Origin of the sequence: Aquabacterium parvum (assembly GCF_001447195.1) — a bacterium.
GTDB classification, from domain to species: Bacteria; Pseudomonadota; Gammaproteobacteria; order Burkholderiales; family Burkholderiaceae_C; genus Aquabacterium; species Aquabacterium parvum.
The window spans coordinates 1-57,671 of the sequence record NZ_LFRI01000144.1 but is presented as its reverse complement, the minus strand read 5'-3'; the positions used below and the strand labels follow the sequence as shown (position 1 = coordinate 57,671).

Annotated in this window: 45 protein-coding genes (1 of these 45 running past the window's edge); 7 read left to right on the top strand and 38 right to left on the bottom strand. The window is 67.2% G+C overall.

The genetic code is table 11. The features are described from left to right. From tldD to rsmI, 5 genes are all read right to left on the bottom strand, one after another. On the bottom strand, positions 1 to 747 hold the 5' portion of the coding sequence (gene tldD / locus ABG80_RS04800) for a metalloprotease TldD (protein ID WP_058086621.1). It extends 714 nt beyond the left edge of the window; 747 of the gene's 1,461 nt are visible here — the first part of the coding sequence; the start codon lies at positions 745 to 747; its stop codon lies beyond the left edge, outside the window. Between the two features lie 26 nt (positions 748 to 773). After that, positions 774 to 1,703, bottom strand: coding sequence for a lipase secretion chaperone (locus ABG80_RS04795; RefSeq protein ID WP_058086620.1), 930 nt, complete (start codon positions 1,701 to 1,703; stop codon positions 774 to 776). A gap of 163 nt (positions 1,704 to 1,866) precedes the next feature. Continuing rightward, a complete protein-coding gene (locus ABG80_RS04790) occupies positions 1,867 to 2,814 on the bottom strand; it encodes an esterase/lipase family protein (RefSeq protein WP_058086619.1) in 948 nt (315 codons plus the stop codon). A 161-nt stretch (positions 2,815 to 2,975) separates the two neighbouring features. After that, positions 2,976 to 3,920, bottom strand: coding sequence for an esterase/lipase family protein (locus ABG80_RS04785; RefSeq protein WP_058086618.1), 945 nt, complete (start codon positions 3,918 to 3,920; stop codon positions 2,976 to 2,978). 311 nt (positions 3,921 to 4,231) lie between these two features. Beyond that, complete coding sequence (gene rsmI / locus ABG80_RS04780) at positions 4,232 to 5,152, bottom strand: 16S rRNA (cytidine(1402)-2'-O)-methyltransferase (RefSeq protein ID WP_058086617.1); 921 nt, start codon at positions 5,150 to 5,152, stop codon at positions 4,232 to 4,234. On the opposite strand from rsmI, the gene ABG80_RS04775 reads away from it, so the two are divergent. From ABG80_RS04775 to ABG80_RS04765, 3 genes are all read left to right on the top strand, one after another. Next, complete coding sequence (locus ABG80_RS04775) at positions 5,136 to 5,513, top strand: YraN family protein (RefSeq protein ID WP_058086728.1); 378 nt, start codon at positions 5,136 to 5,138, stop codon at positions 5,511 to 5,513. The two genes, rsmI and ABG80_RS04775, sit on opposite strands and share 17 nt — an antisense overlap. A gap of 93 nt (positions 5,514 to 5,606) precedes the next feature. Next, positions 5,607 to 6,185: an SIS domain-containing protein gene (locus ABG80_RS04770; RefSeq protein WP_058086616.1), complete on the top strand. Its 579-nt coding sequence runs from the start codon at positions 5,607 to 5,609 to the stop codon at positions 6,183 to 6,185. A gap of 35 nt (positions 6,186 to 6,220) precedes the next feature. Further along, complete coding sequence (locus tag ABG80_RS04765; protein ID WP_058086615.1) at positions 6,221 to 6,886, top strand: BON domain-containing protein; 666 nt, start codon at positions 6,221 to 6,223, stop codon at positions 6,884 to 6,886. Positions 6,887 to 6,970: 84 nt separating this feature from the next. On the opposite strand, the gene ABG80_RS04760 is transcribed toward ABG80_RS04765, so the two are convergent. The 4 genes from ABG80_RS04760 to ABG80_RS04745 are packed head-to-tail and all read right to left on the bottom strand — an operon-like array spanning position 6,971 to position 10,776. After that, a complete protein-coding gene (locus ABG80_RS04760; protein ID WP_058086614.1) occupies positions 6,971 to 7,879 on the bottom strand; it encodes an NAD(P)-dependent oxidoreductase in 909 nt (302 codons plus the stop codon). An 11-nt stretch (positions 7,880 to 7,890) separates the two neighbouring features. Further along, complete coding sequence (locus tag ABG80_RS04755; RefSeq protein ID WP_058086613.1) at positions 7,891 to 9,027, bottom strand: PilT/PilU family type 4a pilus ATPase; 1,137 nt, start codon at positions 9,025 to 9,027, stop codon at positions 7,891 to 7,893. A gap of 56 nt (positions 9,028 to 9,083) precedes the next feature. Then, a complete protein-coding gene (locus ABG80_RS04750; protein WP_058086612.1) occupies positions 9,084 to 9,731 on the bottom strand; it encodes a Crp/Fnr family transcriptional regulator in 648 nt (215 codons plus the stop codon). Position 9,732: 1 nt separating this feature from the next. Further along, a complete protein-coding gene (locus ABG80_RS04745; protein WP_058086611.1) occupies positions 9,733 to 10,776 on the bottom strand; it encodes a type IV pilus twitching motility protein PilT in 1,044 nt (347 codons plus the stop codon). Between the two features lie 38 nt (positions 10,777 to 10,814). Between ABG80_RS04745 and ABG80_RS04740 the strand changes: the two genes are divergently transcribed. The 4 genes from ABG80_RS04740 to proC are packed head-to-tail and all read left to right on the top strand — an operon-like array spanning position 10,815 to position 15,014. Then, positions 10,815 to 11,501, top strand: coding sequence for a YggS family pyridoxal phosphate-dependent enzyme (locus ABG80_RS04740; protein ID WP_058086610.1), 687 nt, complete (start codon positions 10,815 to 10,817; stop codon positions 11,499 to 11,501). A 38-nt stretch (positions 11,502 to 11,539) separates the two neighbouring features. After that, positions 11,540 to 12,268: a response regulator transcription factor gene (locus tag ABG80_RS04735; protein ID WP_058086609.1), complete on the top strand. Its 729-nt coding sequence runs from the start codon at positions 11,540 to 11,542 to the stop codon at positions 12,266 to 12,268. Next, the gene (locus ABG80_RS04730; protein ID WP_058086608.1) at positions 12,265 to 14,184 is read left to right on the top strand and encodes a hybrid sensor histidine kinase/response regulator; all 1,920 of its coding nucleotides are present in this window, start codon (positions 12,265 to 12,267) and stop codon (positions 14,182 to 14,184) included. The genes ABG80_RS04735 and ABG80_RS04730 overlap by 4 nt, the downstream gene beginning before the upstream one ends. Positions 14,185 to 14,192: 8 nt before the next feature. Further along, the gene (gene proC / locus ABG80_RS04725; RefSeq protein ID WP_058086727.1) at positions 14,193 to 15,014 is read left to right on the top strand and encodes a pyrroline-5-carboxylate reductase; all 822 of its coding nucleotides are present in this window, start codon (positions 14,193 to 14,195) and stop codon (positions 15,012 to 15,014) included. Between the two features lie 65 nt (positions 15,015 to 15,079). On the opposite strand, the gene ubiA is transcribed toward proC, so the two are convergent. The 29 genes from ubiA to ABG80_RS04585 form a co-directional block, all read right to left on the bottom strand. Beyond that, positions 15,080 to 15,976, bottom strand: a complete 897-nt coding sequence (gene ubiA, locus ABG80_RS04720) for a 4-hydroxybenzoate octaprenyltransferase (RefSeq protein ID WP_058086607.1) — start codon at positions 15,974 to 15,976, stop codon at positions 15,080 to 15,082. A 7-nt stretch (positions 15,977 to 15,983) separates the two neighbouring features. Beyond that, positions 15,984 to 17,645 carry a TolC family protein gene (locus ABG80_RS04715; RefSeq protein WP_083505820.1) on the bottom strand — a complete coding sequence of 554 codons (1,662 nt, stop codon included), beginning with the start codon at positions 17,643 to 17,645 and terminating at the stop codon, positions 15,984 to 15,986. Next, positions 17,638 to 20,772 carry an efflux RND transporter permease subunit gene (locus tag ABG80_RS04710; protein ID WP_058086606.1) on the bottom strand — a complete coding sequence of 1,045 codons (3,135 nt, stop codon included), beginning with the start codon at positions 20,770 to 20,772 and terminating at the stop codon, positions 17,638 to 17,640. Before ABG80_RS04710 ends, ABG80_RS04715 begins: the two co-directional genes overlap by 8 nt. 13 nt (positions 20,773 to 20,785) lie before the next feature. Further along, complete coding sequence (locus tag ABG80_RS04705) at positions 20,786 to 22,072, bottom strand: efflux RND transporter periplasmic adaptor subunit (protein WP_083505819.1); 1,287 nt, start codon at positions 22,070 to 22,072, stop codon at positions 20,786 to 20,788. Between the two features lie 96 nt (positions 22,073 to 22,168). After that, positions 22,169 to 22,837: a histidine phosphatase family protein gene (locus tag ABG80_RS04700; protein WP_058086726.1), complete on the bottom strand. Its 669-nt coding sequence runs from the start codon at positions 22,835 to 22,837 to the stop codon at positions 22,169 to 22,171. Between the two features lie 61 nt (positions 22,838 to 22,898). Further along, positions 22,899 to 23,267, bottom strand: a complete 369-nt coding sequence (locus ABG80_RS04695; protein WP_058086604.1) for a DUF1840 domain-containing protein — start codon at positions 23,265 to 23,267, stop codon at positions 22,899 to 22,901. A gap of 62 nt (positions 23,268 to 23,329) precedes the next feature. After that, on the bottom strand, positions 23,330 to 23,998 hold the full coding sequence (locus ABG80_RS04690; protein ID WP_152987467.1) for a hypothetical protein: 669 nt from the start codon (positions 23,996 to 23,998) through the stop codon (positions 23,330 to 23,332). A 13-nt stretch (positions 23,999 to 24,011) separates the two neighbouring features. Continuing rightward, a complete protein-coding gene (locus ABG80_RS04685; protein WP_152987466.1) occupies positions 24,012 to 25,760 on the bottom strand; it encodes a putative porin in 1,749 nt (582 codons plus the stop codon). A gap of 38 nt (positions 25,761 to 25,798) precedes the next feature. Further along, positions 25,799 to 26,503 carry a hypothetical protein gene (locus ABG80_RS04680; RefSeq protein ID WP_058086601.1) on the bottom strand — a complete coding sequence of 235 codons (705 nt, stop codon included), beginning with the start codon at positions 26,501 to 26,503 and terminating at the stop codon, positions 25,799 to 25,801. Positions 26,504 to 26,505: 2 nt separating this feature from the next. After that, positions 26,506 to 26,907: an ExbD/TolR family protein gene (locus ABG80_RS04675; RefSeq protein ID WP_058086600.1), complete on the bottom strand. Its 402-nt coding sequence runs from the start codon at positions 26,905 to 26,907 to the stop codon at positions 26,506 to 26,508. A 25-nt stretch (positions 26,908 to 26,932) separates the two neighbouring features. Next, a complete protein-coding gene (locus ABG80_RS04670) occupies positions 26,933 to 27,340 on the bottom strand; it encodes an ExbD/TolR family protein (RefSeq protein ID WP_058086599.1) in 408 nt (135 codons plus the stop codon). Between the two features lies 1 nt (position 27,341). Further along, positions 27,342 to 29,039: a DUF2341 domain-containing protein gene (locus ABG80_RS04665; RefSeq protein WP_058086725.1), complete on the bottom strand. Its 1,698-nt coding sequence runs from the start codon at positions 29,037 to 29,039 to the stop codon at positions 27,342 to 27,344. A gap of 120 nt (positions 29,040 to 29,159) precedes the next feature. Further along, positions 29,160 to 40,025 (bottom strand): filamentous haemagglutinin family protein, encoded by a 10,866-nt coding sequence (locus ABG80_RS04660; RefSeq protein WP_058086598.1) that lies wholly within the window; start codon positions 40,023 to 40,025, stop codon positions 29,160 to 29,162. A 46-nt stretch (positions 40,026 to 40,071) separates the two neighbouring features. Further along, on the bottom strand, positions 40,072 to 41,718 hold the full coding sequence (locus ABG80_RS04655) for a ShlB/FhaC/HecB family hemolysin secretion/activation protein (RefSeq protein ID WP_058086597.1): 1,647 nt from the start codon (positions 41,716 to 41,718) through the stop codon (positions 40,072 to 40,074). A gap of 206 nt (positions 41,719 to 41,924) precedes the next feature. Beyond that, positions 41,925 to 43,322, bottom strand: a complete 1,398-nt coding sequence (locus ABG80_RS04650; protein WP_058086596.1) for a hypothetical protein — start codon at positions 43,320 to 43,322, stop codon at positions 41,925 to 41,927. A gap of 102 nt (positions 43,323 to 43,424) precedes the next feature. Next, positions 43,425 to 44,237, bottom strand: a complete 813-nt coding sequence (locus tag ABG80_RS23370; protein WP_058086595.1) for a PEP-CTERM sorting domain-containing protein — start codon at positions 44,235 to 44,237, stop codon at positions 43,425 to 43,427. Between the two features lie 174 nt (positions 44,238 to 44,411). Continuing rightward, positions 44,412 to 45,236, bottom strand: coding sequence for a LuxR C-terminal-related transcriptional regulator (locus ABG80_RS04640; RefSeq protein WP_058086594.1), 825 nt, complete (start codon positions 45,234 to 45,236; stop codon positions 44,412 to 44,414). A 71-nt stretch (positions 45,237 to 45,307) separates the two neighbouring features. After that, positions 45,308 to 45,790: a type II secretion system protein gene (locus tag ABG80_RS22475; RefSeq protein WP_160322443.1), complete on the bottom strand. Its 483-nt coding sequence runs from the start codon at positions 45,788 to 45,790 to the stop codon at positions 45,308 to 45,310. A 23-nt stretch (positions 45,791 to 45,813) separates the two neighbouring features. Next, positions 45,814 to 46,212, bottom strand: a complete 399-nt coding sequence (locus ABG80_RS04630) for a type II secretion system protein (protein ID WP_058086592.1) — start codon at positions 46,210 to 46,212, stop codon at positions 45,814 to 45,816. A gap of 11 nt (positions 46,213 to 46,223) precedes the next feature. Beyond that, positions 46,224 to 46,730 carry a type II secretion system protein gene (locus ABG80_RS04625; RefSeq protein WP_058086591.1) on the bottom strand — a complete coding sequence of 169 codons (507 nt, stop codon included), beginning with the start codon at positions 46,728 to 46,730 and terminating at the stop codon, positions 46,224 to 46,226. 11 nt (positions 46,731 to 46,741) lie between these two features. After that, positions 46,742 to 48,958, bottom strand: coding sequence for a secretin N-terminal domain-containing protein (locus tag ABG80_RS04620; RefSeq protein WP_152987464.1), 2,217 nt, complete (start codon positions 48,956 to 48,958; stop codon positions 46,742 to 46,744). A 2-nt stretch (positions 48,959 to 48,960) separates the two neighbouring features. Next, the gene (locus ABG80_RS04615; protein ID WP_152987463.1) at positions 48,961 to 49,518 is read right to left on the bottom strand and encodes a hypothetical protein; all 558 of its coding nucleotides are present in this window, start codon (positions 49,516 to 49,518) and stop codon (positions 48,961 to 48,963) included. Beyond that, the gene (locus ABG80_RS04610) at positions 49,515 to 50,192 is read right to left on the bottom strand and encodes a hypothetical protein (protein WP_152987462.1); all 678 of its coding nucleotides are present in this window, start codon (positions 50,190 to 50,192) and stop codon (positions 49,515 to 49,517) included. Before ABG80_RS04610 ends, ABG80_RS04615 begins: the two co-directional genes overlap by 4 nt. After that, positions 50,189 to 51,601, bottom strand: a complete 1,413-nt coding sequence (locus ABG80_RS04605; RefSeq protein ID WP_058086587.1) for a pterin-binding domain-containing protein — start codon at positions 51,599 to 51,601, stop codon at positions 50,189 to 50,191. The genes ABG80_RS04610 and ABG80_RS04605 overlap by 4 nt, the downstream gene beginning before the upstream one ends. Beyond that, entirely contained in the window at positions 51,598 to 53,235 is a 1,638-nt protein-coding gene (locus ABG80_RS04600) for a GspE/PulE family protein (protein WP_058086586.1), read from the bottom strand. Before ABG80_RS04600 ends, ABG80_RS04605 begins: the two co-directional genes overlap by 4 nt. Beyond that, positions 53,232 to 54,341, bottom strand: a complete 1,110-nt coding sequence (locus ABG80_RS04595; RefSeq protein WP_058086585.1) for a type II secretion system F family protein — start codon at positions 54,339 to 54,341, stop codon at positions 53,232 to 53,234. The genes ABG80_RS04600 and ABG80_RS04595 overlap by 4 nt, the downstream gene beginning before the upstream one ends. Before the next feature lie 14 nt (positions 54,342 to 54,355). Beyond that, positions 54,356 to 54,880, bottom strand: coding sequence for a type II secretion system major pseudopilin GspG (gene gspG / locus ABG80_RS04590; protein ID WP_083505816.1), 525 nt, complete (start codon positions 54,878 to 54,880; stop codon positions 54,356 to 54,358). Between the two features lie 203 nt (positions 54,881 to 55,083). Then, a complete protein-coding gene (locus ABG80_RS21875; protein ID WP_152987461.1) occupies positions 55,084 to 55,650 on the bottom strand; it encodes a hypothetical protein in 567 nt (188 codons plus the stop codon). A gap of 27 nt (positions 55,651 to 55,677) precedes the next feature. Then, positions 55,678 to 57,671, bottom strand: a 1,994-nt coding sequence (locus tag ABG80_RS04585; RefSeq protein WP_160322442.1) for an RHS repeat domain-containing protein, incomplete at its 5' end; no start/stop codon positions are given.

Below are 57,671 nucleotides of genomic sequence, written 5' to 3'. Positions count from 1 at the left end.
GGGCGCGGGACGGGATTCGAGGTTGACCAGCGCGGCGTGCACAGCCTGATCGACGTAGCCTTGTGTCACTTCCTGCGTGAAGTAGGCCAGGTCGTGGCGACCACCGCCGCCCGAGGAGCCGACTTCGCGGCGGCCGTTTTGCTCGGCGATGACGGTGACCGACAGGCGGATGAGCGGGCGCACGTCGGCAGCCAGCACACCGTTCGCACGGGCCACGAGCACCACGTCGTACTCACAGCCCAGGCCAGCCATGACCTGCACGATGCGCGGGTCCTTGGCGCGGGCGCGGCGTTCCACATCTTCAAGCAGGGCCACCTTGGCAGCGCTGTCCATGGACGCGATGGGATCGAAGCCGCCGTAGAGGCTGCGGCTGGGCGCGACCTGGTGCGAGCCGACCTTGACGCGCCGGCTCTGGCCGGCAGCGGCGATGGTGCGCACGGTGCGGGCGGCATCAAGCAGCGCGGCTTCGGAGATGTCGTCGGAGTAGGCGAAGGCGGTTTTCTCGCCGGAGATGGCGCGCACGCCCACGCCCTGGTCGATGCCGAAGCTGCCCGATTTGACGATGCCTTCTTCAAGGCTCCAGCCTTCGCTGCGCGTGTACTGGAAGTACAGGTCGGCGTCGTCGACGCGGTGCTGCGTGATGACGCGCAAGGCGTTCAGCAGGGTCGATTCGTCCAGACCATACGGCGTGAGCAACAGGTCACGGGCGGTTTGCAGGCGGGCAAGGGTGGCTTCGACGGCGATCATGGACACATTCTGGCACGCCAGTGGGCTCACAGGTTGAGCAGGGCCTTGACGCGCAGGTGTTCGTCGGGCTTGAAGTTGGCGTTGACGTAGGCCTGCATGTCCTGCTTGCGCTGCACCTCGGAGAGGTTCTGGGATGACTTCAGGCGCGCCCACTCGGTGCGGGCGGCGGCCAGGCGGCGCTCCCAGTCGGCCCATTCTTCGTCGGCCTTGGCCAGTCGGTTGGCGGCGTCCTGGCCATAGCGAGCGACGCGCTCGGCGTGCACGGCGGCCGGGTCCTTGCCCGGGGCCATCTGGGGCACGGGCTCGCCAGGATCGGGTGGCGGAGGCTGGCCGGATTCGACCTGGGCGACGTATTGCTTGAACTTGGCTTCTTCGTCGTCGAAGAAAGCGCGGGCCCAGTCTTCGCCGAGGACCTGGCGGCGCACCATGCGTTGCTCTTCGAAGGCAGGCATCCAGGTGTTGCGATCGGACTGCACGAAGACGTTGCGCCACTCGTGGGTGCGCAGGCGCCAGTACTTGTCCCAGATGGCCATGATGGCGTCGCCCAGCTCTTCGCCATTGGCGCGGCGGGCTTCGTCGTTGACCAGGGTGCGGATGTCTTCGACGGTGACCTCGCCCATGCCCAGGAGGTAGTACTCGAAGCGGCGGCGCAGGCCGTTGCAAGGGCTGAGCTTGCCGCTGGCGGTGCACCAGTCGCCATTGGGCTCGGTGCCCTGGAAGGAGCCCTGCTGGAAGAGCTTGGCGCGAACCTGTTCGGCCGTGAGAGCGGACTGGCCTTGAGGCAATCGGGCGTCGCCCTGCCCCACGCCAGGACGGATCATGGCCCAGCCACCGGAAGCGGATTCGGTCGACGCGCTGTCGGCCTCGCCTGTTCGGTTCAAGCCCATCCAGGCGACGGCAGCGCCCCCCAGGACCAAGGCGGCCACACCGGCCATCTTCCAAGCTTGCATCTGCATCGAACACCTCTTGGCTCACCCGCCTCGGAAGCGGGTGACAGCGGCCTGACGTTCAGGCCTGCATCTTCTGGAAATCGGCACGGGGGCCGGTACAACAAAGGCGGCCGAGGCCCTCGTGAGGCCTGGGCCGCCCTGGCTCGCCGGTTGGCGAGCGTGGCTCACATCACAGGAAGGCCCACTTCAGGCGGTTGGCGTGCTGGACGTAGAAGGCCACGGGATCGGGCGAGTCCTTGCCAATGGTACCCAGGACCTGGTTGATTTCATCCAGGTGGTTCCAGGTGTAGTTGTCCTTGATGACCTTGCCCCAGTGGCTGGAGCAGCGGCCCACCAGGCCGTCGTTGGGCTCGCCCTTGAAGTAGTCACCCGTGTAGGCCAGGATGGCGTCCGACACGTCCCAGGCATTGGTCTTCACCGAGGTGCCCGAGAACGAGTAGAAGCGGATGCTGTTGCCAGAAATGGTGGCCTTGTCCGGACCGACGCCGCAGGTGGTGGTCGGGGCGCCAGCTGGGAACTTGGCGTTGAACTTGGCGGCACCGGCCGAGCTCAGGGCGTTGAGGGCGGTCAGCAGGTCGGTTTCGCTGGTGGTCTTGTTGCCGGTCAGCCAGGAGATCAGCTTCAGGCCTGCCGTGGCAGCCTGGTCGAAGCCGCCACCGGGGGTGGTGTTGGCCAGGATGTCGTCGGCGACTTTGGAGCCGAAATGCGTGCCTGCCATGGTGCTGACCGATGCAACCATGCCGGGCAAGGTGCCGGCGGCGTAGCGCACGGTCGGGCCGCCGTGGCTGTGGCCGATCAGGTTGAACTTCTTGACGCCGTCCTTGGCGGCCCATTGCTTCATCTGCTGGATGAGCTCTTCGCCACGGAATTCGGTGGTCTGCGAGGGGTTGACCGAGGCCACGTAGACGGTGGCGCCTTCGTCGCGCAGGGTGCCGGGGATGTTGTAGAAGTAATTGACGGCGCCGAGGATGTTGTCGAAGCCGATGAAGCCGTGGACCAGCACGATGGGGTACTTGGTCTTGGCTTGGGTGCCAGCGTGGGCAGCCGGGGCGGTCAGGGCGACGCCAGCCATGACGGCGGCTGCGCAGACGGCCTTGAGAGAAGTTTGGATTTTCATGTTGTCTCCAGGGGTGAGAAAAAAGGCGAGCAAGCCCCGACCGTGCCGGCCCGGAAAAGGGCTTGGCATCGCCAAGAGGAGGAGGGAGAAAGCGCCCCGGAGGAAGGCCCGGGACGCAGAGGTGAGGTCAGCCCGCGATCAGGTTCGGGGCTGGGGCCTCGTCACAGGCCAGCCAGCTTCAGGCGACTGGCTTGTTGCTGGTAGAACGCCACGGGGCTCGGGGCGTTCTTGCCGATGGTGCCCAGCACCTGGTTGACCTCGTCGAGGTGGTTCCAGGCGTAGTTGTCCTTGAGGACCTTGCCCCAGCGGCTGGAGCAGCGGCTGACGAGGCCATCGTTTTCTTCGGTGCCGAAGTAGGACGCGGTGCCTGCCAGGATCAGGTCGGAGATGTCCCAGCCATTGGTCTTGACGGCGGTGCCCGAGGCCGAGTACCAACGGATGCTGTTGCCGGCGACGCTGGCCACTTCCGGGCCTTCACCGCACGGGGTGGTGGGGGCGCCAGCCGGGAACTTGGCGTTGAACGCAGCCGAGCCTTCGGTCGACAGCGAGGAGAGAGCGGCCTGCAGGTTGGTGCTGTCGGTGGTCTTGTTGCCGGTCAGCCAGGAGATCAGCTTCAGGCCGCTGGTGGCCAGGCTGTCGAGGGTGCTGCCTTCGGAGAAGGTGGGGGCTAGGTCATCGGCCACCTTGGAGCCGAAGTGGGTGCCTGCCATCGTGGTGATGGAAGCGACCATGCCGGGCACGGTGCCAGCGGCGTAACGCACGGTGGGGCCGCCGTGGCTGTGACCGATCAGGTTGAACTTCTTGACGCCGTCCTTGGCGGCCCATTGCTTCATCTGCTGGATGAGCTCTTCGCCACGGAATTCGGTGGTCTGCGAGGGGTTGACCGAGGCCACGTAGACGGTGGCGCCTTCTTTGCGCAGGTTGCCGGGGATGTCGTAGAAGTAGTTGACGGCGCCCAGGATGTTGTCGAAACCGATGAAGCCGTGGACCAGCACGATCGGGTGCTTGGTCTTGGCGGTGGTGCCTGCGTGGGCGGCGGGGGCAACGAAAGCGGCACCTGCCACGGCAGCGACGCAAACGGCCTTGAGAGCGAACTTGGAAATCATGCTGAACTCCTTTGATGCCTGCGCTCGGGCAGGTGGTTGGACGGGCTGCAGTGCAGACGGAGTCAGTATCCAAACAACGCAAACCGTTAAATTTCGGGCATACCCTCGGCAAGGGGAAAGCACTCTCCCCATGGTGGGTTAGCGGCAGATCGGCGCAGAAAAGCGCCGCCCCCCCTCGGTCACGGGGTGTCAGCGCCCGAACGCGGGCCACATCCGGAAGGATTCGCGACGCGCCCAGGCCAAGCCCCACCCAAAACAGGTGTGCGGTTGCAGCAGATCACCTGATCGGGGTAGCCAGGCGGGGTGGGGGCTCAATCGGTGGCGTCTCGCGCCTGACGCAGGCGCAGGGCGTCGTCGTAGAGGGCCTTGCGCGGCAGACCCAGCACATCGGCCACCAGGGCAGCGGCCTGCTTGACCGGCACGTGGGACACCAGCTCGGCCAGCAGCGCCTCGACTTGCGGGGACAGGCCCGGCGCGTCATCCGACGTCGGGCGGGCGTGCACGACGAGCACGAACTCGCCGCGCAAGCGGTTGGCGTCTGCCTTCAGCCAGCGCGGCAACTCGGCGATCGGCAAGGTCGCGATGGTTTCGAACTGCTTGCTGAGTTCGCGGCACAGGGTCAGGCGCCCCTCGGGCAGGACCTGGCTCAACTCGTCGGCCAGCGCCTCGATGCGATGGGGCGCCTCGAAGAGCACGGTGCTGTGCGCCTGCCCCAGCACCTCGCGCAGGCGGCTCAGGCGCGCAGCGCCCTTGGCGGGCAGGAAGCCCTCGAACAAAAAACCGTGCGCAGCGGCGTCGCCCGAGGCGCTCAGCGCGGTGGTGACGCTGCTCGGCCCTGGCAGGGGCGTGACGGGCAAGCCGGCCGCCTGCACCGCCGCCACCAGGTGCGCCCCAGGGTCGGAAACACCCGGCGTGCCGGCGTCGCTGACGTAGGCGATGCGCTCACCCGCCTGCAGGCGCGCAACGACCTGGCCGGCCACCGCCTGCTCGTTGTGCTGGTGCAGCGCGATCAGTTGCTTGTCCAGGCCAAGGTGGCGCAGCAGGCCGCCGCTGACGCGGGTGTCTTCGCAGGCCACGGCATCAACCAGGGCCAGCACGTGCACGGCGCGCAGGCTCAGGTCAGCCAGGTTGCCGATCGGCGTGGGCACGAGGTAGAGCGCCCCTTTGGGATACTGCTGGCTGCCGGCCACCTGTTGTGCCGCCTGGAGCAGCAAATTGACATCGAGGGTCACGACAAAATCCCGGGGCGATGAAGGAGAGGAACGCGCCTTGCTCTACCTGCAGCAGCAAGGCCTGGCGTTGGTGGAGCGCAATTATCGGGTCGCGCGGGGCCCCGGTGCGCGCGGCGCCGAGGTGGACCTCATCATGCGCGATCGCGACGGCACGCTGGTGTTCGTCGAAGTGCGCCAGCGCGCCGATGGCGAGCACGGTGGTGCGGCGGCGTCAGTCACCCGCGGCAAACAGCGGCGCTGCATCCTGGGGGCCAGGTTCTACCTGCAGCAGCTGAGCGTGTGGCCCCCTTGCCGCTTTGACGTGGTGGCGATCGATGGGGTTGAGTTGACTTGGTTGCAGGCGGCGTTCGACGCCAGCTGATGGGCGTGGAGATGGCAGGCAGGGCAGCCTCGTTTACTTGTGTTCACCTGCTGATCGCGGGTTGACCCGGCCCCCTGGCTTATCATTGCCCGCATGTCGGACACGTCCTATCAGTCTCCGCAGCTGCAGCAGCCCCTGCTGGAGACCGCTGACTGGCTCTACCAGTCCTCGGAGCGGCTGGCGCAACAGCTCCATTACGCGGCCCAAGCCGTCCTGCACACGATCACCACGGGTGGCCGGGTGCTGTGCGCCGGTGAAGGCGAGGCCGCCTGGCTGGCGCAGCAAGCGGCACAGCTGCTGATCTGTGGCACCGGGCGCGATCGCCCGCCCCTGGCCGCGCAGGCCCTGTCGCCTCCCTCCCACGCGGGCCAGCCCACGCTGACGCAGCAAGTGCGCGCGCTGGGGCACCCCGGCGACCTGTGGCTGGCCTTCTCGATGGAGCGCAACGAGGCCGACCTGAAAGCCGCCAGCGAAGCCGCCAGCGAGCAGGACATGACCCTGGTGGCGTTCACAGGCGAGGCCGCGAGCGTGCTGGGCCCCCTGCTTCGCGACACCGATGTCTGGGTGCCTCTGCCCGGCACCCAACCGTCCACGCTTTTCGCCATCGGCTGGCTGGCCCTGCACGCGCTGTGCGCCACCGTCGACAACCAACTGCTGGGAGAGGCCGCCTGAGGCCATCCCTGACACCCCTGCCGGAGACACGCTCGATGACCCGCCAACTTTCTCGCCGCACCGCCCATCGACTGGCACTGGCCGCTTTGGTGGCCGCCCTGGGCGCCACCACCCTGAGCGCTTGCGCACCGCTGATGCTCGGTGGTGCCGCCGCCAGCGCCTTCGTCGCCACCGACCGCCGCACCTCCGGCATGCAGGTCGAGGACCAGGGCATCCAGCTCAAGGCCGGCAGCCGCCTGCGTGACACGCTGGGTGGCCGCGGCCGGGTCAACGTCAACGCCTACAACCGCACCGTGCTGCTGACTGGCGAGGTCGACTCCGACGCCGACCGCGCCGCAGCGGAGCAAGCCGCCGCCCGAGTCGAAAACGTCGTCAAGGTCATCAACCAGCTGCAGGTGGGCCCGGTCGCTTCGCTCAGCACGCGCTCCAGCGACGTGCTGCTGGCCGGCAAGGTGCGCGCCACCCTGGTCGACGCACGCGACCTGATGAGCAACGCCTTCGACATCGTGGTCGACCGCGGCGAGGTCTACCTGATGGGCCTGGTCACCGAGCGCGAAGCCAACCGCGCGGCCGAGCTCACCGCCAGCATCCCGGGCGTCAAAAAAGTGGTCAAGGCCTTTGAGGTGATCACCGAAGACGAGTTGGCCAACAAGCTGCCGCGTCAGCCGGCGAACGGCAGCGGCACTGTCAACAGCAACTGAGCGAACAGGGCCCGGTCCTCGAGCCCGGACGGCTTCCGGCGCTCCCCCGCGTTGGTGAGCTCACCCGCCGTCGCCCCCGGCTTGTCAGCGCAAGCGGCGGATCAGGCTGGAGGTGTCCTGCCGGCCACCGCCCATGGCTTGCACATCGGCGTAGAACTGGTCGATCAGGGCCGTGGTGGGCACGCGCGCGCCCACGCGGCGGGCCTCGTCGAGCACCAGGCCCAGGTCCTTGCGCATCCAGTCGACGGCGAAGCCGAAGTCGAATTCATCGCGGACCATCGTCGGCCCCCGGTTGACCATCTGCCAGCTGCTGGCCGCGCCCTGCGAGATGACCTCGAGCACGCGCGGCATGTCCAGACCGGCTTTCTCGCCGAAGGCCAGGGCTTCGGCCAGGCCTTGCAGCAGGCCGCCGACGCAAACCTGGTTGACCATCTTGGCGAGCTGGCCCGAGCCGCTGTCGCCCAGGTGGGTCACGGCGCGCGCGAACGCGGCGATGACCGGCTTGACCTGATCGAACGCCACCGGGTCACCCCCACACATCACCGTGAGCACCCCATTGAGCGCGCCCAGGTTGCCACCCGAGACGGGCGCGTCGATGAAGGCCACGCCCTGCTGCGCGGCGCGCGCAGCGATCTCGCGGGCCACCTCGGCCGAGGTGGTGGTGTGGTCGACGATAAAGGCGCCAGGCTTGAGACCGCGCAACACACCTTGTTCACCGCAGCAGACCTGGCGCAGGTCGTCGTCGTTGCCCACGCAGGTGAAGACGATGTCGGCGCCCTGCCCCAGCTTCACGGCTTCGAGTGGCGTGGCGGCAAAGCGGCCACCGTGCTCGGCCACCCAGGCCTCGGCCTTGGCGGTGGTGCGGTTGTAGACGGTGACGTCGTGGCCGGCGCGCCCCAGGTGCGCGGCCATCGGTGCCCCCATGGTGCCCAGGCCGATGAAGGCCACGCGGCGAGCCTCGGTGGGCTCGTAGGTCTTGTTGGCCAAGGTCATGCCGCGGGCCTTCAGACGATGTGCATGTGCTCGGTGCCCGCGCCCAGGTCCTGGTTGCGCGCGCGCTGGCTGTTGAGCTTGATCTGCAGGCGCAGGTCGTTGACCGAGTCGGCGTTGCGCAGCGCGTCTTCGTAGGTGATGTCGTTGCCCTCGAAGAGGTCATACAGAGCCTGGTCGAAGGTCTGCATGCCCAGCTCGCGCGACTTCTTCATGATCTCCTTGATCTCGCCGACCTCGCCCTTGAAGATCATGTCGGCGATCAGGGGCGTGTTGAGCAGGATCTCGACTGCGGCCACCCGGCCCTTGCCGGCCTGGCGGGGCATCAGGCGCTGGGACACCAACGACTTGAGGTTCAGCGAGAGGTCCATCAGCAGTTGCGGGCGGCGCTCTTCGGGGAAGAAGTTGATGATGCGGTCGAGCGCCTGGTTGGCGCTGTTGGCGTGCAGCGTGGCCATGCACAGGTGGCCGGTTTCGGCGAACTGCACGGCGTGCTCCATGGCCTCGCGGTCGCGGATTTCACCCATCAGGATGACGTCGGGGGCCTGGCGCAGGGTGTTCTTGAGCGCGATCTCCCAGCCGTCGGTGTCGATGCCGATCTCGCGCTGGGTGACGATGCAGTTCTTGTGCGGGTGCACGAACTCGACCGGGTCTTCCAGCGTGATGATGTGGCCGTGCGAGTTTTCGTTGCGGTGGTCGACCATGGCCGCCAGCGTGGTCGACTTGCCCGAGCCGGTGGCGCCCACCAGGATCACCAGGCCGCGCTTGGTCATGACCACGTCCTTGAGCACCTGGGGCAGGCCCATGCTGTCGATGGTCGGGATGATTTGAGGGATCACGCGCATGACCAGTCCCACGTGGCCCTGCTGCACGAAGGCGTTGACGCGGAAGCGGCCCACGCCACCGGGCGAGATGGCGAAGTTGCACTCCTTGGTGCGCTCGAACTCGGCGGCCTGCTTGTCGTTCATGACCGAGCGGGCCAGCGCCAGCGTGTGCTGCGGCGTGAGCGGCTGGGGCGAGACCTTGGTGACCTTGCCGTCGACCTTGATGGCCGGCGGGAACTCGGCCGTCAGGAACAGGTCGGAGCCGCCGCGCGAAACCATCAGGCGCAGGAGGTCGTTGATGAATTTCGAGGCCTGATCGCGTTCCATGAGGTGTCTGCCTGTGGTGGGTTCTGGTGTGTGTTGCGTGGGGGTGCGCTGACGCTTCAGCCGGCCGTCAGCAGGGCGCCAAGCCGGGCGCTGAGCTGACGCATGCGCAGCGACAACCTGCGCGCGACCGAGGCCATCAGCGCCATGCCCAGCCTGGGCTCTTCGATGGCGAGCTCGTCCAGCGCGCTGGCGGTGACCACGGCCAGCGAGACCCGGCTGAGCGTCACACACGATGCGAAGCGCGCGCCGGCGTCGAGCAGCGACATCTCGCCGAGCACATCGCCCTCGCGGGCCTCGGCCAGGCGGGCGCGCGCGCCGGTGGGCTGCACGCGGTCCACGGCCACCAGGCCTTCGAGCACGATCAGGGCGTAGTCGCCCTTCTCGTCTTGCGCGATGAGCTCGCGCCCAGGCGGCACGGTGACGAAGTCCAGGTGTTCGAGCAGTTTGCGCTGGTCGTCTTCCGACAGCGAAGCCATGAGGGCGTCCTGTCCCCAGGACTTGATCAGCAGCTTGAGGCCGGTTTCGGGGTCGAGCCCGTGGGCGCCCACGGCCAGGCCACGGGCATTCCAGGCGGAGGTGGAGCGGAAGTCTTCCGGCCGCTCCATGAACTGCGTGGCGAAGAAGCCTTCGTCATCGGCTTCGGCCGGGGTGTCGGCGCCCGGGTTGCGGGGGCCGCCGACAAAACGATCAAGAAAGCGCTTCATGTCAGCCCGGGAAGTTCTCGGGGATCTTGGCCTTGGCACGGGCCTCGGCGGGCGAGATCACGTTGCGGCGCACGAGGTCGGAGAGGTTCTGGTCGAGCGTCTGCATGCCCATGGCGTTGCCGGTCTGGATCGAGGAGTACATCTGGGCGATCTTGTTTTCGCGGATCAGGTTGCGGATGGCGGGCGTGCCGATCATGATCTCGTGCGCGGCCACGCGGCCGTTGCCGTCCTTGGTCTTGCACAGCGTCTGAGAGATGACGGCCTGCAGCGACTCCGACAGCATGGCGCGGACCATGTCCTTTTCGGCAGCGGGGAAGACGTCGACGATCCGGTCGATGGTCTTGGCGGCGCTGGAGGTGTGCAAGGTACCGAACACCAAGTGGCCCGTTTCAGCCGCGGTCAGCGCCAGGCGGATGGTTTCCAGGTCACGCATTTCGCCCACGAGGATGGCGTCCGGGTCTTCGCGCAGCGCCGAGCGCAGGGCGTTGGCAAAGCTCAGGGTGTGCGGGCCCACTTCACGCTGGTTGATCAGGCACTTCTTGGAGTCGTGCACGAATTCGATCGGGTCTTCCACCGTCAGGATGTGGCCGTACTCGGTCTCGTTCAAGTGGTTGACCATGCCGGCCAGCGTGGTCGACTTGCCCGAGCCGGTGGGACCGGTGACCAGCACCAGGCCTCGGGGTTTGAGGGCCAGGTCCTGGAACACCTTGGGCGCGTTGAGCTGCTCCAGCGTCAGGATCTTGGAAGGAATCGTCCGGAAGACGGCGCCCGCACCTCGGTTCTGGTTGAAGGCGTTGACCCGGAAACGCGCCAGCCCCTGGATCTCGAACGAGAAGTCGCACTCCAGCGTCTCCTCGTAGTGCTTGCGCTGCATGTCGTTCATGATGTCGTACACCATGTCGTGGACCTGCTTGTGGTCCAGCGCATCGACGTTGATGCGGCGCACGTCACCGTGGACGCGGATCATGGGTGGCAGACCCGCAGACAAGTGGAGGTCGGATGCCTTGTTCTTGACCGAGAACGCGAGCAGCTGGGTGATATCCATGGATGATGCGGGTTTGATACGACGTGTGAAGAACCATTATGGCGACGATCTCGGAGAAGCTACAACTCGTTCGGGGCAGGATTCACGCCGCTGTTTCCCAAACCGCACGCCCCGAGGGCTGTGTGGACCTGCTGGCGGTGAGCAAGACGTTTCCAGCGGTAACCGTGCGCGAGGCGGTGGCAGCGGGTCAGCACCGATTTGGTGAGAACTACGTCCAGGAGGCCCTGGACAAGATGGCCGAGCTCGCCGACCTGCGAGGGCAGATCGAGTGGCACATGATCGGCCCCATCCAGAGCAACAAAACGCGCCCCGTGGCCGAGCACTTCGACTGGGTGCACACGGTCGATCGTCTCAAGATCGCCCAGCGCCTGAGCGACCAGCGGCCGGCGCACCTGCCCCCGTTGCAGGTTTGCGTCCAGGTCAACACCAGCGGCGAAGACAGCAAGAGCGGCGCCTCGCCCGATGAAGCGCTGGACCTGGCCCGCGCTGTGGCCGCCCTGCCTCGGTTGCGCCTGCGCGGGGTCATGGCCCTGCCCGCCCCCACCGGCGACCCCGTCGAGCAAAACCGCCAACTGGCGCAGGTGCGTGTCGCCTATGAGCGCCTGCGTTCTCAGGGTCTTCCCTTGGATACCTTGTCGATGGGCATGAGCGCCGACCTGGAAGCCGCCGTGGCGCAGGGCTCCACCATGGTGAGGGTGGGAACAGCCCTATTCGGACAACGCTGAGAGCCACTTAAGATGGGCGACTGAAAAAGAGACCCGTCATGGACGCACCTCGCCCCTCCCACTACCTGCTGGTCGATGACCACAGCCTGATCCGTGAAGGCATGATGCAGGCCATCCGCAGCCTGGATCCCTCCGCACGCTTCTCGCAGGCCAATTCGCTGGCGACCGCCCTGGCGCGCATCGACGACAAGTCTGCGGAGCCCATCGACGTGGTGCTGCTCGACCTGGGTCTGCCCGACAGCCGCGGCATCGCCACGCTGCAGACGGTGCGCCAGGCCGCGCCCACACAACGCATTGGCATCATCACCGGCCACGCCGACGTGCAGATCGCGCTGGAGTGCATCCACCACGGCGCGTCGTGCTTCATCCCCAAGCTCGCCGAGATCGACGGCTTCACCAGCGCCCTGCAGGCCCTGGTCGACGGTCGCCTGCATTTCCCCTCGGAGTTGCTCTCCCCCAGCGAGGTGGACTTCCCGACGCCCGACGACGAGACCGCCCGCCGCACCATCCGCCTGACACCGCGTCAGAAGGACGTGCTGGAGTGGCTGCTCAAGGGCTGCACCAACCACGCCATCGCGTCGGCCCTGGGCATCAGCGCGGAAACCGTGAAGCTGCACGTCAGCGCCATCTTCCGTGCCTATGGCGTGCACAGCCGCACCCAACTGGTTCTGCTGTGCTCGCGCAGCCCGCAGGCCGCAGCGCCCGCCGCAGCGGCTGAGTCAGGTGGCGGTGGCCTCGACACCGGCCCGAGGAAAGCCCTGGCGTGAGCCTCCTGCGACGGTCACTCAGGGGGCTGTCGCCAATCGAGGCGCGGATCGACCTGCAGCTGTTGCATGACAGCTGGCGCCACTCACCCGGCTCGCTCATCGGCCAGTTCACCGGCCTCATGCTGCTGGGCTGGATGGTGCACGGCTGGCACATGCCGCACTGGCGCTGGGCGGTGCCGGCGTTCGGCCTGCTCATCGTCTGGAGCGTGGTCGTGCTGCAAGTGCGCGAGTTCAACCGCTTCGGCATCACCGAATCCGGCTACGGCACCTGGCGCACGCGGCTGCTGACCTGGCACATCCTCGAAGGCTCGCTGTGGGGCCTGATCGCCATCGCTTTGCTGGGCGTGTCGGGCAGCGAGTGGCGCATGGCCATCGTGACGGCGGCCATCGTCTACGGCTTCACCATCATGCTGGTGACCATCCACGACTGGGCCGTGGCCTTCGCGGGCAGCGTGCCCGTGCTGCTGCTGGTGGCCGGCCGGCTGCTGATGGACGGCAGCGACAGCTCGCGCTTTCTCGCCCTGGTGCTGATCGCCGCCTTGCTCACCTGCAAGGGCGTGGCCCTGGGCGTCAACCGTCGCCTGCGCGAGGCCGTGCTGCTGCGCCACGAAAACGCCGGCCTGGTGCTGCAGTTGCGCGACGAGATCAACAAGGTGACGCAGGCCAAGGCCCGCGCCGAAGCGGCCGACCGGCAAAAGGGCGAGTTCTTCGCGGCCGCCAGCCACGACCTGCGCCAGCCCCTGCACGTGATGATGCTGCTGAGCAGCGCGCTCAAGCCTGCCATCCAGGGTGCCGAGGGCCTGGACCTGCTGCGCAAGCTGCAGACCTCGCTGGGCTCGCTGGGCAGCATGTTCGAGAAGATGTTCTTCGTGGCCCGCATCGACGCACAACGCGTGGACTACCGCGCCGCCGCCTTGCCCCTGTCTGACCTGTGGCAAAGGCTGGACAGCGAGTTCTCCGTGCTGTGCCAGAGCAAGGGCCTGCGCTGGCGCCTCGAGCCCACCACCGAATGGGCTCAAGCCGATGACCATGTGCTCGATCGCATCCTGCGCAACCTGCTCAACAACGCCGTGCGCTACACCGAGTCGGGCGAGGTGAGGCTGCGGGCGCGCAAGCGCGGGCCCTGGGTGATCTGCCAGGTGTGGGACACGGGGGTGGGCATCCCCAGGCAGTACCGCCACCGCATCTTCGACGACTACTTTCAGGCGCACAACGACGGCCGCCTGAGCAGCGAGGGCCTGGGCCTGGGCCTGGCCGTGGTTCGCCGGCTCAGCATGCTCGGGCCAACACCGGTGCGCGTGCTGTCGCGGCCCGGTCAAGGCACCTGCTTCAGCGTGCGGCTGCCGCGACTGGTGCCAGCCACGCCAACCGAGGCGCCGAACGACACGTCCAACCCATTCAACAGCCAGCACGCGGACCGCCTCACCATCGCTGAAGCGGTTGCCACGGACGGACACAACTTGCCACCGAAGGCCGCTGCGCCCGAGGTGCCAACGCGCAGCGGCCTGGGCCTGGTCCTGCTGATCGAGGACGACCCCCAGGTGCGCGAGAGCACCGCCCTCGTGCTGCGCCAGGCCGGCTGGCAGGTGGCCGCTGCGGCCCATCCCGATGGGGCCATGGCCGAGATGGCCGCCATGCAGGACGACGGCCGCCTCATCGACGGCGAGATGCCTGTGGCCCTGGTCAGCGACCACCGCCTGGGGCTGGACGTCACCGGCCTGCAGGTGCTGGGGCAATTGCGCTACGAATTCGGTGAAGACTTGCCCGCCCTGTTGTTGACGGGCGAGATGCCCGCCGGCCTGACCGAAGACGCTGCCCAAGCCGGTGTGCAGTTGGTGAGCAAGCCCATCGACGCGGAGGGCCTGATCGCGCTGCTCACCGAAGCCACCGCCAGCGCCTCGATGGATGCGGCATGATCTCGGCCATGAACTCCCCATCCATCGACATCGCCTTCATCGGCGGCGGCAACATGGCCACCGCCATCATCGGCGGACTGTTGCGCCAGGGCCGCGCCGCCGCCAGCATCCTCGTCATCGACCCGGTGGCCGAACAGCGCGAGCGCTTGCAAACCTCGCTGGGCGTGCAGACCGCCGCGGGGCCCGACACCGCCCTGTCACAAGCGCGCACCGTGGTGTGGGCCGTCAAGCCCCAGCAGTTCAAGGAAGCGGCGGCCGCTTGCGCAGCAGCGTGCCCAAAGGCCCTGCACTACAGCGTGATGGCCGGCCTGCGCACCGACGACATGGCCCGCCTGCTGGGCACGCCACGCATCGTGCGCGCCATGCCCAACACGCCGGCCCTGGTCGGCCAGGGCGTGACCGGCGTGTTCGCCCGCCCCGAGGTGACCACCAATGAAAAGGCCGACATCGCCAAGATGATCGAGCCCACCGGTCAGCACGTGTGGGTCGAGCGCGAGGCCGACCTGGACGCGGTGACGGCGCTGTCGGGCTCCGGCCCGGCCTACGTGTTCTATTTCATCGAAGCGATGGTGCAAGCCGCCGAGGACATGGAGCTGAGCGCCGAGCAAGGGCGCCAACTGGCGCTGGCCACCTTCGGCGGTGCCACGTCGCTGGCTGCGCAATCCACCGACAGCCCGGCCACGCTGCGCGAGCGGGTGACGTCAAAGGGTGGCACCACGCACGCGGCGCTGACCTCGATGGAGGCAGCGGGCGTCAAAGCCGCGTTCGTGGCCGCGATGCGTGCAGCACAACGCCGCGCGGGCGAGTTGGGCGACGAGTTCGGTCGCTGAGCGCACCCCGGCCACCCCGGCCGCTGCGGCTCGCTCATTGACCGCGTGGCCAGCTCAGGGGTGGCTCAGGTGGTGGCCCAGTGGCTCGCCGGGGCCGCGTCCAGCGCCACGCCCAGCCACACGGTCATCCCCAACCAGTGGTTCAGGCGAAAAGCCTGAAAGCACGACATGCGCTCGCGGTGGCGGATCAGCTTGAAATGCCACAGCGCCTGGGCAGCGGCCAACATCAGCGAGGCGTCGAACACCCAACCACGGCCGAAGGCCTGGCCCGCCTGCCACCAGCACCCCACGCAGATCGCGTAGAAAGCCATCACACCGGCCACATCAAAGCGGCCCAAGGTGATCGCCGAGGTGCGCATGCCGATCTTGAGGTCGTCGTTGCGATCGACCATGGCGTACTCGGTGTCGTAGGCCAGCACCCAGGCGAGGTTGCCCAGCACGATCCACCACACGGCGGACGGCACGCTGCCCTGCACCGCCGTGAAGGCCATGGGGATGCCGAAGCTGAAGGCCACGCCCAGCACGGCCTGCGGCATCGAGAAAAAGCGCTTGGTGAATGGGTAGACGATGGTCACCGCCAGCGCCCCGAAGGACATGGCGATGGTCTGCCAGTTGGTGGTGAGCACCAGCGCGAAAGACACCAGCGCCAGCGCCGCGCCCACCGCCAAAGACTCTTTGACCGAGATGCGGCCGCTGGTGACCGGACGCTGCGCCGTGCGCTCGACATGGCGGTCGAAGTCGCGGTCGGCCACGTCGTTGACGGCGCAACCAGCGCTGCGCATGAGGATGGTGCCCAGCGTGAAGACGGCCAGCAGGTGCCAGCCGGGAAAGCCGCCTGCCGCCAGCCACAGCGCCATCCACGTGGGCCACAGCAGCAGCAACCAGCCCTGCGGGCGGTTCCAGCGGATCAGGTCGAGGTACAGCGAGCCGCGCTCGCGCCAGGTCAGGGTGCTCGTGTTCACGCCGAGATTATCGGGCGACCGCCTGGCCCTGGGCCACTTGCGTCGCGGGCTGTGTGCTCGAGGACTCGCCAGGCTTGGCCTGGCCCTGCCCTTCCACCCAGCCGCCACCCAGCGCCTTGTAGACACTGATGTGCGCCTGCTGGCGCGCCAGCTGCGCCTGGATGTGGGCCTGCTGCGCCGCGAACAGCGCACGTTGGGCGTCGAGCAAATCGAGCTGGCTGGCCACGCCAGTGTCGTAGCGCAAGGTCGACAGGCTCAGGCGGGCGGCTTCGGCCTGGGCCTGCGCCAGCTGGGCCTCGGCCTGCTCGGCATAAGTCTGGCGCGCCACCAGTGCATCGGCCACTTCCTTGAAGGCCGACTGGATGGCCTTGTCGTACTGTGCGATGGCGATGTCGCGGCGGGCCACGGCGGCGTCCACGCCGGCAGCGGTGCGGCCGGCGTCGAAGATGGGTGCCAGCAGCGAGCCACCGAAGCTCCACGCAAAGCGGCCGTCGGTGAACAGGTCGCTCAAGGAGTTGCTCACGGCACCGGCGCTGGCCGTCAGGCCGATGCGCGGGAAACGGGCAGCACGCGCCGCACCGATGTTGGCGTTGGCCGAGATCAGTGCCTGCTCGGCCTGGGCCACGTCGGGGCGCTGCAGCAACACCCCGGAGGACAGGCCCACGGGCAACTCGCTCAGGCCCGGCCACAGGCTGGCTTCGACGAACTGCTCGGCCGCCTTGCTGCGGGTTGGCCGGGCGTCGGAGCGGGCCTCGGACGCAGCAGGCGCGGCACTCGCAGCGGCCTTGGCCAGCGACGCAGGCGCGGGTGGCAACCACTCGGCAGGCACCGGCTTGCCCACCAGCACGGCCAGCGACTGCTGGTCCTGCGCGAGCAGGCGCTGGGCCTGGGCACGGGCCACGCGAGCGGCTTCAACCTGGGACTGCGAAGAGCGCAGGTCCAGCTCGTTGAGCACGCCGTTGTCGTACTTGAGCTGGGAAAGCTTGAGCGCGTCCTGGCGGGTCTGCAGCGTCTGCTCGGCCAGCGCCAGCTGCCAGCTGTCGGCCCACACGGTGTAGTAGGCGTTGGCCACGGCGGCCACGAGGCTGATGTGCGCGGCGCGGCGGGCCTCTTCGGAGGCCAGCACCTGGGCAGAAGCGGCTTCAGTCAGCGATCGCACGCGGCCGAACAGGTCGAGCTCGAAAGTGGGGATGACCAGCCCGCCGGTGACCTGGGTGCCCAAGGCATAAGGCGGCGCAGCCGAAGGCTGTCGGGTGCCGCTGATGCTGGCGTTGACATTGGGCACGCGGTCGGCGGCCTGGATCTGGTAGGCCGCACGCTGCGCTTCGATGGTCAGGATGGCCACACGCAGATCGCGGTTGTGGGACAGCGCCTCGCAGATCAGCGACTGCAGGCGCGGGTCAGGGAAGTACTCGCGCCAGGGCACGGCGGCGATGTCGACGGCCGGGGCTTGCACCTGGGCACTCGAGGCGTTCGTTGGCTGCGAGGCTGCAGCAGCCTGCGGCAAGGCAGCCGGGACCGGCAGCTCGGGCCGCTGGTAGGTGGGCGCCAAAGAGCAACCCGCCAGCGCCAGCACGGCAGCGGCGCTGATCAGGCGACGAACCGCCAGGCGATCGACAAACGAAGCAACAGAAGCGGTGGGCGCCACGGGCACCAGGGACTCAGGCATGGTTGGACTCCAGGTCAGCGGCGTCTTTCGACACAGGCTTGCCAGGGAAAAATCGACGGATGACCACGAAGAATACCGGCACGAACAGCACGGCCAGCACCGTAGCGGAAATCATGCCGCTCATCACGCCGGTGCCGATGGCGCGCTGGGCGGCCGAGCCGGCACCATTGGCCAGCACCAGGGGCAGCACACCCAGGATGAAGGCCAGCGAGGTCATGATGATCGGGCGGAAACGCAGGTGGCAGGCCTGCAGCGTGGCCTCGTACAGGCCCATGCCCTTTACCTGCAGCTCCTTGGCGAACTCGATGATCAGGATGGCGTTCTTGGCCGACAGGCCCATCACCGTGATCAGGCCGACCTTGAAGTAGACGTCGTTGGGCATGGCGCCCATGAGCGCACCGACCAAGGCGCCGAAGATGCCCAGCGGCACCACCAGCAGCACGGCCATCGGGATGGACCAGCTCTCGTACAGCGCAGCCAGGCACAGGAACACCGCCAGCAGCGAGAAGGCCAGCAGCATCGTGGCCTGCGAGCCCGAGAGCTTTTCCTCACGCGACAGGCCCGTCCACTCGATGCCGATGCCCGGTGGCAGCTGCTGCGCGATCTTCTCGATCTCGGCCATGGCCTGGCCGGTGGAGTAACCCTGCGCCGCATCGCCCGAGATGCGCATGGCCGGGTAGCCGTTGTAGCGCACCGCCTGCATCTGGCCCTTGATCCAGCGCGTGCTGGCGAAAGCCGACAGGGGCACGCTCTGGCCGCTGCCGTTGACCACGTTGATCTGCAGGATCTGCTCGGGCTGCATGCGGTCTTTCGCATCGGCCTGCACCACCACGCGCTGCATGCGTCCGGCATTGGGGAAGTCGTTGACATACGCCGAGCCCAGGGACGAGCCCAGCGCCGTGCTGATGGCATCAAAGCCCACACCCAGCGCAGCGGCCTTGTCGCGGTCGATGTCGACCTGCAACTGAGGCGCGTCTTCCAGGCCATCAGGGCGCACGCCGGTGAGCACCGGGTTCTTCATGGCCATGCCCAGCACCTGGTTGCGCGCGGCCAGCAAGGCATCTGGGCCCAGGCCGGCGCGGTCCTGGATGCGCACGGCAAAGCCCGTGGCATTGCCCAGCTCGCGGATGGCCGGCGGGTTCAGCGGGAAGATGAACGCATCGCGGATGCCGGCCAGGCCAGCGAAAGCACGCCCCACCAGGGCTTGCGCCGAGTTCTCTTCACCCGGGCGCTCATGCCAGTCTTTCAAGGTGACAAAGCCCAAGGCCGCGTTCTGGCCCGTGCCCGAGAAGCTGAAACCGACCACGCCGACGATGGACTGCACTTGCGGCTGCTTGAGGAACCAGTCTTCGACCTGCTTGACGACCTGCTCGGTGCGGTTGTTCGTGGCCCCCGGCGGCAGCTGGATGTTGACGATCAGGTTGCCCTGGTCTTCGCTGGGCAGGAAGGATGACGGCATGCGCACGTACAACCAGCCCACCACCGCAATGAGGGCCACGTAGATCAGCAGCACACGGCCACCGCGGTGCACCAGCTTGCCGGCCCAGCTTTCGTAGCCATGCGTGGTCGACTTGAAGAAACGGTTGAACCAGCCGAAGAAGCCACGCTTCTCGTGGTGGTCTTGCGACACCGGTTTGAGCAGCGTGGCGCACAGTGCAGGCGTGAGCGACAGGGCCAGGAAGGCCGAGAACAGCATCGAGGCCACCATCGACAGCGAGAACTGCCGGTAGATGTTGCCCACCGAGCCCGAGAAGAAAGCCATCGGGATGAAGACCGAGACCAGCACCACCGTGATGCCCACGATGGCACCGCTGATCTGGCCCATGGCCTTGCGCGTGGCGGCCAGCGGGCTCAGGCCCTCCTCCACCATGATGCGCTCGACGTTCTCCACCACCACGATGGCGTCGTCCACCAGGATGCCGATCGCCAGCACCATGCCGAACATGGTGAGCACGTTGATCGAAAAGCCCATCACCGACATCACCCCGAAGGTGCCCAGCAGCGCCACGGGCACCACCAGCGTCGGGATCAAGGTGTAGCGGATGTTCTGCAGGAACAGGTACATCACCAGGAACACCAGCACCACGGCTTCGATGAGGGTGTGCACCACCTGCTCGATCGAGATGGCGATGAAGCCCGAGGTGTCGTAGGGCACGGAGTAGTCCACGCCCGAGGGGAAGTAGCGACGCAACTCGTCGAGCCGCTTGCGCACGGCTTCGGCGGTGGCCAGGGCATTGCCGGAGGGCGACAGCTGCAGGCCGATGCCCACCGCTTGTTTGCCGTTCAGGCGCGCATAGGTGCCATAGGTCTGGGCGCCGAGCTCGATGCGGGCGACGTCCTTGAGGCGCACCGTGGCGCCGTCGGCCTTGGCGCGCAGCACGATGTTGCCAAACTGCTCGACCTTGGTGAACTGCCCACTGACCACGACCGTGGCCGACATGGTCTGGTCGATCAGGTTGGGGCGCTCGCCGATGCCGCCAGCGGGCACCAGCGCGTTCTGTGCGCGGATGGCGGCGTTGACGTCGGCCACGCTCAGGCCGAAGGACACCAGCTTGGCCGGGTCCACCCAGATGCGCATGGCGCGCTCGGTGCCGAACAGCTGCGCCTGGCCAATGCCGGGCACGCGCTGCATCTCGGGCACGACGTTGCGCGAGGCGTAATCGCCCAGCGCGATGGGGTCGTAGGCCGGGTTGGTCGACGACAGCATCACGAACATCAGGAAGTTGCTGCGCGACTTGTCGACCTTCACGCCCTGCTGCGTCACCGCTGAAGGCAGGCGCGGCGTGGCGCGTGAGAGGCGGTTCTGCACCTCGACCTGGGCCAGGTCGATGTTGGTGCCGGTCTCGAAGGTGACGGTGATCTGCGCCGTGCCGTTGGCCTGGCTGACCGACTCCATGTAGGCCAGGCCAGGCGCGCCGTTGAGCTCCTGCTCGATCACGCTGACGACGGCGTCATCCAGCGTGCGGGCTGAAGCACCAGGGTAGGTGGCGCTGATGACCACGGCCGGCGGCGCCACGTTGGGGTACTGCGCGATCGGCAGCTGCGTGATCGCCACGCCGCCGAAGACGAGGATGAACAGCGCGATCACCCACGCGAAGATGGGGCGCTCGATGAAGAAACGTGCCATGCGGGGCCCCCGTTCAGCGAGAGGCGGCCGGGGCGGGAGTCGGCGCGGCAGAAGCCGAGGCGGATGCCGCCGAGGCCGCCGAAGGAGCCGCAGGAGCACTGCCACCCTCGGTGCCCGCACCACCGCCCATGCCGGCGCCCGCCGGAGGCGCCTGCCACGGCACCGCCTTCACAGGGCCCTTGCCACCGGCCATCATGAACTTCTGGAAGCCATCGACCATGACCTGCTCACCGGCTTGCAGGCCGCCGAGCACGACCCACTGGTTGCCACGTGCGCCACCGAGCTTGACGGGGCGAGGCGCGACAGAGCCGTCCTGCGCCACCACCAGCACCGTGTCGGCCTGGGCACCGCGCGTGACGGCTTGCTGGGGCAGCAGCACGCCGCCGTCGACCTGCGCCTGCTCCAGGCGCACGCGCACGTACATGCCAGGCAGCAGCAGCCCTTGCGGGTTCGGCAGCTCGGCGCGCAACGAAACCTGGCCCGAGGTGCTGTCCACGCTCAGGTCGGCGAACAGCAGCCGGCCGGGCAGCGGGTACTCGCGGCCATCGTCGAGCACCACGCGCACCTCGGCGGCGTTGGCGCCAGCCTTCTTGAGCGCACCTGCCTGCAGGGCCTGGCGCAACTTGAGCACCTCGGTGGCCGACTGCGTGAAGTTCACGTACAGCGGGTGCACCTGCTGGATCAAGGCCAGCTGGGTGACCTCGCCCTGCCCCACCAGCGCACCTTCGGTGACCAAAGCACGGCCGATGCGACCGGAGATGGGCGCCGTGACGCTGGCGTAACCCAGGTTGATGCGCGCGGTCTGCAGCGCGGCCTTGGCGGCGGCCACGTCGGCCTGGGCGGCGCGTTGGCTCACCTGGGCATTGAGGAACTCTTGCGGGCTGATGGCCTTGGCGGCCTGCAACGGCTCGTAGCGCTGCACCAGGGCCGTGGTCTGGGCCAGGTTGGCTTCGGCGCGTGCCAGCGTGGCCTGGGCGCTGTCCACCGTGGCCTGGTAGGTGGCCGAGTCGATCTGGAACAGGGGCTGACCGGCCTTGACGTCGGCACCTTCGGTGAACAGGCGCTTTTGCAGGATGCCGGCCACGCGGGCGCGGACCTGGGCGGTGCGCAGGGCTTCGAGGCGGCCCGGCAACTCGGCCATCAGGGGCACCTCGCCGGGCTGCACCGTGATCACGCCGACCGGCAAGGCTGGCGGCGCCGAACCGGCGGCCGCCTGCTGACCACCCTCCTGCTTGCTGCAAGCCGAGAACAGGGCGGCAGCAGCCACCAGAGAAACCCACATGCAAAAACGTCGCGCCATGCTCACCTCGACAAATACTTGCCTAGTCAATTGTTAGCCTGCCAATGTACCCACAAATGGCAGAGGATTTGTGAAGGCGGGCGGAAAAGCCCCGCCTCAGGCTGGGGCCAATGCGCCGTCCGAGGACTCGTCGAGCGCGCCCCCGCTGGCGGCCAGGTGGCCGTCGTCAGCCCAGCCCACCATGGTCAGGCCATCCGGGCTGTAGAGCAGCCGGTTGATGGTGGCGTTGCCGATGGTCCAGCTGCGCGGCGCCGTCAGATCAATGCCGTTGGCCGCGCGGTAGAAACAATCGAGCACGCCACCGTGGGCCACGACGACGATGGTCTGGCCCAGGTGACGCTGCGCCAGGCGCACCAGGGTGCCGACACAGCGATCATGGAACTCGGTGAGGGTCTCGCCACCGACCGGACCATAGGCCGGGTCGCGTTGCTTCCAGCGCCGGGCCTGATCGGGCCAGCGGCTGTGGATCTCTTCGTGGGTGAGGCCTTCGAGCTCGCCGAAGTGGCGCTCGCGCAGGCGCTCTTCGAGCCGCACCGCCACCCCGGCCGCGCGGCCAATGGCCTGGGCCGTGAGGTGCGCACGCTGCAGGTCGCTGCTGTAGATGGCCTCGATGGCTTCCTGCGCCACCGCAGCGCCCACCCGCTCGGCCTGCCACAGGCCGGTGTCGTTGAGCGGGATGTCGGTGTGTCCCTGGATGCGGGCTTCGCGGTTCCAGGCGGTTTCGCCATGGCGAACCGCGATGAGTCGGGTGACGGCGTCGGTCATGACGGCATCATGCACCAGCCATGCTGCACCGCACAAGAGCGGGTTTTTCAGACGCGAAGGCTCAGACGCCCCACACGATGGGCTTGTTGCCCGCCTGGGCCTGTTCGATCAGGCGGATGAAGGGCGCGGCGCGCTGGCGCAGGCTGACGGGCTCGTCCTGGAAACCGACGGGGGGCTTGTCGTCCGGGCGCCGTTCAGCGTTGGCGGCATGGGCGCCTTCACCCGCTTGGGGCAAGTCAGGTGAAGCAGGCGAGTCGGGCAGCTGATCGGGGTCGAGCGAGCGAAAGGTGGACAAGGCGTGCGGCATGTCGGCCACCTCGAGGATGCCGGGCTGCGCAGCGGTCTTGCCCAGCAGTTTCAACAAGGCCTCGGCGTGCGCCGAGAGCATCACGAGGTTGCCTGTGGCCTGGGATTTGAAGGTGACTGGCATTTGGTCATTGTGCGCCGACTTGCAGGCTCATGGCGCGCACACCGACAGGTGTCACGCAGGCATCAAGGCGCGGGCAGGCGGTCCTGCTGATGAAAGCGTGCCGCGTTGAGCCGATCGAGCCACTTCTCGCTGATGTTCTCGACGTCCACCAGGCCAAAGCCCAGCACCACCGCCTGTTGTGCCGCGGTCTCGGCTGGCTTGCGGCTGCGGTACATCTCCACCACGGCCACGCCGGTGTCGTAGAGCTGCTGGTTGCGCTCTTGCAGGATGCGCTGGCGCTGCTCGCTGGTTTCGAGCAACTGGCGCACGGCCCGCAGGCTGCGCTGGCCGTCGCCCAACTCTTTGGCCTGCTGGGCCTGCTGCGCCTTGGCATCGGCCAGCTGCTGCTGCAAGGCTTCGAGCTCACCCTCGAGCTGCTTGACGCGCCCTTGCGATAGGCGCGACTGCGCCTGGGCGCTGGCCAGCAAGCCCGATGTCTTCTGGGCTTCGGCCTTGTCCTTGAGCGCAGCGTCGCGATCGGTGGCGCATTGCGCGCGCTCGCGCTGCAAGGTGGCGACCTCGTCCTGTGCGGCCCGCAGCGCCAGCTGTGCGCGGCGCAGCGCTTCTTTCTCGCGGCTGCCTTTGTCCTGCGCCCAGCCTGTTGAGGCGATGGCGCAGGACGCCAGCACCAGGGCGGCCATCAGCCCAGGGCGCCACCGCCTGATCGCGGTGTGATGTGGGTGTGCGTTCATGTCGAGGCTCCGATCAGAAACGCGAGTTCAGCTCCACCTGCAGCACGTCGACGCGCTGGCGGATGCTGCTGAGGTTGGGCACCTCAGCGCCGTCGCTGAGCGTTTCGGTGCGGCCGTCGGTGAGGTTGCGGGTGCTGGTCAGGCGCAAGCCCAGCGAGGTGCGCGGGCCCACGTAGTAGGCCCCGCCCAGCGTCCAGCCAACATAGTTGGTGCCGCCCAGGTGCCAGGTGGTGTCGGTGAAAGCGTCCACCCAGGCATCGCGCTCGAAACGGCGCCAGCCGAGGTAGGCCGACCAGTCGCCCAGCAGCTCCTGCTTGGTCGAGCCGATCTGCGCGCGCGCTTGCCAGGCGTTGGTCTTTTTGGCCAGGTCGATGTTGGCGCCGGGCTGGGCGCGGCGACGGATGTCGGCCTGGCTGAAGCCGGTGTTGTGGATGAAGTCGGCGCTGATGCGCATGCTCAGGCCTTCGAAGCCCTGGTGGTTGTAGGCCGCACTCAAGGTCAAGGGCCTGAACTTGCTGGCCAGGCCCCAAACGGGCGCCACCGCCGTGGCTGAACCCGCAGCAGCCACCGGCTGGTTGATGCGGATGAGCGTGTTGCCGCGCTGGCGAACGGCCTTTTTGTATTCGCTGGAGAGGTAGCTCTTGTCGGCCGCACTGAAGGTGTTGGCCGTGTCCCGGTACATCGGGTCGAAGTTGCCTTCGATGTTGTTGAAGTCGTAGTAGCCCAGGCCGATGTCGAACTGGCTGCTGGCGTCGGGCTTGAAGATGGCGCCCACCTGAGCGCCATACAGCCAGGCGTCGGCCGCATCGCTTTGGAACTCGCTGAGCGGGAAGGCACCGGCGTTGACGAACACCTTGTTGGCGTCGTTGAAGGCGTGCGTGGCCTTGACCGCCACGCCATCGAAGTTCATGTCGTCGGGCCAGATCAGGTCGCCACCGAAGTAGGGGCTGCTGAAGCGCCCAACGGTGGCCGTGACGTCGGGCTGGTGCGGCGTCCACTGGATCCAGGCGCGGTCGAGCAGCACGCTGTAATTGCTGAAGTTGCCGTTGCTGCCGCCCAGGGTCTGCGAGGTGGACAGCGCTTGCGCGTTGCCGGTGCTCAGGCGCAAACCGGTCTTGAAGCCGAAGGCCAGGTCGCTGGTCAGGCCGAAACGGGCGCGCAGGGTCATGCGGTCGCGGCGGTCCTGGGTGTTGGTCAGGTCAGGCGACCAGGCGATGGGGCCCTCGTAAGCGGCGTCGTTCTGGAAGGCCAGGCCTTCGCCTTCGGCGGCCGAGACGTTGCGGCGGTCCCAGTCTTCCGACTGCAGGCGAAAACGCACGTCGCCTTCGAAGTTGATGCGGCGTGCCCAGGCCGGCAGCGCACCCGGCTCGCCCCATCGCTCGGAGCGCGCCTGGTTGAGCACCTCTTGTTTGATCTCGTCGCGCATCTGGTTGCGCAAGGACTCCGGCACGTAGGGCACGCGGATGACACCGCCGCGCGGTGCCGCAGCCGTGGCGGACGCGGGGGCTGCGGGCTGCGCCGCTGCGGCGTCGGCGGGTGCGGTGTCTTGCTGGGCTTGCTTGAGCAGTTGCTCGGCCTTTTCCTGAGACAGCAGGCCGCCATCGACCAACAGCTTGATGAGGTTGAGCGTGGTGCCGCGCAGGCGCTCGAGCTCGGCGCGCTCATTGGCCACGGCCGGGGCAGACAACAGGCCGCACAGCAGGGCCGCCGCCACGGTGATGGGCCTCATGCCGAGGCGACGGGTGGAGATGACTTCAGGCATGGTGATCAATCGTTCAGGGAGGTGATTCAGGTGGGCACTCAACCGTTGAGCGGGTTCACGGACAGGCGCATCTCCAGCGGCTGAGGCAGGCCCGCTGGCGGCACGAGCCGAAAGCCCTTGCTGATGTCCTGCATCGCGGCACGAACCTGGTTCTGTGCGGCGGCGTCGCTGAGGCCCTTGACCTCGTATCGGTCGATGCGTCCGGATGCATCGATCCAGATCTGCAGGCGGGCACCCAGGCGGATGACGTCACGGGCCAGGGTGCGGTCGAGTTCGGCGCGCAAGACCTGCTGTGCGCTCTTGGCATAGAAGTTGAACTTGGCGCGATCGCCCGCAGAAGGAGCTGAGGCCCCGTTGCCAGCACCGATGGCGCCGCCCTTGTAGTCGCTGCTGACGCTGCCGGCCGAGAAGGCACTGGGGCCGTCGCCAGCGGCGCCTTCCATCTTCAGCTGTTGGGGCTCGGGCGGGGCTTCGGCCAGTTTGGGCTGGTCTTGCGGCTGGGGGGTGTTGTCCTGGGGCTTGGGCTCGGGCGGCTTTTCCGGCTTGGGCGGAGGCGGTGGTGGGGGCGTGTCGGGCAGCACCGCGATCTTGACCGTCTGTCGCTTGGGTGCAGCGGGGCCCGAGCCCATGAGGCTGTGGACCAGCACAGCTGCGCCGATCAGGCCCAGGGCGATGCCGCCAGGCACGATGAAGCGCGTCAGGCCAGGCTTGCTGTCGTCGTCGTTGGAAGCGTTGATCGACATGTTCAGGTCCCGATGCGCGAGGTGACCAGGCCCATGGACACCTCCAGCTTGTTGCACAGGTCGATCACGGTGACCACCTCGGCGTAGTGCGAGCGGGCGTCGCCCTTGATGGCCACGCTCATCTTCGGGTCGCGCTGCTTGGCTTGCAGCAGCTCGCTTTCAAGTTGCTGCACGGTGACGGGCACGCCGTTGAGCAGCAGCTGCCCGCCCGGCATGACCTGCACCACCTTGAGGTCGTGCTTTTCGGTGCTGGGGGTGTTGCTGGGCTTGGGCATGCTGATGCTCAAGCCCTGCACCGACGCCGTCGTCATCAGGATGAAGACCACCAGCAGCACGTAGGCCAGATCGAGCATCGGCGTGACGTTGATGCTGTCGTAGGGTTTGGTTTCGTCTTGGACTTGCATGGCCTGCTTTCACTGCATCGCTGCTTCATTGCGCGCGTTTGGTGGCCAGGCCGATTTCGGTGATGTCCAGGCGCTTGGCGATCTCCAGCACCTGCATGACCTTGTCGTACTGGGCGGCGGCATCGGCCTTGAGCACGACGGGCAGCGCCGGGTTGGCAGCCTTGTGCTGGGCCAGGCTGGCTTGCAGCTCATCGAGGCTGACGGGGTAGGCGTCCAGGTAGACCTGGCCGTCGGCGGTGATGGTGATGCCCTTGGTCTGTGGCTTGGCCAGGTTGTTGGCGGCCTGCGTGAGCGGGCTGTTGACCTTGACGCCCTGCACCGAGGCGGTCGTCATGATGATGAAGACCACCAGCAGCACATAGGCGAGGTCGAGCATGGGCGTGACGTTGATGTCGTCGTACGCCTGCAGGTCGCCTTTGACGTCACCGGCCATGTCAGCGGGCTCCGTGGGTTTCGGCCACGCGGGTGACGAACTCGTCGACGAAGATGCCCATGTCCGACGAGATGTTCTTGATGCGGGCGGCCAGGTAGTTGTAGCCAAACAGCGCCGGGATGGCGACGGCCAGGCCGGCCACGGTGGCCAGCAGGGCCGCCGCGATGCCGGGGGCGATGGCGTTGACGTTGACATCGCCCGCTGCCGCGATGGCCGCGAAGGTGATCATCACGCCCACCACGGTGCCCAGCAGGCCCAGGAAGGGACCGCCCGAGATGGCGATGGTCAGCAGCACGATCTTGCTGTTGAGGGTGTGGCTTTCGCGGATGAGGTCGGCGTCGACTGCGGCCTTGACGGCGTCGATGGAGGCACCCGAGAGCTTGGGGGCACCGGCTTGGCCCACCTCGCGCTTTTTCAGCTCGCGCAGGCCGGCCTGGTACAGGCGAGCGAGCTGCGAGTGCTTCATGCCGGAGGTCTCGACAGCGAGCACGTCGCGGGCGTTGCGGAAGTTTTCCAGGAACTTCAGGTTGTCCTTGTCGGCGCGGCCCACCAACACGGCCTTGTCCCACATCACCCATGCGGCGATGACGAACATCACGGCCAGGATCACGATGACGACCCAGGCGTCGACGGTGAGGTTGTCGACCAGGATGGCGAAGTGGCCGGCCTCGCTGTGGCCTTCACCGGCTTCGGCGGTCTCAGGCGTCTGGGTGTTGGCCAGCACCAGTTTGGCGTCGGCGCTTTGCGCGGCGTGGGCGAACTTCAGCCAGTCGGCGCTGCGCACGGAGGTGGCCACTTCCAGTTGGTCCACGAGGCCGCTCAGGCCCTGGCCCACGGACACCGGGCCTTCGATGGGCGTGACCGCAGCGGGCACGTCGGCCTGTGCGGCTTGCACGCCGTTGATGTAGAGGGTGAGCTTGCCGTTGCCCACCGTGACGGCCAAGTGCGCCCAGGCCGAAGGGGGCAGCTCGCCACCGGACGCCACGACCGCGTCGAGTTGCGCAAAGGCTTTGCCACCGTCCAGGTTCAGGCTCAGCGCGCCTTGCTTGAACAAGGTGCCCGTGAGCGCCTCGGGCTTGAACCACAGGCTGACGCTGTAGGGGCCGCTGCCGGCGGCCTTGAGCTTGTCGGAAGACCACTGCAGCGGCTCGCCGTCGAGGCGGGCGGCCACGCCGATCAGGCCGTTGACCTCTCGCACCACGGGGCCGGACGATGCGACCTGACCCGATGCGTCGGTGGCGGGCTCACCGGCTTTGCCAGCGAAGGTGATGGCCGCAGCCATGCCGCCGTCGAACAGCGCGGGGCTGGTGGCCTCGGCGGCTGCGGCTTCGTTGCCAGCGTAGACGTGCACGACGTTCTTGTCGGTGCCCGGCAGGGTGTTGGGCAGCTGAACCCAGACCACGGCCAGTTCGTTGGCGCCGTCAAAGCGTTCGACCCAGAACTTCAGGGGCGTCTTGTCGTCGGCGGCGACCACGCGCAGGTCGGCACCATCGGGCTTGGCGCCCAGGAAGTCGAAGTTGCCCGAGTGCAGGCGCACCGGCACGACGACACCGGAGAGGGCTTCTTTGGTTTCAACGCCCGCAGCGGTGGTGTTGAGGACCACCTTGGTGCGCTGCGTGTAGTCGGCGTTCCACCAGGCCTGGGCGGCGCCGGGCATGAGCGCGGCGGCAGCAAGAAGGGACAGAAGGTGTTTGCGCATGGTTGGCGTCATCCAGATCAGTTCAATTCAGGGGAGGTGTCACACCGCCGGGTCCGTCGGGATCACGGACAAACCCGGCATGTTTGCGTCTTCACGTGACAGCATCACGACAGGTTCGCGTCACTTCTTCTTGTCGTCGCGTTCGCTGTCTTCATCCTTGTCCGAGCCGAAGCCCAGGAAGTCGAGCAGCAGTCGGCGTTTGGGCGTCGACGTCCCGCGCGATTCGGCCTGGCTTGGGCCCGCCGCGGTGGCGGACTGACCTAGGCTGCCGACATTGGTGGCGGCGTTGCCCACGGTGGGCGGCGGCGCCAGGTTGCCGCCACCGGCGATCTGGATGTCGTTGGCGCCAACGATGGTGGGGGCGTCGAGGGTGATGCTGCCGCCGGCGCGGATGCCGGCTTCACCTGCGTTGATCTCGCCGCGCGGTGCGAAGAGGTAGAGCTTGCTGTCAGGGTCCAGCGCAGCGATGCCGGAGCCCGAGAAGGACCCCGTGGTGTCGACCACGAGTCGACCATCGACGACGCGGACCACCGGCGCCGGGGCCCCGGTGACGGTTTTCGAGCCCTTGCCTGCATCGATGTTGCCGAACGAGGCCCACAGCAGCATGTCGCCGTTTTCGACGACGAAGATGCGGGACTGGTTGACCTCGACGCTGTCGCGCACCACGCCGGTGATGTCGCCACCGGAGGTGGTCACGATGCCCAGTTTGGCGGCAGCGGCCGAATCGGCCAGGCCGGTCAAGCGGCCCACGTTCATGCCCCCATGCGGCGTGAAGACGTTGATTTGGCTGTTTTGCTGCGTCTTGATGCTGCTGGCGCCCATCAGCAGGCTGCTGGTGTCCTGGCTGCCCGGGAAGACGGTGGCCAAGGCGTTGAAGCCGCTCTGGTAAGCGTCCAGCTTGGCGTCAGGGGTCTTTTCTTGTGTGGCATTGATGCCGGCCACGGTCAGCTCGCGCTTGAGCACCTGGTTGGTGAAGAGCAGGCGCTGCTCCGCGCTCAATTGCTCAAAGGCTTGCAGGGCTTGTGCGTCGCCCAGGTCCGTGGTGCCCGTGCGCAGCTTGAGGTACTCCGACAAGGCCAGCGCGTAAGCGCCACCACGTGCCTTGGCCATGTCCAGTGCCGTGCCGCGCTGCACCTCGGGTGCCACGGCTTGGGACCACGCCGGGGCGAGCACGCTGCCCAGCAGCGCAGCTTGTTCGCGCTGGGGCACGTTGGCCAGGGCCGCCAGGGCTTGTGCGGTGCTCAAATCAGGCTTGGCGTCGCGCCCTTGCATGTAGGTGAGCACGGCAGCCTCGAAGGCCTGCGCGCCCACCAGGTCGCGGGCTGCGGCGAGCTGCTCGGCAAAGCCCTGGCCGGCAAACGCCTGTGCAGCCGCCGAATCCAGCCCCGGCACCGCCTGACCGCCTCGAGCCGCCAGCAACTGGGCATACAGGTCGGCCGGTCGGTCGGCCACACCCGCGCCACCCAGCAGGTGGAAGAAGCGCTGCTCGGCCACGCCGAAATCGCTGGTGCCAGGCTGCACACCGGCCATCACCGTGAGGTTGGCGCTGCCCTCCGGCAAGGCGCCGTTTTCGCGGTTGCCGTTGGTGTCGATGCCGTCTGCGGCCGTGAGGTTGACATCGCGGCCGGCCACGAACAGCGCGTCACCAGGGCCGCGAACGCGGGTGGTGCCGATGACGTTCAGGTCGCGCCCTGCCTGCACCAGGGAGAGCTCGTTGCCGTCTTGCTGTTGCACGAGCAGGCCGAGCAGGTTCACGTCTTTGCCCGCGATGATGCGGGTGGCGTCGCCGACTTCGGCGCGCAGGGTCACGTCGCCGGTTTGGGCGATGAGGCGGACGGGTTCGCGGCGGGCGTTTTCGAAGCTGCCTGCGGTCAGGGCGTCACCACCGCCAGGTGAGTCCTGGATGGTGAAAGTGCTCAACACATCTGAGCGCGCCCATTGCACCCCTTCACCAAAGGGTGAATTGGCCCACACTGTGACCCCAGATGCCTTCAGGTCGCCACCAGCCAACACGTCCAGGGTGGCACCGCCGGACTGCGGCATCTGGTTCAAGTAAGCGGCCAAGATGTCTCCGTGAGGAGCCGCCAGCCTGCTTTGTGATGGCAGAGCGGAAACAGCCTTCCGCGTGGAATCAACCCTGGGCGGTTTGACAGCGTTCAGGGCGATGCTGCCCGAGGCAGAGGTGAGGTTCAGAGAAGCATCGCTGCCCAGGCCCGCGATGCCGACCGAGTTGGTTGCAGAGTCATTCGCCGAGCCATTGCTTGTGTCCCTGCCGTGCAAGCCCGCCTCGGTGATGAGGTCAACCAGGATATCTTGCCCCGCTTGGACCTGCAATTGCGTGTTCTCGTAGAACAGCGAGACAGCCCCCTGCGACGACGTGCCTTCGATGTTGAGACCCGCATCGACCCGACCTGTGCTGCCCCCAACCTTGGCCAGCAGGCCCGCGATGTTGCCGTCGGCGCTGACCTCGACATCACCACCGCCGAAGCGACGCACCACGCCAGCGTCGTCCTTGTAGCCGCTGGTGGCGGTCACGAAGCCCATGTCCACCACGTCGCCACCCGCGCGGGCGATGATGTCGCCCCCGCCAAAGGTGGCCACGCCCATGTCGAACAGGTCGTAACGCGCCCACCAGGACTGGCTCTTGTCGGCGTTCACATCGGACTTGTGGAAGGTCCAGTCACTGACGAAACTGGCATTGCCGACGCTCTGGGTGCGCAGGTCACGACCGGCCTGCAGGCTCACGCTGCCACCGCCCAGCATGAAGGGCAATTGACGGGTCGTGTTGACGCCGTTGCCTCGGGTGATGAGGCTGGCGTGAAGCTTGGGGCTGGATGCATTCCCTCTGCCGAAGCCTTCGGCGCCGGGCACCTGCTCGGCGCTGGCCAGCAGGCCAGTGGTGTAGACGGTGGCGCGGTCGTTTTCGAGCACCACGTCGCGAGATGCCACCAAGTGCAGGTCACCGGTGGTGCTGCGCACGAAGACCTGCTTGGCCGAGGTGGGCTCGTCGGCCGGGTCACCGATGCGCACATCGGCCGCGGTGCCCGCTGCGGTGGCAGCCACGTCGGCGCTGCCCAGCTCGGCGCCAGCCACCAGGGTGATGTCCGAACCGGCCATCAACGGCAGGTCGGCTGCGCCCACCTTCATGGCATTCGACAGGGTGGTGTTGGCTGCGGCAGATGCCTGCGCGGTGCCGGGCAGCGGCACATTGACGAAACCGCCCGACAGGCTGGCCTGGATGTTCAGGTTGCCCGCGCTGACGATGCTCAGGCTCATCGGCGTGTGGGCACTGGGCTTGACGACGAACTGGCTGCCGCTGGATTCCTTGACCAGCTCGGTCAGGTTCCAGTCGGTCGACAAGGTGAGGTCGCCTTCCGACTGCAACACCTGGGCGGACTGGACCTTGGCCACGGCGGAGGCTCCCAACTTGCCGTTGGCCACCTTGTTGAGCGTGTCCAGGGCCGCTGCCGATTGCTGGAAGGCCTCGCTGCGGGCCTTGGCGTCCGTCAGCACCTGGGCCGACAGGTCATCGACCGTGGTGCGCTCTTCGCCCTGCACGGTCAGCGTGCCCACGCCAGTCAAGGTGGACTGGATGGCGGCGACGCGGCTGTTGCCCACGCCCTGGTCGCCATCGACGGCACCGTCTTCGCGCACACCGGCGCGCAAGGTCAGGCTGCCATCGGCACCTGTGGTGCCGCCCGAGGCACGCACATCGGCCTGCTCGTTCAGGCGCAGCGCGCCAGAGCGGCTGGCCAGGGTGATGTCACCACCCGATTTGGCAGCGCCTTTGGCCGAAACATCGAGCGAAGCACGGGTCTGTCCGTCGGGGATGCTGTCCTGGCCGATGTCGAGGTCACCCGCGGCGCTGATCGAGATGCGACCGCCAGTGCCGCCGGAGGCATCGATTTGCCCCAGGATGTTGACGTTGCCGCCCGAGCTGGCGTCGGCAGCTCGGTCCGCCACGAGGCGCACGTCCTGGGCCACCAACTTCTTGCCGGCCGACAGGGTGATGTCCTGGCCGTCGCGCTGCTGCAGGTCAAAGGCGCGAGATGCGTTGGCGCGCGCAGCCGCTGCGCCAGCCTGCGTGGCGGCGGCTTGGGCCGAAGCGTTCAGCCGGTCCACCAGGCCATCGAGCGAAGGCGCGGTGCGTGCGTCGATGCGCAATGCCCCGCCACGCTGGTTGGCATCCGACAGCAGGCGGATGTCACCCGCCACCTTGACTTCGCCCTTGGGTGCGAGCAGGCGGATGTCGCCGGCTTCGCCGCCCGCCAGGCCCGATGGCGCCGAGGCACTCAACAAGCTACCCGCTTGCACGTCGATGCCACCCTGGGCAGCCTTGGCCTGGATCAGGCCGGCGGCGATGGGCACCGTCACCCCATCGACCTGCCAGCTGGCGCCGTCGGCCAGGGTGCGCGAGCCCGATGAGAAGGTCACGTCGCCGGTGCTGGCTTCCAGCTTGATGGCACCAGAGGTGACTTCGAGCAGGCCTTGCTGGCGCAGCGAAGCGCCGGCCAACTCGATCTGGCCACCGGTGCCCACGCTGGCCTTGCTCACCGGACCGGCGGCGGTTGCCTGCTCGATGGTCAGCGCGCCCTGGCCCGACTTGATCTGCGCCACGGCGCCGTGGCCGGTGGTCACCGACTGGGCACTCAGGTTCACCGCCGCATCGGCCTGCAGGCCGGAGGCGATGGCGCGCGAAGTCTCCTTGACGGTGGTCTGCGTCACGTTGTTGACAACTTCACTGGTGGCGTCGGCGTAGTTGCCAGGGTCGGCCGCCAGCGTCACCGTCGTGGTCTCGCGGCGGCTGCTGAGCACCACGCTGCCGGCCGCAGCCAGGTTCACCTGGCCCGCACCCTGCGTGGCCACGATGCCGTCATCGAAGTGGATGTGGCCGTCCTGTCCACCGGCGCCGGTGGCTGTCAGGTTCAGCGTGGCGGTGCCGCCCTGGGCCGAACCCTTCGCACCACTGGTGTTGCGCAGGCTGAGCGAACCAGCGGTCACGCTGTTGGTCGAGCCACTGGCCTGCTTGAGCTCGGGCGTGTCCAGCGTGAGGGATTGCTGCACGGTCAGGTTCTGCCCGCTTTGCAGCTCGACGCCCCGGAAGGCCCTCAGGGTCAGGCGATCGACCTGCGCGAGCTGGGCCAGCAAGGCGCTGCCCACTTGCAGCGGCGCAGCCTGCCCCGGTGTCGTGGCCACGTCTGCGTCGCCCAGCACCACGCGGTCTGCGCCCAGCGTCAGGCTGTCTGCCTGCAGGCTGCTGGCTTTGTCCAAGGCAGTGCTGCGGGTGCCTTCGACCACCACGGTGCCGCCCTTGAGCACGGCGCCCGCGCCCACGCTCACGTCACCAGCCGATCGGTCGATGAGCGCGCCTTCGGTGCTGACGCGACGGGTCTGCACCTGGGCGTCGCTGCTGACGCGCACCAGGGCGCCATTGCCTTGCGCCGTGCTGTCTTCGGCCACGAAGCTGGCCTGGTTGGTTTCGGGCGCACTCAGCGCCGCCCCGGCGTTGACCGTCACCTTCGAGGTGCCCGCCAGGATGACGTCGTTCAGGGCCAGCGGGTTGCTGGCGTCATTGGCCAACGTCACCTCCTTGGCCTTCACGTCGATCAACCTGGAGCCGTCCGCAGCCTGGCTCGAACGCAGGCCGCCGATCAACAGCGAGTCCACCCCGGTGCGGTTGAGCTGGGCCACGTTGAGCAACAACGTGTCCTGCGCCGCGACCTGAGCCGGGGTCAAGACCCCGCCAACCTGGACCTTGTCGGACGAGATGTTGAGCTCGCCGCCACGTCCGCCAGCCAGGCGGTCGAAAGCGAGGTCTCCCTCCAGGTTGATCTTTTGCGCGGCGATGTTGAGGGTGCCCGCGTCCACGGCCCGGCGAGCAGGCGCCACGCCTTGCCGCGCGGCCTTGGCGTTGACCAGGTCGTCGAAGGTGGTGGTCTTGATCTCGCTGAAGCGCAGGGCTTGCTCGCGGTTGATCACCTCGAAGGTGGCCGGGGTCGAAGACAAGGCGCCGCCCGTGCTCCCCACGGTGGCCCCCACGCGCACGGCGCCGGTGGCCAGGGTCAGGGCGTCACCGAAGTTCAAAGGCGTGGTGGTGCTGGTGCGGCGCACCAGGTAACCACCAGCCAGCAGCGCATAACGTGCAGGCAGGACGGTGTAGGTGCCCGCCGGGATGGGGCCACCTTCACCAAAGGTGATGGTGCGCGTGGCCGAGGTGTCGAGCACGCTGCTGTCCAAGCCCGATCCGGCCAGCACGCCAGCATCCACCCCACCCAGGCCCTTGACGCTGGGCACCACAGCAAAGGTGCCGCTTTCGTAGGTGCCATGGAAGATGTCGGACGAGCCGCCTGGGCCTGGCACGAACTCCCAGGCCAGCAGGTTGCCGCCGGCCGACAGGTCCACCTTCGCACCCGATTCAACCGACAGCTCGCCGCCTTCGGCGTCGAACGTCACCGTCTTGGCGGGCGGTGCGGTGATGGCCACGCCGTTGAGCTGCCAGTTGGTGCCGGCTTCGGTGGTGGTGCCATAAGGCACCGACAGGCCCGCGCCCGAGACCGACAGGTCGGCGTTCTCGGTCAGGGTGATGTCTTTGGACTTGAGCGTGATCTGCCCGAAGGGGGCGCGCACCACGCCGTCCACCGTGATGTGGTCGGCCGCCAGCGTCAGGCTGCCGCCTGCGGACAGCGGCAGAGGCGCCGCGCGGTTGCCGCCGGTGATGGTCAGGCGGTTGCCATCGGTGGCCACGCCGCTGAGCTGCACGCTGAAGTCGGTGGCCGTGGCGACGTTGACCTGGTCGGCGTCCAGCGTGACCTGGGTGGCGCCGGTGTTCAGGCTGCCGGTGTTGCGCGACTGGCTGATGGCGTGAAAGCGGATCTCGTCACGCGCCTGCAGGGTCAACTGGTCGATGCCTTGCGTCACCTGGAGACCGGACAGGTCCACCACGGCGCCACGGAGGGTGACGCCGCCCTGCCCGCCCGTGGCCACGCGCTGCGCGCCGAGGGCCTGGTCGGTGTTGGTGCGCGCCAGGCGACCTGCTGCGGCCAGCACGGCCTGGCTGTTTCCTCGTGCAGCCAGGACGGGCGAGTCGAGCGTCATGTCGCCCTGCACCGACAGGTTCACCTTGCCCACGGTGGCAATCTCGTCGTTGGACTTGAGCTTGAGGTGGGCGAAGCCGCCGGCCTGGACCATGTCAGCGGAGACCACGACCTTGCCCGCTTGCACGATCTGAGGCGCCAGCGCCTGCTGAACCTCCAGGGCGGCGATGGGGTTCTTGGTGCTGCCGCCATCGGTGATGCTCACGCTGAGCGCGCCGCCTTGGGCGCCAGCACCGCCAGCCTTGGCCTGGTAGCTGCCCGCCAACGCAGCACCCTGGGCGCCCACGTTGATGGCGATGCTGCCGCCATTAGACGCCACGGTGGTGCGCTGAACACGCACCTGCCCCAGGCTGTTTTGTGCTCGGACATCGATCGCATCCTGCGCTCCATTGGCAAGCAAAGTGGCCTGCTTGACCACCTTTCCGTCCTTGTCCACCTGACGTTCAAACACCAGGGGCGTGGTGGTTTGAAGGGCAACCGGCGTCATGACGTTGATGACGCCCCCATCAATGACCGAGCCAAACCGCTGCGAGCCGACGTTATTGGCTGACAGCACCGTGACGCCAGACACATCGAGCAACGCGCCCGCGCCAAAGCGGTAGGTTCCGCCGAGCCGCTCATCCGGCTCCCCCCCGTTGAAAGGAGTGACCAGCCCCGTGGTGATGCTCCCGCCTGCTGCCCGCACCGCGCCGTCCACCTCCAGGCCCACGCCACCGAGGAGCGTGACACTGCCACGCAGGCCCATGTCAATCTCCGCGCCCGATTGAATGCGCAGGCGACCGTTCTGATCAGACTTGACACCCTCGACACCTGAGGCACCGAGCGACAGGCTGCGCTTGGGCGCCAGGTTGTCCGCCTGCACGCCCGTGCTGACGTTGGCCGACAGCTTGCTGCCGGTCGCGGCGTTCAGCAGTCGCGCCTTCGCCAGCCACTGCGCCACCTGAGGCTTGATGCGCGCGCTGCCGTCCACCGTCAGGCGCCGCACGCCGTCGATGTCGAACTGGCTGAAGCCGCCCTGGTTGAAAAAGCCACTGCCCAGCACGAAGCCGTCGATCGCCGAGCCCTTTTTCAGCGCCGGGGCGTCCGGCCCCACGATGTCGACCTCACCGACCTTGAGGGTCAGCTTGCCCGTGCTGGCGTCGCCCACGTCGTTGAAGGCCTTGGTGGTGGTGCCGGCCAAGGTGTGGCCTTGCAGGCTGGCGCCCAGCTCGACCGCCTTGAAACCTTGATCCTTGGCTTCGGAGTTGGCCGCCAGGCTGATGCTGCCAGCGCGCGTGCCAGTGATGCCACCCGTGGTGGACACCGTGGCGCCGCCCGAGACGTCGATGGCCGTGCCGGCCTGCAGGTCCAGGCCTGCGGCAGAGCTGATCGTGACCTTGCCGCCCGCGACAGCCGTGCCCGCCTGGCCCCCATCACGCCGCTGGTTGACCACGTCACCGGCAACGTCGATGCGACGCCCTGCCGCCAACGTGATGCCACCCGCAAATGGCGGGGAGCCAAAAACCGACTTCGTGGTGACCGATACCGACGCCCCAGCCCCGCTGATGTCCCCGCCCAGGTAGATGCCGTCCTCACCAGCTGCCGACAGGGTCAGGCTGCCGCCGCGCTGCAAAGCGATGTTGGCACCGTCCTCGATCTTCAAGCCGCCTTGGGTGGACACAGTGATGTCGCCCGCGCCGCTGGCGTTGAACCAGTCCACGGACACGCTGCTGCGATCTGGCAGGGTCGCCGTCAGCGGGTTGACCCAGTCGACCGCAGGCGAGGCTGCCCCAGGTGCACGCACCGTGAGGCCGCCGACCAGGTTGCTCAGCACGCCCAGGCCCAGCTTCATGGTGGCCAGGCTGGCGCGGGCATCCACGCCCGTGCGCTGACGTTCACCCTGGATGACGTTGGCGCGCACCTGGCCATCGAGCACCATGGTGGGAGCGTGCACCAGCAAGCCGCCGCCGCTGACGCCCTGGGTGTAGCCCGCTTCCACCTTGGTGGGGTTGGCCTGGCCCTGGTAGACGTTGCCATAGCGGGTGGCGTCGGCGTCCTGGTAACCCGACACGCCCACGATCTGCACATCCGTGCGCGCGTTGTTCAGCGTGTAGGCCTTGCCGTCGGCGCCCAGCAGGCGCGTGGGGGCCACCACCGCCTCGGTGAACGTGACCTTGCCGCCCGAGACGTCCACCTGGCTGCCCCCCTGCATCAGCACGGCGCCCGTGGAGACGATGTTGACCTGGCCACCCTGGGCCATGCGCTCGCCAGCCGTGGTCTGGATCGAGTCCTTGTAACCCTGATGGGTGGCGGCTTCGATGACGGCGGGCGCGCTGCGCACGTCGTAGACCACCTTCTTGTTGAGCAGCTCGCCGTCTTTCAAGAAGGGGTTGCTGGCCAGGTCGCCATTGCGCAGCAGCTCCGTCTGCACGAAGTTGCGTGCCACCGAAACCGTGGTGTCGGTGGTGCCGGAGACGTCGATGCGGGCGCCTTCCTGCATCACAAAGCGTGCGCCATCGGCTGCTGCGCCGGACACATAGGTCGGCTCTGCAGCCATGGCGTTGTAGCTCGGCGTGGTCTCGGCACGCACGTTCACATTGGCCGCCGGCGCCTGGATGCTGGCACCTTGCGTCACCACCTGGCCTTGCGCGTTGCGCACCTGGCCTTCCATCAAGATGGTCTGACCCTGCAGTTCCACGCGAGACTGCGTCATCTTGACCGAGCCACCTGCCGTCACGCTGTTGTCGGGCGTGATCTCGATGCCGCTGCCGCTGGTGAGCACCAGCGTGCCCGTGGTGCTGGCACGGGTGGTGTCGTCGCTGATGGTGCCGGATCGGGCCAGCAGGAAGACCGAGCCGTTTTCCTGCACGCTGGTGGTGGCGCGGATGGTGCCACCCTGGCGAACCGTGTTGGCCATCAGCGTGGTGTTGCCCCGTTCGGTCAGGATGGTGCCCAGGTTGCTGGCTTCGCCCTCGTTGCCCCGGACCTCGAACAGGAAGCCGCGCAAAACCGGCTGGCTGGTGTTGACCTCGGACGCGTAGATCTTGGCTTCCTTGTCCGGCGACTTCAGGTAGACGGCGTCGCCAGCCAGCAGGGCCGTCTGCCCACCCGGGGTGCTGATGGTGCCGGCGTTCTCGACCTTGCGGGCCATCAGGAACACGCTGCCACCCGACGGGGTGGTGATGGTGGCGCCAGGGGCCACCCGCACGTAGTTGGTCGGGTGGTCGAAGGTGACCGGGGTGTCTTCGCCGCTGAGGTCTTCCCAGACGTAAACCGGGGTGGTGCGGTTGTCGAGGTCGGTCAGGCTCAGGAAGTCTTGATCCGAGATGTTCAAGGTGCTGGCCACCAGGCCCTGCACGTTGACCTGTGCGCCCTGACCGAACATCACGCCGTTGGGGTTGATGAGGTAGACCGAGCCATTGGACTTGAGCGTGCCGTAGACCTCGCTGAGCTTGGTGCTGCCGATGACGCGGTGCAAAGACGAAGAGCCCGCTCCGGGCGTCTCGATTTCGAAGGTGGCTGACGAGCCGATGTCGAAGGACGACCAGCTGTACAAACCAGCCTTGCTGGTCTGCACCAATTTCATCGACACGCTCTGGAGCTTGCCATCGGCATCGCGGAACTCGACCTTGGGGCCCAGCTTGCTGTTTTGACCCGCCGGTTGGAAGCTGAAGGTTTTGCCGCGGATGGTGCGGGTGCCTTGCAAGTCAACGGGCAGCACAAATTTGTCCGGTGCCGCCCACGCGGCTTGCCCCATCAACAGACAGGTCGCCGCACCCGCCAGCGGACGCAAACTCCAGCGGCGATCACGCCGGATGCCCGCCCAGGCTTTCAGTCGGCGGGTGAACGCTGCACGGCGGCCCTCACGCAGAGCGGAGCGACGACGAACGAAGGCGCGGAAAAAAACAACCATGGCGGGCCTCATGCAACGGGGGTGACCGGGGAGATCGGGGGGGCGATCAGAATTCGTGGATCAGTCGGGCGTGCACACGGGGGTGGCCCTTCTGGGTGGCGGTGGTGGTCTTCAGGGGCCAGGCCACGTCGACGCTGGCGGCCAGGCTCGAGGGCATCCTCAAGCGCAAGCCCAGGCCCGCCCCCGCCACCTGCGTGGGGCTGCCGTCGGATGCGTTCTGCGTGCTGATGCGGCCGGCTTCGGCAAAGCCGTAGGCCTGCAACTCGGAGAAGGCACCGCGCCAGGAGCCATCGTTGCCGCCACCCCAGTTGGGGCCTGACACTTCAAGACCCAGGTGCGAGCCCGAATCCCCCAGGATCTCGGCCTCGTAATAGCCGCGCACGGTGTCAAAACCACCGACCGAGAACTGCTCGGCGCCCACCAGGGGCTGGTTGGCAAACTGCGCGCCCAGGCGCCAGCGGGCTGACAGGCCAGCAGGCAAGGGGTGCGTGTGGGTCGCGTCCACGCGGAAGGCGGCGAAGCTGCCGTCACCCTCTTCGCGCTTGCAGCCGAACTGGTCTTCCTGGCCAAAGCAATCGACGTTGCGGCGCGCCACGCGGCGCTGCGCAAAGGTGCCACCCGCCGTCAGCGTGGTGACCTGCTCGCCGCGAACCCAGGTGGCGCTGTAGTCCATGACCAGAGGGGCATAGCGCAGCGGGCTGGACAAGGTGCTGCCGTCTGCGCCCGCGTTGATGCGCTCGCGCGTGTTTTTGTATTCGAGCCCGATCGTGAGCCCGTGATAGAAGCCCTGCCCCGCCGGCAGGCCCCAGGTGCGCTTGAGCGCCACATTGAAGCCCTTGCCCACCACGTTGGTGCCACCCAGCGGCTGCACCGAGCTGTCGGACACCAGCAACGAGGCCTGCCAGGAGCTGCCTTCGGGCAGCGGGATGAGGTAGTTCAGGCCAAAGGCCTTGCTCTGCTTGGGGTCCTGCGGCGTGACGATGCCGATGAACGACAGCGTGTGGTCTTCCTGAAATAGGTTGCCGTAGCGGCCCATGACCTGCAGGCGCAGCGGGTCGGTGAACTGCACCTGGCGGTTGTTGAGCTCAACCGTGAAGCTCAGCGGCAGCTTGTCGGACACCTTGAGCTCGGCCTCGACCGTGCCGGGCACGGGGCCCGGGCTCAGGATGGGCTGCACGCGGCGATCTTCGGTGCGGTTGAGGTCGGCCAGCTGGGCCTGCGCCACGTTGAAATTGGGCACCTTGCCCGGCGCCAGCTCGCTCACGCGCTCACGGATGAGACCGGGGTCGTGGTACTTGGCTTCGGTCACCTTCAGGCGGCTGATCTGCCCTTCGAGCACGCGCAGGCGCACCACACCTTGGGACACCTCTTGCTCGGGCAGGTCCACGAACACGGTGACGTAGCCGGCGTCCTGGTAGGTCTTCTCGAGTGCGGCGCGCGCGGCCTCGACATCGGCAAAGGCCTTGCCCAGGCCCAGGTAGGGCGTGATGGCGCGCTCGACCGCTTCGACCGGCAGCACGGTGTTGCCATCGACCTCGAACTCCAGCACATCAAAGCGAGCGCCTTGGGGCGACTCGCTGGCTTCAGGTGCCGCGGCAGCGCCGGTCTGGGCCGAAGGCGATGAGGCGATGACAGCCAGGATCAGGCCAAAGGCCAGGCGGCTTGCGATGGGGACGGCGGGGCGTTGGGGCATGGTGCGCGCGAGTGTGGCGACGCGCCGTGAAAGGGTCGTGGAAACCCATGATCCGAATGGCTCAATGACCCCCACCTGGGTGGTCACGCCGAGATGGCCCCGATGAACGATGGCTCGCGAGCAGGCAAAAAGAAACCCGGCGCTGCACAAGGCAGCACCGGGTTGGGAGAACGCGAGCCCTTGCGGGGCTCAGGCCCTCAGACCGATCACTTGACGATGACCAGGGCGTTCGAGGGGTTCGGACGGCTGACGCGGCCGCAGAACTTGTTGACCGAGGTTTCACCAGCGGTGCCAGCGGCCACGAAGGAGAAGGTGGCAGGGCAGTCAGCTGCGAACGGCAGGGTCATCACGCCAGCCTGGTTGGCCACGCTCAGGGCGTTCAGGTTGGTCGACTTTTGAGCGGCCTTGGTGAACTCGACCATGAAGGCACGACCAGCAGCGGAGTTGCCGGTCTTGGCGACCTGAACGGTCGACTCGAACACGTAGTCGTAGAAACCACGCTTGGCGTTGTCACGCGAAGGCTCGGCACCGTCGATGGCGGCGAACTTCCACTTGGCGGTCGGGGCGTTTTCCAGCGACACGTGGCCGATGGCGAAAGCGCCGTTGTCGTTGGCCTTGGCCAGGCAGTCACGCACGTTGCCGGTGGTGGAGCCTTCGTAGATCATCAGCAGGTCGTCGGCAGGCTTGGCGTTGTTGAAGTCGTTGGGGAAGAACGAGTTGTTGGCGTTGTCGGCGGGGATGAGGCCGTCGACGTTGGAACCGTACTCCAGCCAGAAGCGGTTGGCCGAGGTCTGGGTGCCCGAGCCGTTGACGCGGCGGCAGATGTTGATCTGGGTCTTGCCGTTGATGTTGGCGGCGTTGCGGAACAACGGGGCCCAGCCCAGTTCAGGGTTGTAGGTGTTGGACAGCATGGAAGCGATCACGGCCTTGGACACGACGGGGCGGCCGGTGGTGGCTTGGTCGGTTTGCAGGGCGGTGTACAGCTCGTTGCTGATGGCCAGGCCGAAGATGGTCTGCAGCACGCCTTGGACTTGTTGGAAGTCGCTGTTCGACACGTCGGCGTTGGCCGAGAAGTCGATGGGGCTCAGGGGGCGGTTGGCCGAGGGGTTGAAGCCGATGGGCGAGACGTCGGAGACGCCGCCGTCAGGGCGCTTTTGGGCGATGGTCGAGCACACCTTGGTGGTGGCGTTGCAGGTGGCAGCGCTGACGTTCAGGAAGGGCATCAGGCTGTTGGTGGCAACGGGGAACACGCCGTTGCCCGAACCGCCTTGGTCCGACTTCTGGAACAGCACCTTCTTGTTGGCGTAGGCGGCGCCGAAGTCGTTGGTGGCGTTCAGCTCGCAGCTGTAGGCCTTGACGATGTTGCCGTTGACGGTTTCACCCGAGAACAGGGCGGCGTCGTTCAGGTAGATGTCCTGGGTGCCGGACTTGCAGTTCTGGGTGAACAGGCCACCGATGGTGCCCGACAGCGCGGTGGCGCCGGACATGGTGACTTCCAGCAGGCTGCCGTCGGCGCGTGCGGTGTCGATCTGGGCGGGGGTCAGGGCGTGGGCCTGGCCGACGAAAGCGGCCATGGCGGCCAGCGAGAGGAGACGCAGTTTCATGAGAACCTCGTGAGGGTTGGGCAAGGAGCGGGCAGGAGCGGACCCCGGGCGCACGCCCGGGATCAAGGTGAGGGCAAGTTCAGGCCTTGCCCCCTTGGGGCATCACTTGGCGGCGCGGCGGCGAGCGACGGCACCGACCAAGGCCAGACCGGCCAGGGCCAGGGCGTAGCTGCTGGGCTCAGGGATGGCCGAAACGTTGAACACGTAGGCGCCAGCGGCGTTCTTGGTCAGGCGTGCTTCGGCAGCACCGCCGCCTTGGCCGATCAGGGCCGACTCGGTGGCACCGATACCGGAGCTGGTGCTGCTGCGCACGAAGTCATAGATGGCCACCGAGGTGCCGATGGCGGCGCTGGTGTCCACAAAATTGCCGCGGAACGTGGAGCCCAGCAATTCCAGGAAGTAGGCGTTGCCGTCCGTGCCCTTCTGGGCCAGCAGCGAGCCGTTGGCCTCGCCACCCATGCTGACGTTGATGGCCGGCTTCAGGTTCGCGGCATCGAGGTAGTTGCTCTTGATCTGATTCAGCGAATCAGCGATGTTGCCGTTGGTCACGGCCGTGGCGTCGCCGCTCACGGTGGTGATCATGGTGCGGGCAGCAGCCTGAGGACCCGAGTTGTCGCCACCGAAGAAGGTGAAGCGGATGTCGGTGGCGTCACCAGCCAGGGCCAGGAAGTTGTTGAAGGCGGCGTTGGAGCCCAGGTCCAGGGTGTATTCCTTGGCTCCGGTGGCGAACAGGCTGCGGAAGTCGGCCAGCATGATGCCGGTGTCGATCAGCACGGAGGCCTGAGCCTGGGCGCTGTAGACGGTCAGGGACATTTCACCGCCCAGGCCGCCAGCAGCCAGCGGGTCCAGCACGTTGGCGAAAGCGGTGCCGGAAGCGGCCAGGGCCACAGCGGCCACGATGTGTTGCAGTTTCATTGGGGTCTCTCCGTTCAAGGTTAGGCAGAACTTGTGGGTTTCACTCAGGCCCATGGACAACCTGCTCCTGAGTTGCACGAAGTGTGTTGGGGGCGTGTGACATGCGTGCGATCGAACCCGGTGGTTCCCCGTGAGCCGGGCAGACCATGGCGGCTCACCGATGAGCCGAACGGATCACACCGAGGACTCGCCCAGGTGGAAGTTCGCCGCACCCAGCGCGTTCATGCTCATGGCCTTGGCCACGGCCTGCGCGCGGTTGGCCGCGCCCAGCTTGCGCAGGATCTTCTGAACGTGGTTTTTGACCGTCAGCGCGCTGATGCCCAGCTTCTCGCTGATCTGCTGGTTGCTCAGCCCGTCGCGAACCCAGACCAGGATTTCGCGTTCGCGCTCGGTGATGGGCGAGGGCCTGAGAGCGACGCCATTGATCGCAGCCGAAGCCCCAGGACGAGACTGACTCATCTGGCGTTCGGTCACGCACACGCGCTGGTAGGCCAGGTGAACGCAAGGCAGCAGCATGTCCAGCGCCTGCCTGGCGTTGTCTTCGGCATCAGGCCCGGGTTGGCCGAACAGGAAAATGCTCTCGACCTCGTCAGGGCGCCCCGGTCGCGTGAGCCCGTGAACGATGAAGCGGCCATAGCCCAGGGCCACGAGTTCGCTCACCAGGGCGTCATGCGCGGGCAACTGCCGGATGTCCAGCACCACGGCCTGGCCGCGGCCGCGCTGCCAGCTCGTCAACGCGGCCGACACCAGCGCGCTGCGCCGATCGCGCAATGCGCGGGTCACGGGGTCGGGCATGGGCAGGCTGTTGAAGAGATCGAACACCAGCTCGCGTTGATCTCGGTCGTAGCTGCCGCACAGGCTGAGCTTGTGCGGCAACCAGCACTGGAAGTCGCCCTGGGTCCAGACGAAGAACTGGTGCCGGCGGCAGACCTGCGGAGCGGCTTCGATGACGCGAAGGAGCACTTCCGATTGGTCTGGGGCGATGGTTGTGGTCGTCATGGTGTGTGGGGGTGAACCGCAGCAGTCTAGGGACCGCCCGTGACGGTTTCTTGACGAAACCTCCACTCGGCTCAGGGGCGCATCGCCTGGGGTTGGCCCAGCACAAAAGTCCATTGCTCGTAACGAAGCACGCCCTCGGGTGCGTTCAGTGGGCGCGCCGCCGACAGGCTGTGCACCCCCGTGATGCCATCGCCCTCTCGCACCAGGCCCCATTCGGGGCGCCCGGTGATGGGGTCGGGCCAGATGCGCTTGAGGTGGCGCTGCAATTCGCCACTGCGGCGGTCTTCCAGCAGGTCCTCGAGCCGCCGGGGAAGTTGCGACTGGCCCTCGCCCACCGGCACGCTGGCGTAGGCCTCGATGGCCTGGCGGAATTGTTCGCCACGCCAGACCAGCTCGGCCTCGCGCGCTCGGCGGGCATCCAGCACCCAGCTCTGGGCCATGGCCGCCAGCATCAGGCCGGACAGCGCCACCCACCACAGAAGCATCAGGTAGGTGAAGCCGGCCTGGCGCGTGCGAACGCGAATGCGCGCATGCCGATGGGTGGGTCGAAGCACGTGCATGCGCCTGCCCCCAAAGCTCACCAGGCGCTGTAAGGGCGGCCGTCTTGCGCCCGCCCAGCCGCACCGCTGCGCACGTCGGCCACCTGGCCGGGCACGGCGCTGTCCGGGCGGGCGGGGAGCATCTGCCAGCTGTCTCGGCGACCGGTGATCGGGTCCTCGGGCACCTGCCTGAGGTAGCCCAGCTGCACCATCTCGTCGAGCGATTCGGGGTAGCGGCCCCTGTCGGCCGCGTACTTGTCGATGGCGTCGCGCATGACGTTGAGCGAAGTCTTGAGCGAAGCCTCGCGGGCGTTGTCCACCGTGCGCACGTAGCGGGGCGCGACGATGCTGGCCAGCAGACCCACGATGGCCAGCACCACGATGAGCTCGATGAGGGTGAAGCCGCGATGGCGGTTTCGGCGTCTTGCGGGGCGCATGCGATCGCTCCTCACCACTGCCGGTAGGGCTGGCCGTCCAGGCCCACGCCCGGCGTGCGCGAGGCCACATCGAACACATCCGCCCCGGCAGCGGGCGCATCGGGCGGGCTGGCGTAGCTGCGCGTGGCCCAGGTCTGCGCGGCGGGCAGCTGTGGGTCGGCAAAGGGGTCGCGCGGCAAACGGCGCAGGAAGTAGATGCGCTGACCTGTCGGGCTGCTGGCGTCCGGCACGCCTTGAACGAGCGCATCCAGGCTGGTGGGGTAGCCCGAGGCGTCGGCTTTTTTCTCGATGCGCCCGGTGTCCCAGGCGCGTTTGTGTTCGTCGATGGCCATGCGCAGCGTGCGCAGGGCCTGGCGCAACTCGGCCTCCTGCCCACGGCGCTTGTTCAGCGCCGCCAAGGGCATGGCCGCGCTGGCCAGGATGCCCACGATCATCACCACCACCACCATCTCGATGAGGGTGAAGCCAGCATGGGCTGATCGCCGCTGGGCCGTGGTGTGGTGGGGCGATCTGCGCATGGGCACAGCTTTCAGCGATCAGGCTGCGATCCAGCCGGGCCGCCTGCGTCCGCTGCATCGGGGGGCGCGCCCGCACCGGCATCCTGAGGCTCACCCGCGTCGGCCAAAGACGGCTCGCGCACCTTCAGGCGCAAGGGCTGTCCGCCCGAGTCCAGCGTGACCTCGGTGTCGGACGAGCGCACGTCCTTGCGGGCGCGCAGCATCACAGGGGCCGAGCCACGCGGGGGCACGGTCAGCGCGATGCGCCCCGACTCGCCACCCGGCGCCACGATGCTCAGCACGCTGGCATCCACCAGCACGCTGGTGCTCAGCGGCTGGTCGCCAGGGTTGTGCACCATCACCTGGAAGGAAGCGCCCGACATCACGACCTCGGGCCCGCTGATGCCTTCTTGCGGTCCGCCAGCGGGCGTCGCCGATCGACCCGAACCAGCTTGCACGGCCGACAGCGAGGTCGACATGCCGCCGCGCGCCTGCATCGTGCTGGCCTTGGCCCCGGGTCGCAGGCTCAAGGGCGCCAAGCCCGGTTGCGCCTCGGTGCCCGACGGCAGGAAGCCCGCGGTCGACGTCGGTTGCATGACGTTGCGCACGATGCGCGGCGTGATCAGCAAGATGACCTCGGTCTTGTCGCGCGTGTCGATGTCGGTGCCAAAGAGCTTGCCCAGGCCGGGGATCTGGTGCAGGCCGGGCAAGCCGGTGGAGGTGCGGCTTTCGCTGTCGTTGAGTAGGCCGGCGAGGATCTGCGTTTCGCCATCGCGGATGCGCAGCGTGGTCGAGGCCTGTCGCGTGCCGATCTGGTAGGCGATCGAGCCTTGCGGGCCGGTCACCTCGTTGGTCACACTGCTGACCTCGAGCGCCACCTTGATGGTGACGTCGTTGTCGAGCTGAACCTGGGGCTCGATCTCGAGCTTGAGGCCCACATCCAGGTAGGTGACCGAGGCAGAAACGCCCACGTTGGCGGTGGACGTGGTGGTGAACACCGGGCGCTTTTCACCCAGCAGCACCTTGGCCTTCTCGCGGTTGCGCGCGCGGATGGTCGGGTTGGCCAGGATGTTGCTGCTGCCGCGCGTGCTGCGCAGATTGGCCACGGCCACGGGGTTGGGCACCAGCCAGCTCAGGCCGCTGGCCGACGAGACCGTGCTGACCGCGCCAGGCAAACCATAAGAGGCCGAGGCGGGCAGGTCGATGCCCACTTTGTCGAGCACCTTGCTGGAGACCTCCATGACCTCGAGCTCGAGCACCACCTCGGGCTCGGCCACGTCCAGGCCCTGGATGAGGCGCTCGATCAGGCGCACGACCTCGGGCGTGTCGCGCACCACCATCATGTTCAGGCGCTCGTCGATGAAGACATCGCGCGTTTTGGCCACGGTGCGCACCAGGGCCTGGGCCTGCTTGGGGTCGGTGTTGACCAGGTAGAAGGTGCGCGTGACGGTCTCGAGCACGTCGCGGTTCTTCTGCTGCGTGGCCGGGAAGACCTGCACCGTGTTCTCGTTGAGCAGGCGGTGGCCAAGTTGCTGCGTGCTCAGGATGACCCGCAAGGCCTCTTCCACCGAGATGTTGCGCAGAAAGACCGTGGTCTTGGCGTCACCCCGCACATCCTTGTCGAAAACGAAGTTGAGGTTGGCCGCGCGGGCCAGGGCCTCGAACACCGTCTTGAGCGGGGTTTCACGGAATTCCAGCGTCACGGGCTTGACACCCGTGCCCAGCGTCAGCGTGGCCTGCTGGCGCACCTGCTCCTGGCGACGTGACTCGATGTCGCCCAGCAGGTCACGCGCTGCGGGGTGGCCTGCGTCTTCGGCCAGCAGCTCGCGCAAGGTGGCTTCGGCGCGATCGAGCCGCCCCGCTTCGATGGCTTGGCGGGCCTCGCCCAGTCGCAGCGTGTGACGCTGCCTGCGCTGCACCTCGGCCTGCAAGGCGAGCGTGCGCGGGTGCTGCGGAGCCACGGCCTGCAGGCGATCCAGCAAGCCGCGTAAAGCCGACTGGCTCTCGTCGCTGCGACCTTGGGGGGCCTGGGCCAGCAGCTGGTTCACCGCCCGCTCGCGGGCCTGGATCAAGGCCAGGCGCAGGCGGGCGTCGGCTGGGTCCTGCAAGCTGGCTTGCTCGAGGCGCTGCACCGCGGCTTCGTGTTGCCCGAACCGGGCCAGTTCATCGGCCTCGCTCAAGGCCTGAGGACCGGCACAACCTGCCAGCAGCGTCACCGCCAACAGGATCGGAAAAATGGAGTCACGCATGTTCATTTCATGGCCACCGTCTGGCTCTGCTGAAGCGGCAGGTAAGTCAGCCGCATGAGCCGCTCCTGGATCTGGTCAACGCGCCACTGCCCTTCGATGACATCGCCCTCGCGGGCCACCCAGGTGGAAACCGGGCCACTGATGACGGCACGGCGCAGGGCCTTCTTGCCATCCATGGCGTCGTCATCGAAGCGGCCCACCCACTGGTGCGGAAAGGGCGGTGCCACGGGGGCGGCGTCCACGGCTCGCGCCTGCCTGGGTGCCGGCGGCGCAGGCGGCACGGCCGCAGCCCAGGCCGATGGGGTGGTCGCGCTCATGGCTCTCGGCGGCGGCAAAGCATCGACCTGCACGCGCTGCGCCTGAAGGGCCTGCACGCGATCGACCAACCAGGCTTGCGTGGCTGCGGGTTCGGTGTCACGGACTTCGGGCCGAACTTCAGGCCGAGCCCCTGCTCGCGGCCGCTCGGCCACCTGGATGTCACCGGTGTCTTCTTCGCCCTGCTGCAACCACAAGGTCGCAGCCAGCGCCACCGCCAGGGCGATCAGCAAGGGGGGCCTCATGGCGCCTTTCCCCTCAGCGATGACGCCGACTGCCGCCACCACAGCGACAGGCTCACCTGCGCACGCACCTGGTCGGACTGCACGTCGCTGCGCTGGATGTCGATGGCGTCCACGGTCAGCCCGGTCTCGCGCTGCAGGCGATCGAGCCAGGTGCGCAAGGCGGGGTATGGCACCTGCACCGGCATGGTCATGCGCTGGCGCCACAAGCCGCTGGTCGCGGTGTCAGCACCAGCTGGTGCCAGCCACTTCACGGCTTCGCCTTGCCACTGCACTGACTGCAAGGGCACACCCACTTGCGCGGCCGAGTCCAGCACGCGCGCCTGCCGAGCCATGCGCTGGCCTTCATCGGGCAGGCTCGACCACAGGCTGGCCCAGGCCTTAGGCGGCTCATTACGCCGATCGGCCTCTGAGGCGACCGCGCTGCCTGGCGTGGCCCGAGCGATGAGCCCGTGCCGCAGGCGCCGCACATCGGACTCGGCCTGCGCCAGCGCCTCGTGGCGCCTGGGCAGCTCCAGTTGCGTGAACCAGGCGCAGGCCAAGAGCAGCGCGGCGCCCATCAGGCCGGGCCAGCCCAACTGGCGCAACCAGCGGGGCGCTTGCACCGCCCGAGCCCGAGCCGCCGCAGCATCGGTTGGCGATGGCGACATCGGCGACGCGTGTGTGGAAGCGCTCATGGCTGCCCTCCGCCCGAGCTCACGTCGATGCGCCAGGACAGCGTCCCGCGTTCGCTGGGCACCGGCTGAGGCAGCGCATCGCGCCTTTGCAACTCGGCTTGCGGGCCCAGCTCTTGAACCCATTGCAGCGCCGTGGCGTCATCGGGCACGGCCGCCTGCAGGCGCCAGGCCAGCGGCTGCCCTGCGCGGGCACCCCATGCGCTCAAATCCACTTGAAAACCCGTCAGCGAGATGCCGCGCTGGTGCGCCGTGGCGTCGGCGTGATCCAGCGCAGCAGCCCAGGGGTGCCCCAACCAGGCCGCGAGTTGCGCCGCCGAACGCCAGCCATCAGGCTGCAGCACCGGCGCCTGCGCCTGGGATGACACCTTCACCGCCTGATCCGCCGACGACACGGCCGCGGCGCTTGGCTTGGCCCGGGCGTGCGCCTGCAGCCTGCTCAGCTCGGCTTGGGTGGCTTGTTCGCTGTCCACCAGCTGCGAGGACAAGTCCATGGCGTGCACCACCGCGATGGCCCCCAGGGCCAGCAAAGCCCAGGACCAAAAGGACGTGCGCACGCGCGGGCCGCTGAAATTCAGCGACTCGGCCCAGTCCACCTGATCAGCCCGGCCGCGCCAGCCGGCCCGAGCTGCAAACGGCTGCTGGCTGAGCGCTTGAGCCGCATCGGCCGCTTCAGTTGCACCGCCCACATGAGCGATGTCCGATGCATCGAACACGAGGTCTGCCGCCTCGGTGCGATCCAGCGGGTCAGCCGCCACGAAGGCCAAGGAACGCAACACCCATCGCCCCGACTCGGCGCTCACCCGGGCTTGGGTCTGCCAGGCCCCTTCGCGCCAGACCCAAAGGCGCGTTGCCTGCCCATCGGTGGGTGGCGGCAGATCCCGCCAGGCGCTGGCCAAGGACCCGGCCCACCAGGGCTGCAGGGCGCGCAAGGCCAGGCCATGTCGACGCGCCACCGCTTGCAGACCCTGGGCGAGCGCACTCGGCACAGCGCATGCCACGGCCACGGGTGCCTGAACCTGATCCAGCGAGGTCTGCACCAGCCAGTCGGTGTCAAAGCCCCCTGCGGGCAAATCAAGGTAGTGCGCCCAACGCTCGGTTGCCCGCTCGCGCAAGGCCTGCGCATCGGTCAGGTCGCCATCGGCCCGCATCAGCAGCACATGCGACGACAGCGACAGCTCAACGGCCGCGCCTTCATGGGCCGCAGCCCATTCATCAAAGGCCTGGGTGAGCTCGGTGATCGCATGGGCCCCACCGCTTGCTTGCACATCGGCCGGCAACATCAAGGCCAGCGGACTGCGCCAACTGGCCATGCGATGGCGCCAGCGCCGCAGCAACCGGGACACGCCCGAACGCGCCGACGAGAAGGTGTCCACCTCGGCCGTTGCAGGGATGTGGGTGGGCGCGTTCATTCGACCAGCGTCACGCGGTTGAGTTCGTCGATGGTGGACTCGCCACGCAGCACGGCCGCCAGCGCCGCTTCGCGCAGCAGCCGCGTGCCACTGGCGCGCGCGTGCGCCTTGACCTGCGTCAGCGGTGCGCGCGCCACGATGAGATCGCGCAAGGTGTCGTCCATCAGCAAGATCTCGGCGATCGCCTGGCGGCCTCGGTAGCCGGTGCCACGGCAATGCGTGCAGCCCACCGCGCGCATGAAGCGGCCGTTGGCGTCCAGCGGCAGTTGCGCGGCACGCAGATCGCTCGCCGAGGGCTGCCACGGCTGGGCGCAGTGCGTGCACAGCTTGCGCATCAGGCGCTGCGCCACCACGCCGTTGAGCGCCGAGACCATGTTGTACAGGTCGACCCCCATGTGCATGAAGCGGCCCACCACGTCGAAGACGTTGTTGGCGTGGATCGTGGACAGCACCAGGTGACCAGTGAGCGCGGCCTGCGAGGCGATCTGCGCGGTTTCGGCGTCGCGGATCTCACCCACCATCACGCGGTCGGGGTCGTGGCGCAGGATGCTGCGCAGGCCGCGCGCGAAGGTCAGGCCCTTTTTCTCGTTGACGGGGATCTGCACCACGCCGCCGAGTTGGTACTCCACCGGGTCTTCGATGGTGATGATCTTGTCGGCGCCATCGTTGATCTCCTGCACCACGGCATACAACGTGGTCGTCTTGCCGCTGCCCGTGGGACCGGTCACCAACAACAGTCCGTAAGGCTTGCGCGCCAGGCGGCGCACCACGGCCGCGTCATCGGCTTCAAAGCCCAGGCCTTCTAGGCTGAGCGCCTGCTGCTCGGCCGCCAGGCGCGAGCGGTCGAGGATGCGCAGCACCGCGTCTTCGCCAAAGCTGCTGGGCATGATGGAGACGCGAAAGTCCACCTCGCGCACGCCGTCTGCCCCGGCATTGGCAGACTGCTGCACGCGCAGCTTGAAGCGCCCGTCCTGCGGCAGGCGGCGCTCCCCGATGTCGAGCTCGGCCATCACCTTCAGGCGCGAGACCAGTTGCTCGGCCACTTCGCGCGAGCCGATGTCGCCCACGTGCACCATCACGCCGTCCAGGCGGTGGCGGATGACCATGCCCTGCGCGGTGGATTCGAGGTGCAGGTCGCTGGCCTGGGCCTTGAGCGCGTCGAACAAGGTGGCGTCCAGCAGGCGCACCACGGGGCTGCTCTCGCGCGAAATGGTGTCCACCGACAGGGCCTGGCCCGCCTGACCTGACGCGGCGTCCGCTGCGGAAGCGATGGGCAACAAGGTGCCCCGGGCCTCGAAGGCCTGCTCTCCACGCGCCAGCCACAGGCCGAGCGCATCCTCGTCGACCTCGCGCCAGCGCAGCGGTGCGGCCACGGCGCGGCTCACTGCTTCGCGCAACAACGCGTTCGAGGCATCGCGCGCCAGGGCCCATGCCCCCCCCGCCTCGTCCCGCACCACCACCGCCTTCAGGCGCAAGGCTCGGTTGAGCGGCCAGGCCCGCCAATCGGGTTGCCAGGCCAACATGGTGTCGGCGGCCACCTCGGCCATCACCTGGTCGACAGGCCCCGCCGCTGCATGGGCGGGCGGTGGCAAATCCGTCGATGCGCCTTGCGCAGGCTGGAGTTGGGCGTTCACTGGATCTGCTCCGCCACCTGGAAGATGGGCAGGTACATCAGCACCACGATGCTGCCGATCAGCACACCCATGATCAACATCAGCGCCGGGCTGATGACCTTGCCCACCCACTCGGTGAAGCGCGCCAGCTCTTCGTCGTAGAAAGTGGCGGCTCGCTCGAGCATCGGGCCGAGTTCGCCGGTCTGCTCGCCCACGCGGATCATGCGCAACGACACCGGCGTGCACAGGCCGTTGGCTTGCAGCGCATCCGACAGGCGCGTGCCCTCCTGCACCTTGCGCCGCGCGCTCACCAACGAGGGCCGCAGCGACGGGCCCACCAGCTCCAGCGTGGCCTCCAGCGCCGGCACCACGGCCACCCCGGCCTGCAGCAGCAAACCCAGCGTGCGGTACAGCGAGGCCAGCTCGATCAAACGCAAGCGCGGCCCGATCACCGGCGTGCGCCAGAGCCGATCGGCCGCTGCAGCGCGCACCGAAGGCGAACGCCAGGCCGCCAGCGCCATCACCACCAAGCCCACCAGCCCCATGACGAACCACCAAGGGTGCGCCCCCACCGCCGTGCCCAGCTTGAGCAGCAAGCCCGACAGCACCGGCAGCTCGCCACCCATGCCCTCGTAGATTTCGGCAAAGCGCGGCACCACGAACACGGTCAGGAAGGCCATCACCAACAGGCTGGCCGAGATCAGGATGAGCGGGTAGATGGCCGCGCCCACCAGCTTGTCGCGCAAACCCGTCACCCAGGCCAGGTAAGCGGCGTGCTGGCGCAGCGCCTGCGGCGTCTGGCCGGTGCGCTGGCTGGCTTCGATGGAAGCGATCAACAGCGTGCTGAAGGCCTCGGGCTGCTCACGCATGGCCTGCGCCAAAGGGCGCCCTTCGGACAGCGCCATGTTCAGCCGCGACAGCACCCGCGCCACATCGGGCGACGACTCCTTCTCGCGCAACGTGGCGATGGCCTCGAACAGCGGGATGCCGGCGTCCAGCAGCACGGCCAGCTCCTGGCAGAACAGGCGGCGCGGGAAGGCCACCTGGCGCCCGGCCAATGGCTGCTGCCACCAGGGCTGCTTCGTCGCGCCACGCTGAGCGTGCGCAGTTTGGGTGGGGCGGTTCATCGGCAGGCCTGCACTCACCAACTGGTGATGTCCTGGTCTTCGCCACCACCGCCTTCGCGGCCATCCTTGCCCAGCGTGAACAGGTCGTACTCGCCATGCTCGCCGGGTGCGCGGTAGCCGTAGTCGCGGCCCCACGGGTCCTTGGGCGGCGCCTTGCGCAAATAGGGCCCCCACCAGCGCGTCTCGCCAGCGGGCTGCACCCACAGCGCGCCCAGACCTTGTTCGGTGCTCGGGTAGCGGCCGGTGTCCAGGCGGTACTGGTCCAGGGCCTTGCTCAAGGCATCGACCTGCGCCGTGGCCGTCTTGCTCTCGGACTTGCCGATCTGCTTGAAGAACTGCGGCCCCACATAACCTGCCAGCAGGCCAATGATGACCAGCACCACCAGCAGCTCGAGCAGCGTGAAACCCAAGTGACGACTCGCATGCCCCCTCGCATGAGCCACGCGTGCAACCGAACCCGTCACCGACCGACCGGCAACCGAAACAACAGGGACGAGTTCAGCCTGCACCCCACAGCGGGGCGCTTGACGCGTGATCATCGGGACAATCCTTCCTGCGCTGGCCCGAGGCCTGGAGTGGGCCCGGTCAACGCGACAGGCGTGATCCTATTGGCCCATCCCTGACAGCTTTGTGACAACGCAGCTCCCGATCGTTTTTTTAAGGATGGGTGCTCAAGCATTGAGATATGAGACAAAGCCGCCCACACAGGGCTCCGCCCCGGTTTTCAAGTTCACACAAAATCTCAGCGCGGATGCGCTGCACGCCGACGCAGTTCTATTTCTGCCTCAGCACTAGCCGCGCCATTTTTAAAATCCGCGACTTTGCTGAGTTCAGCCAAACACAATCCCCTCAAATGGTTGTTGTCGGTCTTTTTGACAAGCCAACTGAATCCATGTACCGCCAAACACTGAACCTTGCTGGCCGTTGATTTGCTCGCAAATGTCTTGAAAAAATCAAAGACTACCGAACCATCACCAATCTCGACAAGAAGCTCCACACTCAAAATTGAGGCCGCCTCATCAGAAAAAAGCCCGAACGTTGATTTTAAAATACTCACAAAACACCCGCACTGACCCTCATCCAACAAATCGACATTATATTCAAATATTTTCAGCAAAAAAACAGAATCATTCAGCCCATGCAACCGAGTATCTTGAAGAACGTCAATCAAGCCAGAAAAAATATCTGGCGAGAACTTGGCCTCATCAAATATTTCAGAATCCAACTGATTGCACGCACTGACAAAATCTGCACCTCCACTGTCCAGAGAATTAAAAATCCCGGACACGGGGCCTTCAAATTTACTCATAACCACCTCACATCGAAAAGGCCCTGACTAGCGGCCTTGCGCAGCCAATCCGCCTATCGCAACACCGATGCTACAGGGCACGCACATCGAAACACCAGCCGCCGCTGCCGCCGCCGCTGCCGCTGCCACTTCACCATTAGACAAATCCGTAGCGGTCCCGCTTCCCGGAGAACCATACGGCGCGGCCGGAGCAGGAGGTGCCGGCGGCCCTTTACAGTATGCATCGTATAGAGCCTTTTGGGCCGCAAGATTCGCTTTGTCGACATTTATAAGCTTACGATGCCCTCTTCTGCTCAGACTAGGAAGCAAATCATCCCCAGGACAGGCTTCTGGAAGATTCATCGGATTTTCCTTCAACTCACCAACACGTTCATTAATTTTATTCTGTATGTTATCAACTCGTTCTTTTTGCCTTTTGCACCAGGATTGATCACCACGCGCCAAACCTGCGGAGTCTGACAAATTAATCGGATTGCCGTCGACATATGCGTATAAGTTATCCCCACCCGCCTCCTCAATCGGATCCCTGCTCAACCACCGCATCGCCCGAGGATCGTAGGCCCGATACGTTGCCAAGTACAGCCCTGACAGCCCGTGCCAATACAGCCCGGCGTAGCCCTTGCTCAACCCGCCATTCGTCGGCAACTGGCAGTCGGCAACCAGCACGCACTTGATGTCCTTCGCGCGGCCGTGGCTGTCATAGTCGATGCCGGCCAACCACTTGCCCGTCGTGCCGCTGTAAACGTGGCGCACATTGCCCAAGTGATCTTCACCGTACACCAGCGCGCGGCCAGCGTTGACTTCACCCCGGTCACCGTGCTGCAGCACCCGCACCTTGTTGGTGGTGTCCATCACGGCGCAGATCTCGTCACCACACCAGCGGTAGCGCCGTGTCACGCCGTTCTCTGTCAGCTCGGCGCGGCGGTTCCAGCCGTCATAGCGCCAGGTGGACACGCTGGGCGAGGTGCGCGCGGCCCGGCGCACCAGGCGATCCAGGCCATCCCAGGTATAGGTGGATGCCTGGTCCATCAGCACATTGCCGTTCAGGTCATGCGTGCGGCTGCCGCCATCCTGGCTCGTTGCCTGGTTCAGTTGATTGACCTGGAACGTGGCGGAGGGCTCGAAGAACGAACCTGGCGTCGATGCAGCCGGGATCTTCACGATGTTGTCAGCCGCATCGCGCTGGTACTGCGTCATGGACACCCCAGGCGTGCTTGGATCCGAGCTGGACTCGGCTTTGGAAATCAGCCGATCTGCCAAGTCATACCCGAAGACCTGATCCCGACTGTTCTGAGGTGACCCGCTACTGGTGGACAGCAAACGAGTCACTTGCCCCAACGGGTTGCTCTCATACGAGAACACGTGCCTGGGCGATCCACCGATAATTGGGGAGGTCAGGCCCGTGGGGACGGGATGCGTGATCTTCGAGAGCCGTCGGTCGGCTTCGTTGTCGCCGTAGTCAAACGTGGAAACGATGCCGCCAGGAGCCGTGCGGCGCGTGACCTGAGCTGTGTCGCCCAGGTACTCGTAGCTGAACACCCCCAGCTTGGCCAGCGACTGCTGCAAAACACGCCCCAAGGCGTCATAGGCCCAGGTGCTGGTGTCCGTGCCATCGGCCGACTGGACGCTGCGCGATGACAGGCGCCCCAGTTCGTCGTAGGTGTGGCAGATGGCGTTATTGGCCCATGCACCGCTGTCGCACTTCAACTGAAGCGCACCGTTGGTACCTGGGGGCACGTAGTCGTAGGTGGTCGTGCCAATGGCGTCGACCATCTGCCGAACACGGGGGTAGTAGCTGTCCCAAGTGAATGTGGTGTCAGGGGTTGACTGAGTGGCACCCGTCACCTTGATCGACGCGACCTTGTCGTCTTTGGTGTAGCCCCAAGTGTCACGGATCGCCGTAATGGAGCCAAGGATGTTCGGCGTAATGGAGCCAGTTTCTGGCTGCTGAACAGGGCTCCCGAGGGGGTTGAGGAACGGGGTTATTTTGCCGCTTTGGCGGGGGTGGATTTGACGCTGCC

Coding starts and splice junctions, on each gene's coding strand:
- ABG80_RS04785 (WP_058086618.1), bottom strand. CDS start 3,920: ATGATTTCCAAGTTCGCTCTCAAGGCCGTTTGCGTCGCTGCCGTGGCA.
- ABG80_RS04755 (WP_058086613.1), bottom strand. CDS start 9,027: ATGGAACGCGATCAGGCCTCGAAATTCATCAACGACCTCCTGCGCCTG.
- ABG80_RS04795 (WP_058086620.1), bottom strand. CDS start 1,703: ATGCAGATGCAAGCTTGGAAGATGGCCGGTGTGGCCGCCTTGGTCCTG.
- ABG80_RS04745 (WP_058086611.1), bottom strand. CDS start 10,776: ATGGATATCACCCAGCTGCTCGCGTTCTCGGTCAAGAACAAGGCATCC.
- ABG80_RS04615 (WP_152987463.1), bottom strand. CDS start 49,518: ATGAGGCCCCCCTTGCTGATCGCCCTGGCGGTGGCGCTGGCTGCGACC.
- ABG80_RS04620 (WP_152987464.1), bottom strand. CDS start 48,958: ATGCGTGACTCCATTTTTCCGATCCTGTTGGCGGTGACGCTGCTGGCA.
- ABG80_RS04690 (WP_152987467.1), bottom strand. CDS start 23,998: ATGAACGCACACCCACATCACACCGCGATCAGGCGGTGGCGCCCTGGG.
- ABG80_RS04750 (WP_058086612.1), bottom strand. CDS start 9,731: ATGAAGCGCTTTCTTGATCGTTTTGTCGGCGGCCCCCGCAACCCGGGC.
- ABG80_RS04670 (WP_058086599.1), bottom strand. CDS start 27,340: ATGGCCGGTGACGTCAAAGGCGACCTGCAGGCGTACGACGACATCAAC.
- ABG80_RS04790 (WP_058086619.1), bottom strand. CDS start 2,814: ATGAAAATCCAAACTTCTCTCAAGGCCGTCTGCGCAGCCGCCGTCATG.
- ABG80_RS04770 (WP_058086616.1), top strand. CDS start 5,607: ATGTCGGACACGTCCTATCAGTCTCCGCAGCTGCAGCAGCCCCTGCTG.
- ABG80_RS04665 (WP_058086725.1), bottom strand. CDS start 29,039: ATGCGCAAACACCTTCTGTCCCTTCTTGCTGCCGCCGCGCTCATGCCC.
- ABG80_RS04655 (WP_058086597.1), bottom strand. CDS start 41,718: ATGCCCCAACGCCCCGCCGTCCCCATCGCAAGCCGCCTGGCCTTTGGC.
- ABG80_RS04630 (WP_058086592.1), bottom strand. CDS start 46,212: ATGCGCCCCGCAAGACGCCGAAACCGCCATCGCGGCTTCACCCTCATC.
- ABG80_RS04685 (WP_152987466.1), bottom strand. CDS start 25,760: ATGCCTGAAGTCATCTCCACCCGTCGCCTCGGCATGAGGCCCATCACC.
- ABG80_RS04700 (WP_058086726.1), bottom strand. CDS start 22,837: ATGACCGACGCCGTCACCCGACTCATCGCGGTTCGCCATGGCGAAACC.
- proC (WP_058086727.1), top strand. CDS start 14,193: ATGAACTCCCCATCCATCGACATCGCCTTCATCGGCGGCGGCAACATG.
- gspG (WP_083505816.1), bottom strand. CDS start 54,880: ATGATCACGCGTCAAGCGCCCCGCTGTGGGGTGCAGGCTGAACTCGTC.
- ABG80_RS04625 (WP_058086591.1), bottom strand. CDS start 46,730: ATGCGCAGATCGCCCCACCACACCACGGCCCAGCGGCGATCAGCCCAT.
- ABG80_RS04610 (WP_152987462.1), bottom strand. CDS start 50,192: ATGAGCGCTTCCACACACGCGTCGCCGATGTCGCCATCGCCAACCGAT.
- ABG80_RS04765 (WP_058086615.1), top strand. CDS start 6,221: ATGACCCGCCAACTTTCTCGCCGCACCGCCCATCGACTGGCACTGGCC.
- ABG80_RS04705 (WP_083505819.1), bottom strand. CDS start 22,072: ATGGCGCGACGTTTTTGCATGTGGGTTTCTCTGGTGGCTGCTGCCGCC.
- ABG80_RS04695 (WP_058086604.1), bottom strand. CDS start 23,267: ATGCCAGTCACCTTCAAATCCCAGGCCACAGGCAACCTCGTGATGCTC.
- ABG80_RS04640 (WP_058086594.1), bottom strand. CDS start 45,236: ATGACGACCACAACCATCGCCCCAGACCAATCGGAAGTGCTCCTTCGC.
- ABG80_RS04710 (WP_058086606.1), bottom strand. CDS start 20,772: ATGGCACGTTTCTTCATCGAGCGCCCCATCTTCGCGTGGGTGATCGCG.
- ABG80_RS04650 (WP_058086596.1), bottom strand. CDS start 43,322: ATGAAACTGCGTCTCCTCTCGCTGGCCGCCATGGCCGCTTTCGTCGGC.
- ABG80_RS04735 (WP_058086609.1), top strand. CDS start 11,540: ATGGACGCACCTCGCCCCTCCCACTACCTGCTGGTCGATGACCACAGC.
- ABG80_RS04680 (WP_058086601.1), bottom strand. CDS start 26,503: ATGTCGATCAACGCTTCCAACGACGACGACAGCAAGCCTGGCCTGACG.
- ABG80_RS04605 (WP_058086587.1), bottom strand. CDS start 51,601: ATGAACGCGCCCACCCACATCCCTGCAACGGCCGAGGTGGACACCTTC.
- ABG80_RS04660 (WP_058086598.1), bottom strand. CDS start 40,025: ATGGTTGTTTTTTTCCGCGCCTTCGTTCGTCGTCGCTCCGCTCTGCGT.
- ABG80_RS04675 (WP_058086600.1), bottom strand. CDS start 26,907: ATGCAAGTCCAAGACGAAACCAAACCCTACGACAGCATCAACGTCACG.
- ABG80_RS04760 (WP_058086614.1), bottom strand. CDS start 7,879: ATGACCTTGGCCAACAAGACCTACGAGCCCACCGAGGCTCGCCGCGTG.
- ABG80_RS04740 (WP_058086610.1), top strand. CDS start 10,815: ATGGCGACGATCTCGGAGAAGCTACAACTCGTTCGGGGCAGGATTCAC.
- ABG80_RS23370 (WP_058086595.1), bottom strand. CDS start 44,237: ATGAAACTGCAACACATCGTGGCCGCTGTGGCCCTGGCCGCTTCCGGC.
- ABG80_RS04715 (WP_083505820.1), bottom strand. CDS start 17,645: ATGCCTGAGTCCCTGGTGCCCGTGGCGCCCACCGCTTCTGTTGCTTCG.
- ABG80_RS21875 (WP_152987461.1), bottom strand. CDS start 55,650: ATGAGTAAATTTGAAGGCCCCGTGTCCGGGATTTTTAATTCTCTGGAC.
- ABG80_RS04595 (WP_058086585.1), bottom strand. CDS start 54,341: ATGAACCGCCCCACCCAAACTGCGCACGCTCAGCGTGGCGCGACGAAG.